Source organism: Paraburkholderia polaris (assembly GCF_012927345.1).
Classification (GTDB): Bacteria; Pseudomonadota; Gammaproteobacteria; order Burkholderiales; family Burkholderiaceae; genus Paraburkholderia; species Paraburkholderia polaris.
In genome coordinates, this window is record NZ_JABBGJ010000061.1 from 1 (window position 1) to 48699 (window position 48699).

The window sequence follows — 48699 nt, forward strand, 5'->3', positions numbered from 1 at the left end:
TAGCCTTCTGATCACGGCCAACCAGCCGTTCTCGGGCTGGAACGACGTGTTCCCCGATCCCGGCATGACCGTCGCTGCAATTGACCGGCTCGTCCATCATTCGACGATCTTCGAGATGAATGTCGAAAGCTACCGTCGTCGCACCGCCAGCGACAAACAGAACAGCCGGCGCCGACAATCATCCAGCGACAATCACAAGGAAGGAGCGACAAACATGGCCGAATAACCACCGACAATCAACCCGGTCGACCGGCCAAAATGATTGTCGGTAAACCGGCCATCCTGCTTGACGTTATCCACTTCTTGTCCAAAGGTCGCCCGAGCGGCGCGTGCCGGCAACGGTGCGGAGCCGCCGGGCCTCGAGATGGTCATGGCTGATGTCATTGACAGGCTAGGCGAGGACGATGTATCCGCAACGGCTGCTACGGTGTGTTCAATATTGTCAGGTCGTGCAGAAACGACGGACCCGATAACGCCGCCTTGGCAGTCACTTCCAGAGGAACAAACCAATGCCGCGCGTCAATCGGCGCAGTTGGAGGCGGACGCGGTGCAGAGCGCTGTCCCGGAGACCTGCGCACGATCGCCCGGGACAAAGAGCGGCGGATACGTTTCAGTCCCGATGGGCGCGGCTGCCACCGTCGTCGGGCACGCGGCGTTCAGTACGCCCAGCAGGGAGGCCGTAGCTTCCGGTGACGCTTCGGGTGCGCCTAGGGCCGATCCCGCAGCCAGCGCTCAACACTCGGCCGGATCCGCGAAGATAGAAACGAACCCCGTCGTTACCATCGCCGTTGGGACCGCAGTTGTTGCGTGCACTACAGGGCTATCGCGAACGGATATGGTCCTCGCGTCCATGGCCCTGACCTCCGTTGTCGTATTGACCGCCGGCTTTGCCACATTAGGGGTTCACCTTGCGGGAAAGAAAGAAAACTCCGGGATGGAAGCGTTGCGGGCTGATGCCGAACCACCAGGCCAGGAATGCCCAAGCGTGGATTCCAACAGGTACGCCGTGCATTCAAATTGGATTGGTTTGAAGGGGCAGGACCTTGGATGTGTTCTGTCTTTCCTCGAAACTCAATTCGACTATAGTCTTTTTGAAGACGCCCTTGATTCAATTTCCGATATAAAAAATGAAGATCGGCCTTCTGAGGAGAATGAAGAAATCTATAGGACGGCCGTGCGTCAGGCCTTTCTTGACTATTCTGATGACTCTCATCCTCCCGTATGCTACCTCTCCTCAGAACATCGATATAGCCAACAGCTTTATTCGATTTTAAAAGAGATCAGCAATAGCGGTGTCAAGGAATGTGCGCCTGAAAAATTGCGGCGTCTAAAGTTAATCCTTATCAAAATAAAAGCCTACGAGACCTTCGCCGCGCGCGCACAACAAGGTTTTCGTCCGGAGGGTAAGCATAGAGTGGTTGTCAAGTTGGAATCGGTTTTTGATTTGCCGATCAATATCAACGAACTTCCATTACACGCTAAAACTCTGAATGATTATATCGTAAATCAACTCGGCAACAAGTCAAAAACAGACCCCACTGGCCCGCTGGCTGAGGGAGTGGGTATTGCCCTCCAATTGTGGGCCGACAACGCCCTCACGGCTCCAAATGGAAAGGCCGGCATCTCCGAGAAAATGATATCTGCAATCCGGCATACGATCCAGAAGAAAATCCTCGAACTACGGGAAGACATGTATAACCTTCGGGGTCCACGTGAACGTATCGAATTGGAAATAAAGGCCAAGTCACTTCTCGCACACAGGTATGCATCACGTTATGTCGAAAAGCGCATATCCCTATCCCGCAACTATCTCAATGTTCTGAGAAAAATCAAATCAAAACTCCCTGCTTCAGCAATTACCCCGGAAGATGCCACCGTTTTTGAAGCCAGAGCGTTGGCTGTTAAAGCGACGCTGCAGATGCTCGGAAAAAATCAAAACCTACCTGACAACATTCATAACTTATCGATTACAGGTTGCCTCGATAATTTCGCCTTGCTCGTCGGCTCAAGTCCCGAAGTAACGACGTTCGCTTCATTCGCAGAAGCTATATTCTATAAATCACTGACAGGATCGAGCATTGGTGATTTATATTGGTATAACCTGGATCCTACCAAATTACTTATCGAGTTCAATAATAGACTTGACGAGCTGCCATTCACAAAGCGGCGCAGCGGGACAGTGGCCGAAGCAGAGCAGTTCATAAAGAATATCAAGCCAAACATCGAAACGAGTAACGACGCGGAATATTATAACCAGTTCGTAACATTTCGATCTGAATATCTTTCACCGTTGTCAGAAGCGCTCAGCCTCCACGCACTCTTCGATTATGGCTTGCATCCCTATCTGATTCTCACCGAAAAGCCGATACGGACAATCAGAACAAATGTATTTGTAAAACCAGTAGCAGAATTACCTTTATTGCCTCAAGAAGAATTTAACTTAATGATTGTTTTCCGGAAAATGATCAATAGTGCGTCCAATTTTTACCAAATGATCCGCAATATATATGGCGCAGGATATTCGATAGCTGGCGAATTGATTTTTTGCGAAATGGCATCAGGAAATTGGACCGTCATTTCCACACTTAACGGACGATTTATTATCAAAACCGTAACTGCAGCCGAAATGACTGCAAATAGAATACTCTTGGCCATATCGCAAAAAAAACCCTACCTTCGGCCTTCAGAAGGCATTTCCGCATTCTTCCCAACTGAGCATTTACTGTGGAGGAAAAATCAGTTGTTCACAGAAGTGATACATCCGGTCCTCCAAAACACGACGAGTCTCGATGCGACAACGTTCAGTGAAGCTTATCTCGTTTTAGATCGACTAGACGGACCTGATTTTTCGGGAAAGCGACTCATCGAAATCACGGATGCTGCCGGCAAGACCATGCTTGAGAGAATAATCGACCAGCGAGAGGACGTGGAATATCACTTGCATTGGTGGCAATACATTACCTTGTTTATCCCGGGATTCGACATGGTTTATCACGCCGCTAATGATCCTGACTACCATCCCTCGAACAAAGAAATCCTGGAAGAAGTAACACTTGATCTTCTCACCATGGTATCGATAGTGATTCCGGAAGCGGAACTTTCTTTGCAAAGCGCAAAAGCTTTACGCATATCAACGTTCGAAAATCTCATCAAAGGGCACAGAGGAAAGGCGTTATTAATGGCGATTGTTGCAGATACGGCGAAGGATTTTTCGCTTTTACCACTCCGCCTTTTTGCGACTACCAGTTACGAGTTATTTGCGTTCTGGGAGCCCTTACCGCTCAAAACTATCGCAACCTCTCTTTTCAGACGCGTCAGAACATTAAAGTTTAGATCCGGGTTTAAATTAATATCCCCAAAGGTAATTTCAAAGAGAAAAATTAACACGCTAACCCCGGAAACTGCCGGTGGCAAAAAACCTGCTGGAAACACCTCCAACAAAGCCAAGGGGGTCGTGCTAGCTCGAAATGACGATGACATCCGATATTATGAATACTCGTATTCTTTTAAAGAAAAGGAAGCTTTGCTAGGTGCCCCGATCGGTGGCATCAAGGCTAGTCACCTTGCTGGCCTGACCCAGGTCCAGATTGAGCCGCTCTGCAAGTTTGTAACCAGCTCGCGCAAACGCGCGTTGGATTCTCTAGACAACGCTCTCAAAGCCCTCAGCCAGAAGAAAGAGTCACAAAAGATCAATGAGGCGCTGGACATCTTTCTGGGCAGACACACTGACGCCGTGAAAGAAAACATCCGAAATGAGTTGGAAAAAATCAGGTCGTTTTTAAATCAACTCACCGTCGGCGACGATATTTCTTATCAGGCCGGCTATCTCGCGAATCAACCGAAAATACTTATGGTCACGAGAGCTGCTGCCGCACTGCGTGACTGGAAAAATGAATTTCCACCCATTACTATATACGTTGACGCAGTGATCGATGCATCGCTCAGAAAGAGTTTTACCCAAAGCGAGTTCAAGGATTACCTGGCAACCGTTTTGATTCATGAAGCTTATCACGCGGTGAAACGCGACACGCCCGACTTTAAATACGCGAAAATCTTCGGCGATTCCCTGGACATTGCCGATATCGTTGCGTTACCGGAGCCACAGTTTCGGGGGGAAAACGTTCAGGAAATCATGCGGGAATTTGGACTGTCGCCATCGGAACTGAATGACTCCCTCGAGAGAGCCAATAAAGCAGCATTACAAAATCCGGATAATTTGGCCTATTTGACAGTGCTTCTCGATTATGTCCGGACCCATCATTCCGGTCACAATAAATTCATCACCGACTATAGTCGATGGAAAATCGATCGGAACTCACCGCTTGAATGGCAATTTAAGGGCCATCAGAAAAAAAGTGGACCGATCCAGCTAGCGCATACGGACATTGGCGCTCTGGTTCGGGGTGACGTCGAGCCTCTTGCCAGGAACGGATTGTTGAATAGAAAATCATCCAGTGAGATTGGGCTTGGCTTTGACGCTGCAAGATTTGACTCCCATTCGATCGGGATCGAAAAGTTTTCTCTCGCCGACGGCAAGTTCGCTGATGTCGTGGATACGTGGAAGGGCGGTGACACTACGTCTCTGGGGAAAGATGAAGTTTGGGCAGGAACCTGGGGGAAAGATAACTTGCTTAACGACGATATATCCATTATCGAGTTAGCGGGTGGAAAATCGGGAACCGCTGCAATTCGGATAAAATTGGACGACCTAAGAGAAGGATATCCAGTGATCGTATCCGCGGGCGAATTGAGTGGATCGACCGTTGCTTTCGGGGTGGACGAGCAATATTTTTATGCTTTCCACGCTGGACAGAAAAGTGGTGATCAGGAGTGGCATACCGATCAGCAAGGCGCCGCAAGCATCTATCGTGCATATCTCTCCTTAAACGGAGAGGAAATACCAAGTCTGAGAATCTCCGAAGACATGGTGCTTGTCAACGAACGCAACGAATTAGCAGGGAACAGCGGAATAGTCGATATCCTGGAAAAATACGAGAGTGGGTTCTTTGCTTTTTCCGGAAAATCGGCGGCTAGTCCTCCGGCAGAAACGGACACAGAAAAGCCTATCCGATGGCTTGACTACGCACCGACGACGACAGATTCGGCGGCAGAAAAAGGGTGTGCGTATGCGTTGCTGGTCCGACGCGACGGCAATCTGAAAATAACAGCTCATGCTGCGAGCGCTGCGTCGACGCAACCTCGCGGTGGGGCTAGACCGAAAACACCTGGCAAGCAGTTCGTTCTCAAAGGTTGACGCCAGGTTCGTGACCGCCGGCTGCATGAATCACGATGCTTGTAAGCGCTCCGGCAGACAACACCGCATCGCCGAACAAAAAATCAGCGTTTCCGGTGGTGTAAAAAAACCCCGCCGAAGCGGGGTTCCCGTGACGCTCAAGCAAGCAGCAAAAAAAACCGCTTACCTCCCGCCCACGCTTTGCAGCGTCGTCCACTTGCCGTCGACAACCTTGTACAGCGTGATGCCGCCGTTCTTCAGATCGCCCTTGCCGTCGTACGCGAGGTTCGCTGCCGTCACTGCCGGCATCGAGGTCTTCGCGAGCAGCGGCAGGTACTTGGCCGGATCGGTCGAGTTAGCCTTCTTCATGGCGTCGAACATGGCCATTGCGCCGTCGTAAGCGTACGGCGAGTACGTTTGCACGTCTTCGTTGAAGCGCTTCTTGTACTTAGCGACGTAGTCCTTGCCGCCCGGCATTTCTTCCAGCGGCAGGCCGGCGAGCGATGCCACCGTGCCGTTTGCCGCTTCACCCGCGAGCTGGATGAACGTCGGCGTGTGAACCATTTCGCCGCCCATCAACGGAGCCTTGATGCCCAGTTGCTTCATCTGCTTGACCATCGGTGCTGCTTGCGAATCCGCGCCGCCGTAGTACACCATGTCCGGGTTGGTCGACTTCAGTTTGGTCAGAATCGACTTGAAGTCGACAGCCTTGTCGTTCGTGTATTCACGATCGACGATCTGGCCGCCTGCGGCCTTCGCGGCCTTTTCGAACTGATCAGCCAGACCTTGGCCGTACGCCGTGCGGTCGTCGACGATCACGATCTTCTTCATGCCCAAGGTCTTCACCGCGAACGTGCCGGCGACCGAACCTTGCTGCGTGTCGGACGTCATCATGCGGAACGTGGTCTTGAAGCCTTGTTGCGTGTACTCAGGTGCCGTCGCCATCGCGATTTCGGGGATGCCCGCGTTCGCGTAAATGCGCGAAGCCGGAATCGTGGTGCCCGAGTTGAAGTGGCCGAGCATGCCCTTGATGCCGTCATCCACCAGCTTTTGTGCAACGGTGGTGCCGGTGCGCGGGTCAGCCTGGTCGTCGGCCGAATCCAGCACGAAGCGAATCGGCTTGCCGCCGATCACCGGCTTGGTTGCGTTCATGTCTTCCACAGCCAGCGTGATGCCGTTCTGGAAGTCCTTACCGTAGTGCGCCTGTGCGCCCGTCATCGGACCGGCAAAGCCGATCTTCACGTCTTCCGTCGATTGAGCGTTGGCCGTCCCCGCCAGCGACATGGCCGCAACCAGCGCTGCGCCTGCCAGCTTTGTCATCTTGTGTTGCATAGCTTCTCCTTGGTACCAGGTGTGGATGGAGCGGTTTTTCGGGGTCGCCGTACCGCTTCCGTTTTTTTGAAGTAATCGATGAGGTTCGCTCAACCGATCGTCATCAAATTCGCATTGCCGCCTGCTGCTGCCGTATTCACACTGACCGAGCGTTCCGTCAACAGACGCTCGAGCGCGTAGTCCTCATCGCCGCTTTCCAGCGCGCGAGCCGCGACGCCCTGCACCGAGACGATCGGACCGGGGCGTTTCGCAACTTCCTTCACCAGCGCCAGCAGTTCGTCGCTATCGCCTTCGAACAGCACCGCGTCGAACGGCGTATCGGCGCTCTTCTTCACGCTTGCGTAAGACTTCAACGCGGCGGGCAGCTGCGACACCAATTGTTCACCAGCCGCGCCCTCGAACAACGCCCGATTTCCCGTAGCCAGCGCCGCGGCGAACTGCACGCGCGCACCGCTCGCCGTCGACGCGATACACAGCACCGTGCCGCGCGCGCCCAGCGTGTACGTGTTGCGCTCGCCGGTGGGCCCCGACAATACCGCAGTTGCGCCCGCCGGCACATGCGACAGATAACCGTCGCAACGTGCGGCCAGCACCGGCTGCTGTTCGCTGATCAGCCAGTCGCGCAGCGCCGTCAAGGCAGCGGACGGATTATCGCCGTTCACGCCCGCTTGTGGCACATCGACGATCAATGCATCGGCCAGCGACTTCGGCAAACCCGCCGGACGCGTGGCCAGCAGGCGTTGCAGATACAGCGCGCCACCTGCTTTCGGACCCGTGCCCGACAAACCTTCACCGCCGAACGGCTGAACCCCCACCACCGCGCCGATCACGTTGCGGTTCACGTAGATGTTGCCGACGTGCGCACGGCTGATCACGTGGGCGATGGTTTCGTCGATCCGCGTGTGAATGCCGAGCGTCAGGCCGTAGCCGGTCGTGCGGATCTGCTCGAGCAGCTTGTCCAGCTGGCTGCGGCGGTAACGCACCACATGCAACACCGGGCCGAACACTTCACGCTTCAATTCGTCGATGCTGTCGAGTTCGATCAGCGTCGGCGGAACAAACGTGCCTTGTGCGCCGCCTTCCGGCATCGGCAGTTGCTCGACCTTGCGGCCTTTCTCGCGCATCGCCGCGACGTGCGCGTCGATGCCGCGTTTCGCGTCGAGATCGATCACCGGGCCGACGTCGATCGACAGGCGGTCCGGATTGCCCACTGACAGTTCGCGCATCGCGCCCGTCAGCATTTCCAGCGTGCGGTCCGCAACATCCTCTTGCAGACAAAGAACGCGCAACGCGGAACACCGTTGACCGGCCGAATCAAACGACGATTGCAGCACGTCCGCGACCACCTGTTCAGCGAGCGCCGACGAATCGACAATCATCGCGTTCTGGCCGCCGGTTTCGGCGATCAGCGGGATCGGCTTGCCTTCCGGATCGAGCCGGTTCGAGAGCGTCTTGTTGATCAGACGCGCGACTTCGGTCGAACCGGTGAACATCACCGCACGGGTGCGCGGATCGGCCACCAGCGCGGCGCCGACCGTTTCGCCGTCGCCCGGAAGCAGTTGCACCGCGCCCGCCGGCACGCCGGCTTCGCGCAGGATACGCACGGCTTGCGCGGCGATCAGCGGCGTTTGTTCAGCCGGCTTCGCGAGCACGGTGTTACCTGCCGCCAAAGCCGCGGCCACCTGGCCCATGAAGATCGCCAGCGGGAAGTTCCACGGGCTGATACAGACCACCGGACCGAGCGGGCGGTGCGTGTCGTTGGAGAACTCGTTGCGGATCTGCGTCGAGTAGTAGCGCAGGAAATCGATCGCTTCACGGATTTCCGCGACCGCGTTCGCCAGCGACTTGCCGGCTTCACGCACCACCAGACCCATCAACGTATGCATCTGTGCTTCGAGCAGATCGGCGGCACGTGCGAGGCAATCGGCGCGGGCATCGACCGGCGTCGCTTGCCAGATGGGTGCGGCGGCGACCGCGTGCGCCAATGCTGCGCTCACGTGTTCCGACGTCGCTTCGACGACTGTACCGACGAGGTCGCGATGATCGGCCGGGTTGCGCACGTCACGTGCGACGCCCACGGCGATCTCGTTGTCTTCGAGCATCGGCGCGGCGCGCCACGGGTGATGCGCGCTCGCCAGCAATGCTGACGACAGCGACGCCAGACGATGTTCGTTCGACAGATCGAGGCCCATCGAATTGAGACGCTCGGCGCCAAACAGATTGCGCGGCAGCGGAATCTTCGCGTGCGGCGCGCCGAGCGGGACGACCTTCGAGGCTTCGTCGACCGGATCGGCGATCAGGTCCTTGATCGCGACGTTTTCGTCGGCGATGCGGTTCACGAACGACGTGTTCGCGCCGTTTTCCAGCAGACGGCGCACGAGGTACGCGAGCAGCGTTTCATGCGTGCCGACCGGCGCGTACACGCGGCACGGACGGTTCAGCTTGTCGCGGCCGGTGACTTCCTCATACAGCGGTTCACCCATGCCGTGCAGGCACTGGAACTCGTACTGGCCGGGGTAGTAGTTATTGCCCGCGAGGTGATAGATCGCCGACAGCGTGTGCGCGTTGTGCGTGGCGAACTGCGGATAAACCGCATCCGGCGCGCCGAGCAACTTCTTCGCGCAGGCAACGTACGAGACATCCGTGTAGATCTTGCGCGTGTAGACCGGATAGCCTTCGAGGCCGTCCACTTGTGCACGCTTGATTTCGGTATCCCAGTACGCGCCCTTCACGAGACGGACCATGATGCGGTGACGGCTGCGGCGCGCCAGATCGATCAGGTAGTCGATCACGAACGGGCAGCGCTTCTGATACGCCTGCACCACGAAACCGATGCCGTTCCAGCCGGCCAGTTCCGGGTCGAAGCACAGCGCTTCGAGCAGATCGAGCGAGATTTCGAGGCGGTCGGCTTCTTCAGCGTCGATGTTCAGGCCGATGTCGTAGCGGCGCGCGAGGATCGCCAAAGAACGCACGCGCGGCAGCAGTTCGCTCATCGTGCGTTCCTGCTGCGAACGCGAATAGCGTGCGTGCAGTGCCGACAGCTTGATCGAGATGCCAGGGCCTTCGTAAATACCGCGGCCGCCGGCCGCCTTGCCGATGGCGTGGATCGCCTGTTCGTACGATGCGTAGTAACGCTGCGCGTCGGCTTCGGTGGTGGCTGCTTCGCCAAGCATGTCGTACGAGTAGCGGAAACCGCGTGCTTCGTACTTGCGGCTATTCGCCAGCGCTTCGGAGATGTTCTCGCCGGTGACGAACTGTTCGCCCATCAGGCGCATCGCCATATCGACGCCCTTCCTGATCAGCGGCTCGCCACCCTTGCCGATCAGTCGCGTGAGCGCCGACGAGAGGCTCGCCTCGCTGTTGGTCCCCACCAGTTTGCCGGTGATCATCAAGCCCCACGTCGCGGCATTGACGAACAGCGACGGCGCCTGGCCGACGTGCGATTTCCAGTCGCCCTTGCTGATCTTGTCGCGGATCAGCGCGTCACGCGTGGCGCGATCCGGAATGCGCAGCAGCGCTTCGGCGAGGCACATCAGCGCGACGCCTTCCTGGCTCGACAGCGAGAATTCGTGGATCAGCCCTTCAACGCCGCCGCCCTTGCTCTTGGTGCGCAGCGTTTCGACCAGCTTGCCGGCCATCGCTTGCACGTCGCCCGCGAGATTGGCCGGCAGACGCGCCTGACCAAGCAGGAACGGCACGCATTCCGGCTCGGGACGGCGGTAAGCCGCGGTGATGGCCGCGCGCAGCACCGATTGCGGTTGCACGTTCTGCGCAAATTCGAGGAACGGATGGGACGCGCCGTCTTCCTCCTGCTCCACCGTGGAGCCGTCAGCCAGATCGGCGGAGCCGGTGTGGCCCGACAATTCAGGAGGCAATTGGCCGTGCTCGATCTTTTCGAGGTATGCGAAGATCGCCTGCTTGATCAGCCAGTGCGGAGTGCGTTCGAGGCGAGTGGCGGCATCTTTCAGCCGGGAACGCAGGAGGTCGTCGACCTTGACGCCGAGGGTGGTGCTAGCCATGTTTCCTTCTTCGGATACCAGACCAAATCGCTGGCGAAAGACTAAAAGTTGAGCGAATCCTACGCCTCCCAATAAAAAGGTGCAACCATGCGCCACGCATGGTTGCACCTTCTGGAAAGCTCGATACAGCGGGGGTTTGCGCCGAATGGCGCTGGACGCGGCGACGGAGGCGGCGATCAGTACTTTCCCTGGCGTGATTCTTTTCGCTTTTACCCTTATCAGATTGCTCGGCGCGCCGTTATACAGAACATGGATGGTCGCGGCCGCAAGGCACGCACACAAAAAACGGTACGGGGTTTCAGAGGACTGGCGAAATGGAAAAGTGGTTTGTGGTACTGGGCATCTGGGCCATGTGCGCGACTTGCGCCGTGCTGTTCATTCGTGGCGCGACGGGTGGTTCGGGCAAACGCACGGCAGACGATGGACGCGCGCAGCCGGCATCGCGCACATCGGCTGGCGACACGCGGGCAGCGTTGAACGATTGAACGGCAGAATCCGGCGGCTCGCGATAGGCAGTGCGACGCCGGTCTCGACTGATACAGCGAGTAGCGAATGTGCGCCGCGCGGTTCAACCGGCGGCGACAGAACCACGCGCGTCAGTGATGCGGGATCGGCTTGAACTGAGCGCAGGCGTCGTTGGGCGAAACGAGCTGGTCGTGCAGCCGGCAAAGCCGGCTGTCCGCCACGCTCGCGCCAAACCCGGAACTGAACACGGCGAGACCCGGAATGCTCTGCTCCAGTGAATGCCGATCCTCGGCGCGATACCGGCAGCTTGCACAGCGCGGCGCGCACGCTTCTCCGCTCGCTTCTCCGCGCTCATGGGCCGTGCCGGCGATGCGGACGGCCTTGCTCATCACGAGCCCTGCCCCAAGCTATTCCAGTACGGTGCGAACACGTGCGCGGACAGCGCGTAGCCGATGGCGATATTGACCACCACGCCCGCCGTAAAGGCGAGGAATGGTTTCAAGCCGGTGGCCGAAAGCGCGCGCAAGCGAGTGGTCAACCCAATGCTCAGAAAACAGAACGTGAACGCCCACGTGCGCAGCGCGGTGATCGGCGCGACGAATTCGGGCGTGACAACCTTGCGGTAATCAGCCAACGAGTAGTGGCTGGCGATCCACGTCACCAGCGCCGACGCGATCACGAAGCCGATCACGAATTTCGGAAAGCGCGCCCAGATCTCACCGGCATTGGCCTTGGCTTTGACACCGCTGTCCTGCGACTCCCAGCGCGTCGTCGCGACAATCGCCAGCACGAACGCCCAGATACCGATCCAGATGTCGCGGCCGACCACCTTCATCAGCGTGAACGCCTGCAGCGACGCCTCAGGTGCCCCCGCAATCACCCCGCCGGCGTGTTTCGCGAAGTCGCCGTAGGCTTGCGCGGCGGCAATGCCCGCGGCGTCGGCGAATTCAGAGGTGCCGATCCATGCGCCGGCTACCGCCGTCGATAGACCCAGCGAACGCGATGCGAACGGCAGCACGAAGATCATCACGATGGCCCACAACACGACCAATGTGATCGCCACCGACGCCTGTTCGCGCTTGGCCCGCACCGCGCCGGCAATCGCAATCGCCGCCGAGACGCCGCACACCGCGCCGCCGACACCGAGCACGGCTGCGAACCGCCGGTCGAGGCCGAGCGCCTTGCCGGCAAAGAAGATCACGAAGAACGTCACGAGCGAGACGATGGTCGCCTGCCCGACCGCGACCGGCCCCGCCCACACTAGCAAGGTGAACGGCAGCGTCGCGCCGAGCAGCACGATGCCGACCTTGATATAAAACTCGACCCGCAAGCCCGCGGAAAACCACTCCGGCAACGTGAACACATTCGAGATCAACAGGCCGAGCGCCAGCGCCACCAGCGGCGGCTCGAGGTTGTACTTCGACGCATTGACCCACGCGCCCAGCGTGAAGATCAGCGCCGATGCGATGAACAGGATCAGGAACGACGCCAGGAAAGCGCTGACTCGCTGCTTCAACGCGGCGAGGCTCACGCCGAACAGCACGGCGAACACGACGAACAGCGCGACATAGTTCGGCAGATGCTTGCCGATGTCCTGCGCGGCGAGCGCCACGGTCGACCATTTGGCCGGCGCTACCGCCAGCCACTTGATGCTGCTGCCCGAGGCGAACAACCCCCAGGCGATCGCGATCACGAGCAGGCCGATCCAGACGGCCCACCAGTCCTCAGTGGAGAAGAGACCGCCGCCGTGTGCGCTATGGCCACTGCGGTCTTTGCCGGGCGCGGCGCCAGTCGGCAGCGTTTGGTTGGTATCGCTCATCGCAATGCCCCGAGGTAGTTGAGGTGCATCGGCGCGGGAACGTTTGAGTTTTGCTTAAAGATGCGCCGATTCGGCGAAATATAGGCGAGCGGCGGCGCAAAGCGAAACGACCATTCGCTCTATGAATATGACTCAAAGGAGTAACGCCCCGGGTGGCCCGGCGACGAGCGTCAGATGTCGAGCGGGTCGACTTCGAGATTCCAGCGCAGCACACCTTTCAGGCCGCGCAACATCGGTTGCCACGCGCGCAAAGTAGCCTGCAACGCGGCCCGCGACGCGCTCTCGATCAGTAATTGCGCGCGATGCACGTGCATCACCTTAACGATGGTGAGCGGCACGGCGTCATAGACCGTCACGCGCTCGGCGGCCGGAATCTCCGTCAGCACGGCAGCAGCCTGTTGCAGGAAGGCGAGCGCGGCTTCGAGCGTGCGGCCTTCGGCGCGCAGCAAAGCCTGATAGACGAACGGCGGCAGATGAGCGTCGCGCCGCTCGGCCAGCGTCGAACTGGCAAAGCCGACGTAGTCATGCCGTCCTAGTGCGTGATACAGCGCATGGCGCGGATAGCGCGTCTGCACCAGCACTTCGCCCGGCAAACCAGCACGGCCCGCGCGGCCACTCACCTGCATCAATTGCGCGAAGAGGCGTTCGCTCGCGCGGAAGTCGTGTGAAAACAAGGCGGTGTCGGCGTTCAGCACGCCGACCAGCGACACCCGCTGGAAGTCGTGGCCCTTTGCAATCATCTGCGTGCCGACGAGGATATCGACTTCGCCCGCGTGGACATCGGAGAACAGCGCCTGCGCGCTGCCTTTGCGACGCGTACTGTCGGCGTCGATGCGCAGCACGCGGGCGCCGGGTACTGCGCTCGCCAGCGTTTCTTCGACGCGTTGCGTGCCGCGTCCCATCGGTGCGATGTCGACATTGCCGCACTCGGGGCACGAGCGCGGAATGCGCGCTTCCCAGCCGCAGTGGTGGCAGCGCAGCGCGCGCTCGGGTTTGTGCAACACGACATAAGCGCTGCAGCGCGGACAGCCGGCCACCCAGCCGCAGGCATCGCAGGCGAGCTGCGGCGCGTAACCGCGCCGGTTGAGGAATACGAGACTCTGCTCGCCGCGCTCGAGCCGCGCCTTCAACGCCGCGACCAGCGGCCCGGACAACCCTTCCACCGAGGCCCGCCCGCGCCGCCGCTCTTCTTCCAGATCGATCAGCTTGACGGTCGGCAGGACGGCGTCGGCGACTGCACGGCGCGACAGGGTAAGACGCTTATAGCGCCCCTGATCCGCCTGCCACCAGCTTTCCAGCGACGGCGTGGCCGAGCCGAGCACCACCGGCAAACCGAGTTGCTTGGCGCGATAGATCGCCAGATCGCGCGCCGAATAGCGCAGGCCTTCCTGCTGCTTGTAGGCTGGATCGTGTTCCTCGTCGACGACGATGATCGCGAGTTTTGGCAGCGAGGCAAGCACCGCCAGCCGCGTGCCGAGCACAATGCGAGCGCGCCCGGTGTGTGCGGCGAACCAGTTGCGAGCCCGTTCGCCTTCCGCGAGGCCGCTGTGCAGCGTAACGATCGACGTGCCTTCGAGCGCGGCAAAGCGCGCACGGAAGGCCGACTCGAACTGCGGCGTCAGATTGATTTCAGGGACAAGGACGAGTGCCTGCGCGTCGGGCTTCGCTGCCAGAATCTCGGCGAGCGCACGCAGATACACCTCGGTCTTGCCGCTGCCCGTCACGCCGTGCAGCAGGAACGGCGCGAAACCGTCCGCGTCGCGGATCGCTTCGACTGCGCTCGCCTGTTCGTCGCTGAGGGTAGGTAGGGTGGGTGCGGGCGTATCCGGCGATGCGGGGGTGGCGACTACCTCGGCGGCTTCGATCACCTCCAGCGCAACCCAGCCCTCGGTCTGCCAGGCGTCCAAGGTTGCAATGGCTTTGGGGTGGAGCGCGCGAGCGTCGGCGGAGATGAGAAATTCGGCCTCGGCTAGGGCCTCGGCAAGCTTGCGCAGCGCGCTGGCGCGCGCAGGCAATGTTTCCGGCAACGCAGCGCGACCCTCGGCCGTCAGGCTGTAGCGCTCTTCCGGTGCGAACAGGCGCGACCAGCGCGAGGCGTCACGCAGGGCTTGCGGCAAAGCGGGCAGAGCCACTTCCCCGAGGCCACGTTGATAGTAGTCAGCAGCGAAGGCCGTGAGCGCCAGCCATTCGGCCGACACTGGCGGGCAGGCGGTACAGACCGTGTTGACCGCTCGCAGGCGGTCCGCGGGCACGTCGCTGTGAGTGGTCACTTCGCACACGAGGCCCACCACGTGACGCTTGCCGAACGGCACGCTCACCAGCATGCCCGGCGCGACACGCTCGGGCGTGTCGCAGCGGTAGTCGAACAAGGTCGGCAGCGGATGATCCAGCGCGACGCGGACGAACACTTCACTCACGCGGCGGTGTGGATCGGGTAAGTGGATGCGGCACGATGCCGCGTCACGGTGCACGTTGAGCAAACGGCGAACCCTTCGAAGTTAAAGTAAAACTTCAATTTCGGCGCTAAGTTTTGGATTCGGCTGAACAATTGCAATCGGTCCGCTTGCCTGTGGATAACTTTGTTGAGAACTTCGCTCAGATGGGCCAAGAACCGCGCCGCTGCGGCCTTCTGTGGGATTCCGCACACTTTGTCGTGGACCCTTGAAACCCTTGCCAGACAAGGCTTAGATCAAATGCGCCTGCAATGTGCAAGGGCTAGGTTACGACGAATGCTTCTACCGCGCCGCAGCGTGGTCAATGTGCATAAGTCAAGTCTTGACTTTCGTGGGACCGCCATCTGACGGCCCGTTGAGTACAAATATTCCCTTAGACCGAGAGCCCAGTTCGCTGCGTCGCAGCAAAAATGGCAACGATTACGGCGTCAGGTTGGTGCATGCGCGCCGCTGCGAATCGCACGACTGTGCCGATGTACTTCGTCCACGAGTTCGGCAACATTCTCCGGCGGCGTGAACTGCGAAATGCCGTGGCCGAGATTGAAAACGTGGCCAGGATGATTCCCGAAGCTGTCGAGCACGGCGCGCGCTTCCATGCGGATCGCAGCCGGCGGCGCAAACAGCACCGAAGGATCGATATTGCCTTGCAGCGCCACCTTGCTACCCACGCGCTCGCGCGCCTTGGTCAGGTTCACGGTCCAGTCGAGACCCACCGCGTCCACACCGATATCGGCGATCTCGTCGAGCCACAACCCACCGCCCTTCGTGAAGGTGATCACCGGCACTTTTTCACCGTCGTGATCGCGTTTCAGCTGACTCACGACCTGCTGGATGTACTGCAACGAGAAGCGTTGGTAGACGCCGTCCGCGAGCGCCCCGCCCCACGTATCGAAAATCATCACGGCTTGCGCGCCGGCTTCGATCTGCGCATTCAGATACGCAGCAACCGACTTCGCGTTGACGTCGAGAATACGGTGCATCAGGTCCGGGCGCGCGTACAACATCGATTTGACCGTGCGGAAGTCCGCCGACCCGCCGCCTTCGACCATGTAGCACGCCAATGTCCACGGGCTGCCCGAAAACCCGATCAGCGGCACGCGCTGACGGCCTTGCGCGTCAGTGAGCGCGGTGCGGATTTCGCGCACCGCGTCGGTCACGTAGCGCAGCGTGGCGTCGATATCCGGCACCGCGAGGCGCGCCACATCGTCTTCCGTGCGCACCGGCCGGGCGAATTTCGGACCCTCACCGGTGACGAACTCGAGGCCGAGGCCCATGGCGTCCGGCACCGTCAGGATGTCGGAGAACAGGATCGCGGCGTCGAGCGGATAGCGCTCGAGCGGCTGCAGCGTGACTTCCGTTGCGTACGCCGGGTTCTTCGCCAGACCGAGGAAACTGCCCGCACGACCCCGCGTGGCGTTGTATTCCGGCAGGTAGCGGCCAGCCTGCCGCATTAGCCAGATCGGCGTGTAGTCAGTCGGCTGGCGCAGCAGCGCGCGCAGGAAAGTGTCGTTCAGGAGTTTATGGGCCACGTTGCGTACGACTGAGGGCAAAGGGGCATTTTACCGGACCCGGCTCGCCGTATCGCGCTTGATGCGGGCAATAACTGTCGCGCGCCTTACTGGCGGCTGGCTTTTTTGCTGCCCCGTGCAGCGCCATGACTCAGCTGAACGGCCAATGTTCAAGCGTGAATTGCCGGGCTATCATCCGACGGCCTTACCAAACAATTACGCGCAACCAAGGAGACTCGATGAACAAGGCAGCACTCGCACTGCTCGGCGTTCTGGCCGGTGTTTTGATGCATGCAGGCGTGGCTCAGGCGCAGACCAGCGCCACCGCCACCGCCGCGGCGCCCTCGCGGCTCGACGAAATCCTCACGCGCGGCACGCTGCGCGCCTGTACGACCGGCGACTACAAGCCGTATTCGTTTTACAAGGCAGACGGCCAGTTCGAAGGCATCGATATCGACATGACCGAGTCGCTCGCCAAATCGCTCGGCGTGAAGGCGGAGTTCGTCAAGACGTCGTGGCCGAACCTGATGAACGACTTCGTCGCGAAGTGCGACATCGGCGTGGGTGGTGTGTCGCCGACGCTCGAGCGCCAGAGGCGCGCGTTTTTCACTCAGGCGTACATGATCGACGGCAAAACGCCAATCGTCCGGTGTGACGACGTCAACAAATATCAAACGGTGGCGCAGATCGATCAGCCGGCGACCCGCGTGATCGTCAATCCGGGCGGCACCAACGAGCGCTTCGCCAAACAGTATTTCCCACATGCGAACCTGACCGTCTATCCGGACAACGTGACGATCTTCAAACAGATCCTCGCCGGCAAGGCCGACGTGATGGTGACGGATGCGTCGGAGACCTTGTTGCAGCAAAAGCTGAATCCGGGTCTTTGCTCGGTGCATCCGGACAAGCCCTTCCAGTATGGCGAGAAGGCCTGGTTGCTGCCGCGTGGCGATGTGACGTTCCAGCAATACGTCGATCAGTGGTTGCACCTTGCGCGAGCGACCGGCGAGTATCAGGCGATCTCGGATAAATGGCTGAAGTAAAGGTTGTGGGATGCGATCTGCGTCCCCGCTCAAGCGAAAAAGCCAAGCGGACTGGTCGATTAATAGGTCCGCATGGCTGACACAATCGTGTAACCAGACCCCGAGGTATTAAACAAAATCCGAACAATCCGGTTGAACGAGGGGCCAACAAATCGGCCCCTCGCGCGTCTTTCCCGCATACGTGGCGTGTTGCAGCGCAGCGCACGCGCTTATCCGCGAACAGACGGGTTCGTAACCCCGCAAAAGTGCCTGTAACACAGCCGACCCGTCCAAAAAAGATGAGCATGCAACCATTTCATGCGGAATCGACTGAACGGATTACGTTGCGATATGCGTCGCGAATAGCATCAATCAGGCGTATGAAATTGCCCAACAGTCATCGGTAAAAATTACGTTTAAAACGTTTCTGATTGGAAAAAGGTCCCGCAACGCCTTATCTGGCGGGCGTTACAACCTGAAACACTTTGTTACCGCGCTCGTAGGTTAATTCGCCCACAATGCCCTCAACGGTTTCAACACGGATGTGGCTGGGTGCGTGGTGTGAGCGGATACGATGCACTTGCCGGTCGGCGTATGCCGAAGCCCTGTGAAGGGGCATCCCTGCTGGGGCCGTAGTCGACGCAGGGTCGTCGTCTCAGTCGGTTCCAACTTTGGTCTCCTCGCGCTAACCCCGTAGCGTGTGGTTTTTAGCGGGCTCCAGGCCCGCTTTTTTTTCGTCCGGTCAAACGTTTGCGAGCTTTTTAGCGGATCAATTTGGCGGTTTTCCAGCCGCGCGTTTCCCCGCTTATTGCCACCTTTCACAGCAAACGGTTTCCCTCCAAATGTCGGCCGGCGCCGCGCGAATCTTCGTGCGGCGCCGAACCAGCATGGCCGTCAGGCCGTCTTGCCTGTCTGTACCTTCAATTCGCTGATCATCCGTTCACGCATGATGAATTTCTGTACTTTGCCGGTCACCGTCATGGGCAATTCGTCAACGAAGCGGATGTACTTCGGCACCTTGTAGTGAGCGATCTGGCCCTGGCAGAACTGCTGGATTTCCTCGGCTGTGGCCTGCTCTCCTGAGCGCAATACGATCCACGCACACACTTCCTCACCGTACTTCGCGTCGGGCACGCCAAACACCTGCACGCTCTGGATTTTCGGATGGCGGAACAGAAACTCTTCGATCTCACGCGGATAGATGTTTTCGCCACCGCGAATCAGCATGTCCTTCAGGCGGCCGACGATGTTGCAGTAGCCATCGGCATCGAGCGTCGCCAGATCGCCGGTATGCATCCAGCCGTCGACGATGCTTTCCCGCGTCTTCGCTTCGTCCCCCCAGTAGCCTTGCATCACCGAATAGCCCCTGGTGCACAGTTCGCCCGTTTCGCCCACCGGCACGATCTCGCCAAGCGGATCAACGATCTTCACTTCGAGATGCGGCTGGATACGGCCGACCGTCGTGGTGCGCTTGTCGAGTGGGTCGGTGGTGGAACTCTGGAAGGACACCGGGCTCGTTTCCGTCATGCCATAGGCGATGGTGATCTCGTTCAGATGCATCTTCGAAACGACCTTCTTCATCGTCTCGATCGGGCACGGTGAGCCAGCCATGATGCCCGTGCGCAGACGCGAGAAGTCGTAGGTGGCAAAGTTCGGATGATCGAGTTCGGCGATGAACATGGTCGGCACACCGTGCAGCGCGGTGCACTGCTCTTCGGCGACGGCCGCGAGAGTTGCAGCCGGGTCGAAGCCCTCGCCCGGGAACACCATATTCGCGCCGACCGACACGCACGCCAGCACCGCCAGCACCATGCCGAAGCAGTGATAGAGCGGAACGGGAATGCACAAGCCGTCCTGCTCCGTCAGACGCATCGCCATCGCGATATAACGCGCATTGTTAACGACATTGCTATGCGTCAGCGTCGCGCCCTTCGGATTGCCTGTCGTGCCGCTGGTGAACTGGATGTTGATCGGTTCGTGGCAGGATAGCGTCGCGCCAATCGCGTCGAGCTTCGCGACGTCGAGTGTTGCGCGGCCCTGCTCGATCACGTCGGAGAACGTCAGCATACCGGGCGTTTCCGTGTCGCACATGCGAATCACGTAGCGCAGATCTGGCAAGCGAGCAGCGCGCAGTTCGCCCGGATTTTGCGTCGCCAATTCCGGCGCGAGTTCCTGCAGCATTTCGAGGTACATCGACGTCTTGAAACGCTCGGCCGCGATAATCGCCTTGCAGCCGACCTTGTTCAACGCGTACTCGAGTTCCGCGAGCCGGTACGCCGGATTGATGTTGACGAGCACCGCGCCGATGCGCGCGGTGGCGAACTGCGTCAGCAGCCATTCCACGCGGTTCGGCGACCAGATGCCCACCCGGTCGCCCTTCGCGATACCAAGCGCAAGCAGACCGGACGCCAGCACGTCGACCTCTTCGGAGAACTCCTTCCACGTCCAGCGAATACGCTGCTCGCGAAATACCACCGCCGGACGGTCGGGGAAGCGCGCTGCGGTGTCGCGCAGAAATTGGCCGACCGGCGCTTCACTCAACGCAATCTCGGTCGACCCGCGAACATACGACAGATTGTCTTTGGGTTCGATGAGTGCGCCTTCGCCTGACATGTGCGTTGCCATGGTGTTGTCTCCGTGAGCCTAAGCTCGCCCAGTCTATTGAAATGAATTTGAAATCGATTGTGCCACCAGCAGATGTCGGCGCGGCATCAAGTCTTACCCGCAGCGCATTGACAGAGCGTCGCAGCGGCAGCGGCAAGCGCATGACACCCACCAGTCGTCGCAGTTGCATCTGCTCCTGCCACCTCCAACCTCGGCTGCAACCTGCGATCTCCGAACAGCTCACTGCCACCGCTACGAGCAAAAACCGAATTTCGCTTACCTTTCCGTAAACGTCAAGTAAAGGCCAAAAAAAAGCAGCCACGAAGGCTGCTTTCTTTCTGATACCTGTTGCTTACTTCTGACCGCGCAGCTTGCGCAGACGCTGGATCGCAGCGAGCTGAGCCGTCGCATACGCGAGTTCCGCTTGCGCGGTTGCATATTCGAGGTTCGAACCCGTGTTTTGCAGCGCTTCTTCCGCACGCTTGCGTGCATCTTCGGCCTTGGCTTCGTCGAGATCCTTACCGCGGATCGCGGTGTCGGCGAGAACCGTCACTGCACCCGGTTGGACTTCAAGAATACCGCCGGCGACGAACACAAACTCTTCTTCGCCGTTTTCAATTTCGATGCGCACCGCACCCGGACGAATCCGCGTGATGAGCGGCGTGTGGCCCGGCAGAATGCCGAGTTCACCTGCTTCGCCCGGCAGCGCGACGAACTTCGCCTGGCCCGAGAAGATCTGCTCTTCCGCGCTGACGACGTCTACTTTGATAGTTGCCATATGTCGACTCCTGTGGCGGCCAGGGTTGGCGCTTTAGCGCTTACTCTGGTCCCATGCAAGGCTGTTGAGCGTAGTAAGAGGCGCCGGCTTTGCGTTCCGACACCGTGCAGGTATCGATACGCGCGAGGCCGGCGCCCGCTTCGTTACACCCGACCTTTACTGGATCTTCTTGGCCTTTTCGAAGGCTTCGTCGATCGTGCCGACCATGTAGAACGCTTGTTCCGGCAGGTGGTCGCACTCGCCTTCAACGATCATCTTGAAGCCACGAATCGTTTCCTTCAGCGGCACGTACTTGCCCGGCGAACCCGTGAACACTTCAGCGACGTGGAACGGCTGCGACAGGAAACGCTGGATCTTACGAGCGCGCGCCACGGCGAGCTTGTCTTCCGGCGCCAGTTCGTCCATGCCCAGAATCGCGATAATGTCGCGCAATTCCTTGTAGCGCTGCAGCGTTTGCTGCACGCCGCGCGTGATCGAGTAGTGCTCTTCGCCAATCACGTTCGGGTCGATCTGACGCGAGGTCGAATCGAGCGGGTCCACTGCCGGGTAGATACCCAGCGAAGCGATGTCACGCGACAACACGACGGTTGCGTCCAAGTGGCCGAAAGTCGTAGCCGGCGACGGGTCGGTCAAGTCATCCGCAGGGACGTACACGGCCTGAACCGACGTGATCGAGCCGGTCTTGGTCGACGTAATACGCTCTTGCAGCTTACCCATTTCTTCAGCCAGCGTCGGCTGATAGCCCACTGCCGAAGGCATACGGCCGAGCAGTGCCGACACTTCCGTGCCTGCCAGCGTGAAACGGTAGATGTTGTCGACGAAGAACAGCACGTCGAGACCTTCGTCACGGAAGTGCTCAGCCATCGTCAGACCGGTCAGCGCGACGCGCAGACGGTTGCCCGGCGGCTCGTTCATCTGGCCGTACACCAGCGCGACCTTGTCGAGAACGTTCGAGTCCTTCATTTCGTGATAGAAGTCGTTCCCTTCACGGGTACGCTCGCCAACACCGGCGAACACGGAGTAACCACCGTGTTCCTTAGCGATGTTGTTGATCAGTTCCATCATGTTCACGGTCTTGCCCACACCGGCGCCACCGAACAGGCCAACCTTACCGCCCTTAGCGAACGGGCAGATCAGATCGATAACCTTGATGCCGGTTTCGAGCAGTTCCGTCGACGGCGACAGTTCGTCGAACGCCGGAGCCTTCTGGTGAATACCGCGAACCACGTCCGAGTTGATCGGGCCGGCTTCGTCGATCGGGCGACCCAGCACGTCCATGATCCGGCCGAGGGTCGGCTTGCCAACCGGCACGCTGATCGGCTTGCCGGTGTTCTTCACCGTCGTGCCACGGCGCAGGCCGTCCGATGCACCCAGACAGATGGTACGGACCACGCCGTCGCCCAGCTGCTGCTGGACTTCGAGGGTCAGTTCCGAACCGTCGAGAATGAGCGCGTCGTAAATCTTCGGCATGTGGTCACGCGGGAATTCCACGTCGATCACCGCGCCGATGCACTGTACGATCTTGCCTTCTACCAAAGCAGTAGTACTCATCGCTTTTCCTTTAGATACTCAATTCTTCACTCGCGCAAAGGCGCAGTTTTGGTGGGGGCGCCTAGCCGGGGTGCGCCACGAGGGCGCACACGAAGCGGCGTGCCTGACCGTCAAGGTCAGACTGCCGCTGCGCCACCGACGATTTCCGACAGTTCTTTCGTGATCGCGGCCTGACGGCTCTTGTTGTACACGAGCTGCAGTTCGTTGATGACCGTCTTCGCGTTGTCCGAAGCGGCCTTCATTGCGACCATTCGTGCCGACTGCTCCGATGCCATGTTTTCCGCGACGGCCTGATAGACCAGCGCTTCGACATAACGCACCAGCAGTTCGTCCACCACTGCCTGCGCATCCGGCTCGTAGATGTAATCCCACTGCGTGCTCGGCGTCGCGCCGTCTTCGTCCTTCCGCTCGAACTGATCTGCCGACAGCGGCAACAGTTGCTCGATCACCGGCTCCTGCTTCATCGTATTGACGAAGCGCGTGTACGCGAGGTACACCGCCGAAACCTTGCCTTCCGAGTACAGGTCGAGCTGCACCTTCACCGCGCCGATCAGCTTTTCCAGATGCGGCGTGTCGCCCAGATGCACAACATTCGACACCACCTTAGCGCGCAGACGATTCAGGAAACCCAGGCCCTTGGTGCCGATCGCTGTTGCTTCGATCGTCTTGCCCTGACCTTCCAGTTCCTTGAACTTCTGCACCGACGCACGCAGCACGTTGGTGTTCATACCACCGCACAAACCTTTATCGGTCGTGACGAGGATGATGCCGGCCGCCTTCGCGCCTTCGTTCGACACCATGAACGGGTGACGATACTCCGGGTTCGCACGGCTCATGTGCGCAGCGATATCGCGGACCTTGTCGGCATACGGGCGAGCAGCGCGCATGCGCTCCTGAGCGCGGCGCATCTTCGATGCGGCCACCATCTCCATCGCTTTCGTGATCTTGCGCGTGTTTTGCACGCTCTTGATCTTGCCGCGAATTTCCTTCATTCCAGCCATTGCTTGCTCCTTGTCGGCCCGAGTAAGCGCTTCAGCGCTTACTCGGGTCCCATGCAAAGCGATCGAAGCAGCGCGGGTTCAGTTGCCTGCGGCCCGCGCCGCTTCAAGGTCCGTTTATGCCTTGCGGATCACTCGCAGATCAAAAAGCGCCGGACTTCTTGAAGTCTTTGAGAGCCGTATGCAGCAGGGCTTCGTCGTCCTTCGAGAGTTCCTTGGTATCTTCGATGCGCTTGACCAGGTCAGCGTGGCTCGACTTCAGATATTCGCGCAGGCCCTTTTCGAACGGCAGCACTTGCGCAACTTCCAGATCGTCGAGGTAACCGTTGTTCGCGGCGAACAGCGCGACGGCCAGTTCCCACACTTGCAGCGGCTGATACTGCGGCTGCTTCAGCAATTCCGTCACGCGGCGGCCGCGCTCCAGTTGCTTGCGGGTCGCTTCGTCGAGGTCCGATGCGAACTGCGCAAACGCAGCCAGTTCACGATACTGTGCGAGGTCGGTACGGATACCGCCCGACAGCTTCTTCACAACCTTGGTTTGAGCCGCACCACCCACGCGCGACACCGACACACCAGCGTTAATTGCCGGGCGGATACCTGCGTTGAAGAGGTCGGTTTCCAGGAAGATCTGGCCGTCGGTAATCGAGATCACGTTCGTCGGAACGAATGCGGTCACGTCGCCTGCTTGCGTTTCAATGACCGGCAGTGCCGTCAGCGAACCGCTCTTGCCCTTCACTTCGCCGTTCGTGAACTTCTCGACGTACTCTTCCGAGACGCGAGCAGCACGCTCCAACAGACGCGAATGCAGATAGAACACGTCGCCCGGGTAAGCTTCACGGCCCGGCGGGCGGCGCAGCAGCAGCGAGATCTGACGGTATGCCCAAGCTTGCTTGGTCAAATCGTCATAAACGATCAGCGCGTCTTGACCGCGGTCGCGGAAGTATTCGCCCATCGTGCAGCCGGCGTACGGTGCGAGGTATTGCATCGCAGCCGATTCCGAAGCCGAAGCGGCCACGACGATCGTGTATTCCAGCGCGCCGGTTTCTTCCAGCTTGCGCACCACGTTCATGATCGACGAAGCCTTCTGGCCGATCGCGACGTAGATACAGAAGAGGTTCTTGCCCTTCTGGTTGATGATCGTGTCGACTGCGACTGCGGTCTTGCCGCACTGGCGGTCGCCAATGATCAGCTCGCGCTGGCCACGGCCAACCGGCACCATCGCGTCAATCGACTTCAGACCGGTTTGGACCGGTTCCGAAACCGACTTACGCCAGATCACGCCCGGAGCAATCTTTTCGATTGCGTCGGTTTTCTTCGCGTTGACCGGGCCCTTGCCGTCGATCGGGTTGCCGAGTGCATCGACCACGCGGCCGAGCAGTTCCGGACCCACCGGCACTTCGAGAATGCGGCCCGTCGTCTTGACGATGTCGCCTTCCGAAATGTGTTCGTACTCACCCAGAATCACGGCGCCGACCGAGTCGCGCTCGAGGTTCAGTGCGAGACCAAAGGTGTTGCCCGGGAATTCGAGCATTTCGCCCTGCATCACTTCCGACAGGCCGTGGATGCGCACGATACCGTCGGTAACGGAGATCACGGTGCCTTGGTTGCGAACGTCTGCGCTCGCTTCAAGGCCCTGGATCCGGCTCTTGATCAGCTCGCTGATCTCAGAGGGATTGAGTTGCATTATTCGCTCCTGATAGTCAATTCTGTTGCGTGCCAGCCGCTTCAGCGCTTTAGGCGCTTCAGGCCGTCAGAGCCGTCTGCATGCTGGCAAGCCGCGCGCGGACCGAGGTATCGAGCACTTCGTCACCAACCGTCACGCGCACGCCGCCGATCAGCGACGAGTCGACTTCGACCGTCGGCTTCAGCTTGCGCTTGAATTTGCGTTCGAGACTTGCGACGAGTTCGTTCAACTGCGCGCCTTCGAGCGGGAATGCGCTGACGATCAGCACATCTGCCGCCCCTTCGCGGGCGTTCTTCAACTCTTCGAACTGCACAGCGATTTCCGGCAGCAATTGCAGGCGATGGTTATCCACCAGCATTTGCACCAGATTCTTCGCTTGCGCGTTGTCCTTGAGCGGCGACTTGACCGCGGACAGCAGCAGATCGCTGACCTGTGCGCGGCTTACTTTCGGGCTCGAGGCGATCGACAGCACTTCGGGCAGACGCGCAACCTGTGCCAGCTCCTGCACGAGCGTGGACCAGGCGGCGATGTCACCAGCTTCGGCCACGCCAAACAGCGCTTCTGCGTACGGACGGGCGATGGTTGCAAGTTCGGCCATGATCAGAGCTCGGCTTTCAGTTGATTCAGCAGGTCAGCGTGAGCTGCCTGGTCGACTTCGCGCTTCAGGATCTGTTCAGCGCCCTTCACGGCGAGTGCAGCAACTTCGCCGCGCAGCGTTTCGCGAGCCTTCACGACTTGCTGGTCCGCGTCGTCCTTCGCTTGCGCGATGATGCGAGCGGCTTCAGCTTGTGCTTGAGCCTTGATTTCGTCAGCGACTGTCACTGCGCGCTTTTCGGCGTCAGCAATACGTTGCTGACCGTCATTGCGTGCCTGAGCGAGTTCCTGGTCGACGCGCTTGTGGGCGGCTTCGAGTTCCGCCTTGCCCTTTTCAGCAGCCGACAAACCGTCAGCGATCTTCTTCGAGCGCTCGTCGAGGGCGTTGATCAACGGCGGCCACACGAACTTCATCGTGAACCACGCGAGGATCAGGAACACGACCATTTGCGCAAACAGGGTTGCGTTGAGATTCACGGTGTTTCCTTAAACGTTGCTAGTTCGGAAAGTGAAACGGCAAGGCGCTCATCGATTCTGTATTCGATCAGCGCCCAAGTGCCCGTTCCGCCCTGCGCCTTTACCAGTTATAGCTCAGGCGCAAACTTCCGAGGAACCTCAGCCTGCCAGCTTCGACAGCAGCGGGTTCGCGAACGCGAACAGCATTGCCACACCAACGCCAATCAGGAACGCCGCATCGATCAGACCAGCCAGCAGGAACATCTTGGTTTGCAGCGGGTTCATCAGTTCCGGCTGACGCGCACATGCTTCGATGTACTTGCCACCCATCAGGCCGATACCGATACAGGCGCCGATTGCACCCAGGCCGATGATGATGCCGATACCGATGGCGGTCAGACCCTGGATGTTGGCGATGAAAGCTTGCATGATCACTCCTTTGTGAAAAGTCTTTTAGAACTGGTTGGAACTGGGATTTAATAAAACAAAACTAAAAACAATTCGTCGTTCGACACGCCGTGATTAGTGGCTGTCGTGTGCCTGTCCGATGTACACCAGCGTCAGCATCATGAAAATGAACGCTTGCAGCAGAACGATCAGGATGTGGAAGATCGCCCAGACCGTACCTGCGATGACGTGGCCGATAAAGCCGAGCACTGACGCGTCCGCGCCGAAACCCCACATGCTGCCGAGCAGGGCAATCAGCAGGAACAACAGCTCGCCCGCGTACATGTTGCCGAACAGCCGCATGCCGAGCGAAACCGTCTTTGCGACGAACTCGATGATGTTCAATGCAAGGTTCGGGATCCACAGCAACGGATGCGCGCCGAACGGAGCCGACAGCAGTTCATGCACGAAGCCGCCGACGCCCTTGATCTTGAAGTTGTAGTAAATCATCAGCGCGAACACGCCGAGCGCGATGCCGAGCGTGCCGTTCAGGTCAGCGGTCGGCACGATGCGGTGATGGGGGATGACTTCCGAGAGGCCCAGCCAGCCGATCACGCGGCCCGGCAGGTCGACGGGGATGAAGTCGAGCGAGTTCATCAACGCGACCCAGACGAACACGGTCAGTGCCAGCGGTGCAATGAAGGTGCGCGAGCCGTGGATCATCGACTTCGATTGATCTTCGACCATCTCGACCAGCATTTCGATCGCGCACTGGAAACGACCCGGCACACCGGACGTCGCCTTGCGGGCTGCCAGATGGAGGATGGCGATCGTGGCCAGACCGCAAACGATCGACCAGAAAAGGGTGTCCAGATTCCACACGTGAATGTCGAAAATCGACGTCTGGTGCGCGGTGGAAAAGTTCTGCAAGTGGTGCGCGATGTACTCGGACGGATCCAGAGCGCGCGTGCCTTCGCTAGCTGCCATATCGTTAATGCCACCCAAATTGTCGAAAATCGTCTTAGGCCGCTCCCGCCGCATTTCTGTATTGCGGGAACACGCCGGGTGCGGATCGTGTCATATCCGCACTCCTTACGCCAGCGCTGCGCGCCAGCCTGAATTTTGTGTTGCTACTCTCTGCTACTACCTTAACGCCACGCGAGGGCGATCCAGTAAGTCTTGAGCGCGATAAGGTAAGTCACGAGCAGCGGCACCCAGCGTACGTCGTGATACCAGAAGGCGATGGCTACAAACATCGCGATCGTTGTCCCCATCTTGAGCGCTTCGCCGATCATCCAGCTCATTACTGTTTCGGCGCCGCTCAGCGTTCTAAGACGTGCCGCGAACAACGCGCCCGGCACCCAGCAGATCGCTCCCCCCAGGAACGCGGACAGCGCAGCAGCGCCCGGCGGCTTGTAGAACAGCCACCACACCAGCGTAGCACCCAGGGACAAAACCATTTGCGCCGCCACGACCTTGAAAGGCGTGACGCGCGATGGACGACTCACATTGGGGCCAAACAGCTTTTCAGCCTCGGCCCGGGTGAGCGGAACGATATTGTTATCTTGTTGCTCGACATCCCACGCATCGTCAGTTGTAACGTGCTGACCGGTGGACGCATCGGAAACGGTGCGTTCAGCGCGGTGGTCGTCACGCCCATTCTTCGGCGCTTGATTCGACGTTTTAACCGCCATCGCAGTGTTCCGAAAGTCTTGTTCCAGCCCGCGAGCTTACGCTGCGCTTACGGGGTTGCCATGCAATTAAATCCGGGCGATTGTAAGCGATAGTTGCAGGCAATTCAAGACTTTAGGCCGTTCAATAACCAGTGTGAAAACGGTCTTCACGATGCGGGAACGTGATCTCGGGCAACGTGTACACGGCAAATGTAAGGCGGTCGGGGGGTGGCAAAACATGCGCAATGAATCGGGCAGGTTGAAGTGCGCGAATGCGTCGTTTCGACGCTGCTGCGGACGTCTCAAAAATGCAACAGACGATCGTTTTTGCCAGCTTTGGTGGACATAAAGGACGGCGCCGGGTAGGGGCGAGACAGCGAATGTGGGCGGTGGCCCTTCCCATTGCGGTCAACGACGTTGGACGCAGCCCTCCGCGCCGGGCGATCGACGCTGCGAACAGTCAGGCGCCCGCCATTTCATGTCGAGGCCTGCCCTGCCCTCCGCACGCGCCCCCGTCCGCGCGCCGGCACGCAACTCCCGCTGCCAGATCCGAAGACGTGAAGGGACGGCCTATGTTTGAAATCGTCGCGCCGGTGAAGCGGTAAGGCTACCCCGCAAGCGGGCACGTCTGCACCGCCAATTCAAATCTCGACACAACCCGACCATGTCGGTGTCATCGGAAAACAACATCGCAAGCAAATATGTTGGAATCCTTATTATTAAGGACGAAAGATCATTAGGAATCCAACTAAAATTCACGTAGATCGTAGATCTATCGGTCAATCAGGGAAATCGTCAAACAAGCCGTGCTTGCGGCAGATACGACCGCCGCACCACCACTGCCGCCGAAAACACACGAAACACGCCAAACAGCTTGCGAGCGAGAGCGGGACCCAGCCGACCCGCAAGCATGTTCAACTTCTCTACGTTCAGGCCGCCTTGATCAGACCGTAGCGTTACCGCGCAGCCGGACAAGAATGCCTTCCAGTGCGTCCAGATCGCCGAAGTCCACCAGCACCTGGCCGCGGCCGCGTCGGCCGAGCTTGATCTTTACCGTTGCGGCAAGCAGGTCGGACAACTCCTCTTCGAGCCGTCGCGTGTCGCGGCCGCCGTCCTGATTCGCACGCGCCTTCACTGTGGGCGCAGCCTTGGTGGTCGCCGTCACCAGTTTTTCGGTCTCGCGTACCGACATGCGCTTGTTGACGACCTGGTTGGCCAGCGTGATCTGCGTCGCGGCGTCGACGGCCAATAGCGCGCGTGCATGCCCCATATCGAGATCACCGGCGAGCAACATCGTCTGCACGGGTATCGCCAGGTTGAGCAAACGCAGCAGATTCGATACGGCACTACGCGAGCGGCCCACTGATTCTGCCGCCTGCTCGTGCGTGAAATTGAACTCGTCGAGCAAACGCTGAATGCCCTGCGCTTCTTCCAGCGGATTCAGATCTTCGCGCTGAATATTCTCGATCAGCGCCATCGCCGCGGCGGCCTGGTCCGGCACGTCCCTCACCAGCACCGGCACCTCGTCGAGACCGGCAATGCGTGCAGCGCGGAAACGCCGCTCACCGGCAATGATTTCGTACTTATCCGCCGAAACCGGCCGCACGAGGATCGGCTGCATCAGCCCTTGGGCACGGATGCTGGCCGCCAATTCCTGCAACGCGCCTTCGTCCATGCGAGTGCGCGGCTGGTACTTACCGGCCTGCAGTTTGCTAAGCGGGAGCACGTTCGGCGCACCCTCGATCGCCACGGCCTCGGTAATATCCGCACTGCCACCAAGCAATGCTTCCAGTCCGCGCCCCAATCCCTTCTTTCTTGCTACTGCGTTCATTGTGCTTCCTCGATCCGCTTAGGACGCCTGGGGCGCATCATTCAATGCGCGCACCCGCTCAATCATCTCTGCACCGAACTGCACATACGCCTGCGCACCGCGCGACGCTTTATCGAACACAACGCCGGGCAACCCATAGCTAGGCGCTTCGGCAAGGCGCACGTTGCGCGGGATCACCACATCGAACACCTTGTCGCCAAAGTGCTCTTTCAGCTGATCCGAGACTTGCTGTTGCAATGTAATGCGCGGATCGAACATCACGCGCAGCAGGCCGATCACCTTCAGATCGCGATTCAGGTTCGCATGCACCTGCTTGATCGTGTTGACCAGGTCGGATAGGCCCTCGAGTGCGAAGTACTCGCACTGCATCGGAATCACTACGCCATGCGCGGCGCACAAGCCGTTGAGCGTCAGTAGCGACAAAGCCGGCGGGCAGTCGATCAGCACGAAGTCGTATTCACTTTCGACCGCCGCCAAGGCGACCTTCATTTGGCGCTCACGGTTCTGCACGCTGACCAGCTCGACCTCGGCACCGGCGAGTTCACGGTTTGCGGGCAGCACGTCGTAGCCGACGGCTTCTGGGCGTACTCGCGCATCCGCCACCGACACGCCATCCACGAGCACTTCGTAGACGGTGTTTGTGCATGCGGCCTTGTCGACACCGCTGCCCATCGTGGCGTTGCCCTGCGGGTCCAGATCGATGAGAAGGACTCGCTGTCCCTGCGCTGCCAAGCTCGCGGCCAGATTGACCGCCGTCGTCGTCTTGCCGACGCCGCCCTTCTGGTTCGCAACGCAGAAGATTTTTGCCATCGTTGGTGTGTCCCTTTTGCTGCTTGAAACTGCTTGAATAAAGTAGAAAGTGCTTTTAGTACGCGGTGCGTGCCTCCGGCCTGCCCGTAGCCGTCAGTTGTCGGCGTCCACTAGAACCTTGATCAGATGTCGTTCCGCATCGAGAGACGGCACGTTCAGCCGAATGATCTGTTCCACGTGGGCACCCGCGGGCAGGCGCTCGACCTCGCCATCCGGGCGCACGCCCTTCATCGCCCAGATCGCACCCTGCTCCGCAACCAGATGACGGGCCAGTGTAACGAAATCCGCGAGCTCTGCGAATGCGCGTGACACGATTACGTCGAACTTTGCCGGTACTTCGGCGCCTGCCCGCAAAGTTTCGACGCGTCCGGTGACGACCGACAGATTCGCAAGGCCGAGTTCAGCTTTGGCCTGAGCCTGAAAAGCCGTCTTCTTGTGAACGATGTCGTTCACGGTGACGCTCCAGTCGGGCAGCACAATAGCCAGCACGATACCCGGCAGACCACCACCGGAACCCACGTCCAGCACAGAGGAAGCGCCGCGCGTAGCGAGATGCGGCACGATCGAAAGCGAATCCAGTATGTGCTGGATAAGCATCTGCCGCGGGTCGCGAATCGCCGTCAGGTTGTAGACGGCGTTCCACTTGGATAGCAGCGCAACGTAGTCGAGCAGTTTGCCGAGTTGCGCGTCGCTCAGATCGAGGCCGAGTTCGCGAACGCCGTCCGCTAACAGCGGCGCCAATGCTTCGTTACCACTCCCCTTCTGATTCACCGTCATTGCGTCACCGGCGTGCTGTCGGTGCCGGGCTCGGCGGGTATCGTCGAGCGGCGCCCCAAGCCACGCTTCAGGTGAACCATCAGCAAGGAGATCGCCGCCGGCGTAATGCCGGAGATACGCGACGCCTGGCCGATGGTCTCGGGGCGGAATTGCGTCAGCTTCTGACGCGCTTCGAACGACAGCCCTCTTACCTCGGCGTAGTCCAACCCCTCCGGCAAACGCGTATTTTCGTGCGACTCATTGCGCTCGATCTCATCCGCTTGGCGGTCGATATAACCCTGATACTTGATGCCGATCTCGATCTGCTCTTTGATCTGGGCCAGCAGAACGCTGTCTTCGGCCAGCGTTTCAGGCGCAGCACATGCCCCCGCGCGCAAACCGCAGACGCCATCGTAAGTCACGCCAGGACGACGCAGCAGATCGGCCAAACTGTATTCATGGTCGATCGGCTTGCCGAGCAATGCGGTCGCTTCTTCAGCCGGTAACGTCTTAGGATTGACCCACGTCGTGCGAAGGCGCTCTGTTTCACGTGAAACAGCATCGCGCTTGCGGCTGAATACGTCCCAACGGACGTCGTCGACCACGCCGAGTTCGCGGCCGATCTCTGTCAGCCGCATATCAGCGTTATCTTCGCGCAGGCTCAGACGGTATTCGGCACGGCTCGTGAACATCCGATACGGCTCGGATACCCCACGCGTCACCAGATCGTCGACCAGAACACCCAGGTACGCCTGATCGCGGCGCGGGCACCATGCGTCCTTGCCCTGCACCTGCAAGCCGGCGTTAATCCCCGCCAGCAAACCTTGCGCAGCAGCTTCTTCATAGCCGGTCGTCCCATTGATCTGGCCCGCGAAGAACAGCCCGTTGATCACCTTGGTTTCCAGCGATGCCTTCAGTCCACGCGGATCGAAGTAGTCGTATTCGATCGCATAGCCCGGCCGCAGAATATGCGCGTGCTCCAGTCCACGCATCGAACGCACGAGTTCCAGCTGCACATCGAACGGCAGGCTGGTGGAAATCCCATTGGGATAGAACTCGTTCGTCGTCAGTCCTTCCGGTTCGAGGAAGATCTGATGCGAATCCTTCGACGCAAAGCGGTGAATCTTGTCCTCGATCGACGGGCAATACCGCGGCCCTACCCCTTCAATCACGCCTGTGTACATCGGCGAGCGGTCGAGACCACCGCGGATGATGTCGTGGGTGCGCTCATTCGTATGCGTAACCCAACACGGCACTTGGCGCGGATGCTGCTCGACGCGCCCCAGAAACGAGAAAACCGGCACCGGATCGAGATCGCCCGGCTGCTCCTCAAGCTTCGAAAAGTCGATCGTCCGACCGTCGATACGCGGTGGCGTCCCAGTCTTGAGGCGGCCTTGCGGCAGCTTCAATTCCTTGAGACGGGCAGACAGCGACACCGCTGCCGGATCGCCGGCACGGCCACCCGTGTAGTTATTCAAACCCACGTGAATCTTGCCGTCGAGGAACGTCCCGGCCGTCAGCACGACTGCGCGCGAGCGGAAACGAATCCCCACCTGCGTCACGGCGCCCACCACCCGGTCGCCTTCCACCATCAGATCGTCGACCGCTTGCTGGAACAGCCACAGGTTCGGCTGATTCTCCAGCCGATGCCGGATCGCCTGCTTGTACAGTAGACGGTCCGCCTGCGCGCGCGTTGCGCGTACCGCCGGCCCCTTCGACGAATTGAGGATACGGAACTGGATCCCGCCCTCGTCTGTCGCGGCCGCCATCGCACCGCCGAGCGCATCGACTTCCTTCACGAGATGGCCCTTGCCAATACCGCCGATGGACGGATTGCAGCTCATCTGACCGAGGGTTTCGATGTTATGCGTCAGCAGGAGGGTGGTATTGCCCATGCGCGCCGAAGCCAAAGCGGCTTCGGTGCCGGCATGACCGCCGCCGACGACAATTACGTCAAATTCTGTGGGAAAAAGCATCGCGGATCTCACGCCAGATCGTCGCGTGAGCCTTTCAAAGGAAAATGTATGGGCGAATTATAACGGGTTCGGTTTAGGCCCGAATTTCGACCGAATGGCCAGGCAAGAAAAAAGCGGTGTGTTTCACGTGAAACACACCGCTTCGAACCGCAGCGACCTGAACGAAAATCGAGAGTTAAGCCACTTTCTTGGCCAGCCCTAGATACGTTTCAATCACGCGCGGATTCTGCGCCAGATCAGCCGCGGGCCCTTCCAGCGCCAATTCACCGGTTTCAAGCACGTAACCGTAGTCGGAAATCTGCAGCGCAGCGCGTGCATTCTGCTCGATCAGCAGCGTCGCGACGCCGGTCTGCCGCAGCGCGCTAATAATGTGAAAAATTTCCTTCACGATTAGTGGCGCGAGACCCAGACTCGGTTCGTCGAGCATCAGCAGATCGGGTTTGCCCATCAACGCGCGGCCGACTGCCAGCATCTGCCGCTCCCCACCCGATAGCGTCCCGGCCGCCTGCTTCCGGCGCTCTTTCAAGCGTGGAAAAAGCGTAAAGACCGGCTCGAGTTGATCGAGAAAGTTGCGCTCCCCTGCCCGCTTGCGCCGATACGCGCCGAGGACCAGATTGTCTTCAACGGTCATCGACGCGAACAACTCGCGCTTTTCCGGCACAAGGCACATGCCGCGCGCGACCCGTTTTTCAACCGGCACCGCGCTCACGTCTTCACCCTGATAGAGGACCGAGCCTTTCGCATGGCCCGTAGTCGGCAATGCCCCCATGATCGCGTTCAGCAACGTGGACTTGCCCGCGCCGTTCGGCCCAATCACTGAGACGATCTGCCCGGGCCGCACTTTGATTGCCGCGCCGTGCAGCGCTTCGACCTTGCCATAGCGGACCGACAAACCGTTCACGTCAAGAATTGGTACAGCCGCGTTCATCGTGTTCTCCATCACTCCACCCCGCCCAGATAAGCCTCAAGCACGGCCGGATCTTGCTGGACATCCTGCGGCAAGCCTTCCGCAATCCGCGTGCCGAACTCCATCACCACCAGCCGATCGGTGAGATTCATCACGAAATCCATATCGTGCTCCACCAGCAGTACGCTCATGCCTTCGGCTTTGAGGCGGCGCAGCAAGTCCGCCAATTGCAGTTTTTCCTGATACCGCAGACCGGCGGCAGGTTCGTCCAGCAGCAGCAGGGTCGGGTCACAGCAGAGTGCACGAGCAATTTCGAGAATCCGCTGCTGCCCCAACGCCAAGCTACCCGCCTCGTCGTACATATGTTGCTCGAGCCCGACGCGGCGAATCTGGCGAGCGGCTTCAGCCATCAAGCGCGCCTCTTCAACGCCGTTCAGCCGCGCAACGCTGCGCCACACACCGGCGTGGCCACGCAGATGTGCGCCGATCGCAACGTTCTCCAGCACCGTCATCCCGGGCAGCAGCTTGACGTGCTGGAAGGTGCGGCCAATGCCGCGCTTGACGATTTCACGTGAACTCAGCGAATCGATGCGCTCGCCGCGGAACGTGATTTCGCCGCTCGTCGCTTGCAACACGCCCGTGACCAGATTGAAGGTGGTCGATTTGCCGGCGCCATTCGGGCCGATCAAGCCGATGATCTGCCCTGCTTTCACCTCGAAGCTGACATCGTTCACCGCCACCAGCCCGCCGAACTGCTTGCGCGCCTTATTCACCGTCAACAGGCTTTCGCCCGCAGTGGGCTTGCTGCGTTGCGGCAACGGTTCGGCATGATCCGACACATGAGCGCGCGGCCCCTTCGGGAAAAACCGCGCGACAAACGGCCAGACGCCTTGGCGAGCGTATTGCAGCAACAGCACCATCAGGATGCCGAACACGATCACTTCGAAGTTGCCGTTCTCGCCAAGCAGCTTCGGCAGCAACGTTTGCAGATAGTCCTGCAACACGGTCAGGATCGCCGCACCGAGCACCGCGCCCCAGACATGGGACACGCCACCCACCACCGCCATGAACAGAAACTCGATGCCGTGGTTCAGACCGAACGGCGTCGGATTCACCGCACGCTGAAGGTGTGCGTACAGGAAGCCCGAGATCGACGCCAACACCGCCGCGTAGACGAAGATCACCACACGCATCCACGCCGTGTTGACGCCCATCGCTTCGGCCATCATGCCGCCGCCGCGCAATGCGCGGATCGCCCGGCCGGGCCGGCTATTAAGCAGATTTTGAACAGAAATCACCGCGCCCAGCACCACTACCCAGATCAGGTAATAGATATGGCGGCCGGACTCCAGGTTGATGCCAAAAACATTCAGCACCGGAATTCCGTTGATGCCGTCGTACTTGCCGAGCATCTCCAGGTTGCCGAACAGATAGAACAACGCGAGCCCCCACGCGATCGTGCCGAGCGGCAGAAAGTGACCCGATAGCCGCATCGTCACGAGCCCCAGCATCAGCGCGATCAATGCCGTCACCACCACGCCTGCGATCAGCGCGAGCCACGGCGACACGCCGTACGTCGTCGTCAGATACGCGGTTGCATAGGCACCGATGCCGACGAACGCCGCCTGCCCGAAGCTCGTCATCCCACCGATACCCGTCAGCAGCACGAGACCGATCGCGACGATCGAATACAGGCCGATGTAGTTGAGCAGCGTCACCCAGTACTCGGGCACATGAATCGGGTGCGGCAACACCGGCAACGCGAACAGCACCACGAGGAACAACCAGAAGAACTTGTTTTGCATGATCCGTTTCATCATGTCACTCCTCTTCCTCTTCCGAGTGCGGGCTGGCCAGACTCCGCCACAGCAGCACCGGGATGATCAGCGTGAACACGATCACTTCCTTATAAGCGCTCGCCCAGAACGACGAATACGACTCCAGCAGACCGACAAGGATCGAACCCGCGGCGGCCAGCGGGTAACTGACCAGACCGCCGATAATCGCCCCCACGAAGCCCTTCAAACCGATCAGGAAGCCCGAGTCGTAGTAGATGGTGGTCAAGGGTGCGACAAGGATGCCGCACAGCGCACCGAGGCCCGCAGCGAGCGTGAACGCGAGGCGCCCTGCTTGCGTCGTGCCGATGCCGACGAGCCGCGCGCCAAGCCGGTTCACCGAGGTCGCGCGCAACGCCTTGCCGGAGATCGAGCGATCGAAGTACAGATACAGCGCGCCGATCAGCACCACCGCCGTGCCGACCACCCACAGGCTTTGCCCGGAAATCGACAGCGTGCCGAGGTTGAAGGTCGCATCGGAGAACGCCGTGGTGCGCGAGCCTTCCGCACCGAACATCACGAGCCCGAGGCCGACCATCGCAAAGTGCACCGCCACCGCCACGATCAATAGCAGCAGCGTGGTCGCCTCCGCGATCGGCTCATAGGCGAGCCTGTAGACGAACGGCCCCATCGGAATCACGATCAGCAGCGTCAGCGCAATCTGCGCGATCATCGGTAGCTGATGTAGGAAAACGCCTTGTGTGAGCGCGTAAACCGCAATCGGAAACAGCAGGTATTTACCGACCAGCATCACTAGCGCGCGAGCCGCATGCCGGCGTCTTTCGGGATGCCGCACCAGCCCCGCTATCTCGACGACAAAGCATGCCGCGCCCATCGCCATCAGCAACCAGCACGTCGCCGGAAATTTCTGCGTCTGCAGTGCGGCGAGCGTCAGCGCGCCGTACGAAACAAACTCCCCCTGCGGGATAAAGATCACCCGCGTCACGGAGAACACCAGCACCAGCGCAAGCGCGAGCAGCGCGTAAATCGCGCCGGTGGTGATACCGTCCTGCGCGAGGATCGCCGCAATTGATAGATCCATACTTCCTCGTCCTGAAGCGTCGAAATCGAAACCGGGAAACAGTCGTGGCGGCAGAACCCCCGGCCGGCCAGCAACCTGCAATGCCTGAAAAGGCGACCGCCGCGCCGGAGTACGGCGCGGCGGTCGTTGCCATTGTCATCGAACAGAATGGCAATGCGGCGTCATCTGCCGCAAGTTGCGCGAGAGGCGCGTACCGCTTTTGGTGTTAGTCGTTCTGCAGCTTCCACTTGCCATCGACGATCTCCACGATCACGCGTGCACGCTTGTCGAGGCCGTTGTGGTCGGTCGTCGTGGTGTTCATGATGCCGTGCGAGACCGGCAGTTCCTTGATGTTCTCAAGTGCGCCGCGCAGTGCCACACGGAACGCTTCGGTGCCAGGCTGGGCAGTCTTCAGCGCGACCGGAATGGCTGCTTGCAGCATCTGGCCGGCATCCCATGCGTGACCGCCGAAGGTCGCCACCGAACCCGCGCCATACGCTTTCTCATACGCTGCCTTGTACGCCTCCGACGACTTCTTCACCGGATTCGATTCCGGCAGCTGATCCGCCACGAGGATCGGGCCTGCCGGCAGGAATTCGCCTTCGCAATCCTTGCCGCACACGCGCAGGAAGTCGTTGTTGGCGACGCCATGCGTCTGATAGACCTTGCCCTTGTAGCCACGCTCCTTAAGCGTCTTGGCCGGCAGCGCCGACGGCGTACCCGCGCCCGCGATCAGCACCGCATCCGGGTTCGCGCCCATCGTCTTCAGCACCTGGCCGGTGACCGATGCGTCCGTGCGGTTAAAGCGTTCGTTGGAGACGATCTTCAGATGATGTGCCGCGGCCGCAGCGGTGAAGACGTTGTTCCAACCGTCGCCATACGCATCCGCGAAGCCGATGAAGCCGACCGTCTTCACACCGTGACGCTCCATGTAGTCGGCAATTGCGTCAGCCATCAGGCTGTCGTTTTGCGGCGGTTTGAAGGCCCATGCGCGCTTCGCGTCCATCGGCGAAATGATCGCAGCCGATGCCGCCAGCGAGATCACCGGCGTCTTGCCTTCGGCTGCGGCGTCGAGCATCGCCAGCGAATTCGGCGTGACGGTCGAACCGATGATGGCGTCGACGTGGTCTTCGTCGATCAGCTTGCGCGTGTTCTGCACGGCCTTGCCGGTGTCCGATGCATCGTCGAGGATGATGTATTGCACCGTCTTGCCGCCAATCTCTTTCGGCAGCAGCGCGATCGTGTTCTTCTCAGGAATCCCGAGCGATGCGGCCGGCCCCGTCGTGGACAGCGTGACGCCGATTTTCACCTGCGCAAAGGCAGCGCCCGCGCCGCACATCAACGCCATCGCGATACCGGTGCGTACCCATTGCTTTGTCTTTTTCATGCAAGTCTCCAAACGCTTTGAAGCGCGTATCTATAATCCGGCGCACGGGCCGGGTGTCTGAATCTAGTTATAGGGTTCAGGCATGCCAAGCATGGTTTTCCCTGCTCAGCGCCAATGCCTTCGCCGTTCTGGTGCCACTCCCCTGCTGCGAACCCTTGCTGCGATTTCTTATGCGCGAAACACTAACATGTTAGTAGTATTGCGCTCTGCATCATCCACGGTCAATAGACTGCCGCCCGAATGCGGGTTTGTCCTGAAATGGGCTGCTTTAGCCGCGCTTCGCGCGCGCTTTCATCACCGATCCTTCGCTTGTCCAACGCACTTCACGCACCGCCATTCATCAAAACGCAGGCAATAAAAAAGACGCGTCAACTGCACGCGTCTTTTTGATGGGGTTCCGTATCGCTTCGCCTTCGCTCAGTCGCCGGACAGCTTCCACTTGCCGCCGACGATCTCCACCATCACACGCGCCCGCTGGTCGAGACCAGAATGGTCGTTCGCGCTCATGTTGAAGATGCCGTGGGAAGCAGGCATGTCTTTAGTGCTTTCGAGTGCTGCACGCAGCGCTTCGCGGAACGCAGGCGTGCCCGGCTGACCTTTCTTCAGCGCCAACGGAATCGCGCGTTGCAGCAGCAAGCCTGCATCCCATGCGTGACCGCCGAATGTCGACACCGAGCCGGCGCCGTATGCGGCTTCATACGCATGCTTGTATGCGAGCGAGGTCTTCTTCACCGGGTTCGAATCGGGCAGTTGGTCAGCAACCAGCAGCGGACCGGCCGGCAGATAGGTGCCTTCGCAATCCTTGCCGCACACGCGCAGGAAGTCATTATTGGCGACGCCGTGCGTCTGATAGTACTTGCCCTTGTAGCCGCGTTCCTTGAGGGTTTTTTGCGGCAGCGCCGCCGGCGTGCCCGCACCGGCGATCAGTACCGCATCCGGATTCTGCGACATGATCTTCAGCACCTGGCCGGTCACCGAAGCATCGTTGCGCGCGAAGCGTTCGTTCGCGACGATCTTGATCTTCGCGAGATCGGCCGCCTTGCCGAACTCCTTGAACCAGCTCTCGCCGTACGCATCTGCAAAGCCGATGAACCCGACCGTCTTCACACCGTGATTCGCCATGTGCTGCGCGATCGCGGTGGCCATCAGAATGTCGTTTTGCGGTGTCTTGAAGACCCATGCGCGCTTCGCATCCATCGGTTCGACGATGCTCGCCGCGGCGGCCATAGAGATCATCGGCGTGGTGCTTTCGGCGGCGACGTCGATCATGGCCAGCGAGTTCGGCACGACGGTCGAGCCGATCAACGCATCCACGTGATCTTCGCTAGTGAGCTTGCGTGCGTTCTTGACGGCCTGAGTCGAATCAGTGGCGTCGTCCAATACGATGTAGTCGATTTTCTGCCCTGCCACTTCTTTAGGCAGCAGCGCAATCGTGTTCTTTTCCGGAATACCGAGCGATGCAGCCGGCCCCGTTGCCGATACCGTCACGCCGATTTTCACGTCCGCGAATGCATGACCGCTCCATGCTGCGGATACTCCGGTGGCGACCAATGCCGCGCTCATCCAACGCAATGCCGACTTCATCCCGCTCCTCGATCTACCCCGTTATTCATTTGAATCTAAATCCGTAGATTTAAATCACCGACCCAGCGGTCGGTGAATGGCGAGTTTAGCGGACGAAAGCCCCGCGCTGCAAGCATTTTGCAGGGTAGCGACGGATGAAATTGGGCGTAGCTCGGTGAATAAAAAAGGGTCACCGAATTAGCGAGGATTTGAATGGCGCTTTATGAAAAGTACAAATAAAAAGCGCTGTTGGATATCAATCCAACAGCGCTTTCGTCTGGGCACTGAGTGCCTCATTGTCTCCTCGTTCTCCACCTGCAAAATTCGTGGTGCATCAGAACTGCATGAAGATTAAACGACCACCTGGCTGACTACAACTAGCAATTACCCTAGTGGTGCACTGCGGCACAAATTTGGGGCACGTTCTGTGCGGCTTTAGTGGCGGGGGTCAACCCTATACGCAATGCAAGATCCGGCTTAGCCGACTAAATACCGCCGAATTATATCGGACGCCAAATCAATTTAAAATTCGGTGCCGTTTCAGGTTCGCAATGGCCGCACTCGCGCGACGATCTCACCGACAATGCCGCGCCTGAACGCCAGCACACAGGCAATGAAAATCACGCCCGTTACGATGGTCACGGATTCGCCCAGTGACCGGAACCAATCAACCCCGGTAGTCGACGCCAGCGCCGTGCCGATATCGCCGAGCCGGTCTTCGAGCGCAACGATCAGCGCCGCGCCGAGCAGCGGGCCGAACAGCGTGCCCATGCCACCGACGAGCGTCATCAGGATAACCAGGCCCGACATGGTCCAGTACGCATCGCTCAGCGTTTCGAAACCCTGCACCAGCACCTTGAGCGAGCCCGCCAGACCGGCGAGCCCTGCGGACAGAATGAAAGCCAGCAGCTTGAAGCGATCGGTGTCGTAACCGAGTGACACGGCGCGCGGCTCGTTCTCCTTGATCGCCACCAGCACCTGCCCGAACGGTGAATGCACGATCCGTACGATCAGCAGAAATGCCAGCACCATCACGGCCAGCACGACAAAGTACAGCGTCACGTCCGACGACAGATCCAGCAAGCCGAACAGTTTGCCGCGCGGCACGCCTTGCAGGCCGTCCTCGCCGTGCGTGAACGGCGCTTGCAGGAACACGAAGTAGACCATTTGCGCAAGCGCCAGCGTCACCATCGCAAAGTAAATGCCCTGCCGGCGGATTGCAAACAGGCCGACCACCAAGCCGAGCATCGTCGCCGCAGCGGTGCCGGCCAGCACGCCGAGCTCCGGGGAGAAGCCGAGGGTCTGCATCGCATAGCCGGTGACATAACCGGCCGACGCAAGAAACATCGCGTGACCGAACGAGAGCAAGCCCGTGTAGCCGATCAGCAGATTGAAGGCCGCTGCGAACAACGCGAAGCACAGCACCTTCATGACGAACAGCGGATAGATGCCGAGCACGGGCACCGCGAGAAGCGCGATCAGCAGCAGACCGTAGAGCACTTTTCTCTGCATCATTTTTCCTTGCCGAAGAGACCCGCCGGGCGCACCAGCAATACAAGCGCCATGATCACGAAGACGACGGTCGCCGACGCTTCCGGGTAAAACACACGCGTCAGCCCTTCGATCACGCCAAGCAGCAGGCCGGTCAGAATCGAGCCCATGATCGAACCCATGCCGCCGATCACGACCACCGCGAACACGGTGATGATCATCGGCTGGCCCATCAACGGCGAGACCTGGATCACCGGTGCGGCAAGCACGCCGGCAAACGCCGCCAGCGCGACGCCGAAGCCATACGTGAGCGTAATCATCAACGGCACGTTGACACCGAACGCCTCGACCAGCTTCGGGTTTTCGGTGCCAGCGCGCAGATAGGCGCCAAGGCGCGTCTTCTCGATCACGAACCACGTCGCGAAGCAGACCACGAGCGACGCCACCACCACCCACGCACGATAGTTCGGCAGGAACATGAAGCCGAGATCAGTCGCGCCGGAGAGCGCCGACGGCACGTCGTACGGCTGGCCGGACGAACCGTAGATCGAACGGAACACGCCTTCGACAACCAGCGTGAGGCCGAAGGTGAGCAGCAGCCCATACAGGTGATCGAGCTTGTACAGCCAGCGCAGCATCGAGCGTTCGATCACGATGCCGAACACGCCGACGATCAGCGGCGCGAGCACCAGCATCACCCAGTACGGCAGGCCGAAATACGACAGGCCCATCCACGCGAGCATTGCGCCGAGCATGAACAACGCGCCGTGCGCGAAATTGATCACGTTGAGCAAGCCGAAGATCACGGCAAGACCCAGGCTCAGAATCGCGTAGAACGAGCCGTTCACGAGCCCCAGCAGCAGCTGGCTCAGCATCGCCGGTAGCGGAACGCCAAAGATTTCCATTGAAGCCTTAATCCCTTAAGCCAACGCCAAGGTGAGATCGGTTACGCACGACCCGGCCGTCGTGCGATCGGTGCATTCGCCGATCGCACGCGGCATGTGCAACGGTCTGCAATCGCTCTGTGTACCATCACGGCGCCACGCATCTCCCGTCAGGCGGAGCGCACAGACGGCCGTCTGGTTATCAATCCGCGCTCATTTCCACAACGCGCAGCGCGTTTCAGCCTTGGTCGTAAACGCCTGCTCGCCCGGAATCGTCGCGGTGATCTTGTAGTAGTCCCACGGCTCTTTGGATTCGGCCGGCGTCTTCACCTGCATCAGGTACATATCGTGGATCATGCTGCCGTCCTGACGGATGTAGCCCTTCGCGTAGAAGTCGTCGATCTTGGCCTTCTTCAGTTGCGCCATCACCTTGTCGGAGTCGGTCGAACCCACTGTCTGCACAGCCTTCAGGTAAGTCATGGTCGCCGAGTAGTCGGCGGCTTGCAGGCTGGACGGCATCTTCTTCATCTTGTCGAAGTAGCGCTGCGCCCACTTGCGCGTGGCGGCGTCCTTGTTCCAGTACCAGCTATCCGTCAGCACCAGGCCTTGGGTCGTTTCCAGACCCAGACTGTGGACGTCGTCGATAAACATCAGCAGCGCGGCCAGCTTCATCGTCTTCATGATGCCGAATTCCTTGGCGGCCTTGATCGAGTTGATCGTGTCGCCGCCCGCGTTGGCGAGGCCGAGAATCTGCGCCTTCGACGCTTGCGCCTGCAACAGGAACGACGAGAAATCCGATGCCGACAGCGGATGACGCACGGCGCCCAGTACCTGGCCGCCGTTGGCCTTCACCACATCCGAGGTATTCTTTTCGAGCGCCTTGCCGAACGCGTAGTCAGCGGTCAGGAAGTACCACGTCTTGCCGCCCTGCTTCGTCACCGCCGAGCCGGTGCCCTTGGCGAGCGCTGTCGTGTCGTACGCATAGTGGATCGTGTACGGCGTGCACTGCTCATTGGTCAGGGTGTCGGCGCCCGCGCCGATGCTGATGTAGACCTTGTGCTTTTCACCGGCCACGGTGTTCATCGAGAGGCCGGTTGCCGAGTTCGTGCCGCCGATCAGCAGATCGACGCCATCACGGTCGAACCACTCACGCGCACGCGATGCCGCGATATCGGCCTTGTTCTGGTGATCGGCGTAGACCACCGTAATCGGCTTGCCGTTGACCTTGCCGCCGAAGTCCGCCACCGCCATGCGGATCGCTTCCAGGCCGCCCTGTCCGTCGATGTCCGCGTACAACCCCGACATGTCGGTAATGAAGCCGATCTTCACCGCATCGTCAGCCGCTTGCGCGCTGCTCATCGTCAACGCGGCGCCGGCGGCAACCGCGAAACACAGTGTGGCAAGCCGCGCGAGTGGGTTCTTTTTCATTCCTGTCTCCTGGTTTTCTTCACTTGTGGTTATCAGAGGCAATCGGACGTCTTTTTATACGCCAAGTAGGTCGTGCAGCACCGGCATCTTGCTTTCGAGCTCACTGGCCCCGAAGTGCTCGACAATCGCACCGTGCTCCATCACGTAGAAGCGATCCGCGAGTGGCGCGGCAAAACGGAAATTCTGTTCGACCATCACGACCGTGTAGCCACGCTCTTTCAGCGTCATGATCATGCGGGCAAGCGCCTGCACGATGACCGGCGCAAGGCCTTCCGAGATTTCGTCGAGCAGCAGCAAACTCGCGCCGGTACGCAGAATGCGCGCGACGGCCAGCATCTGCTGCTCGCCACCCGAGAGCCGCGTGCCCTGGCTCATGCGGCGTTCCTGCAGATTCGGGAACATCGTATAGATTTCTTCGAGCGACATCATGTGCGCCTTGTCGCCGACGGGCGGCGGCAACAGCAGATTTTCCTCACAAGAGAGGCTCGAAAAAATCCCCCGCTCTTCCGGGCAATAGCCGATGCCGCAATGAGCGATGCGATGGGTCGGCAGGTTGATGGTTTCACGTCCGCCGATGCGGATCGAACCGGTGCGCCGGCCGGTCAACCCCATGATCGCGCGCAGTGTGGTGGTGCGCCCCGCGCCGTTACGGCCCAGCAGCGTGACGACTTCGCCGCGGTTCACCGTCAAATCGACGCCATGCAGGATATGGGACTCCCCGTACCATGCCTGCAAACCCGCGATCTCCAGCGCGGGGGCACCGCCAGCCGTACCGCTCACCTCGAGGCTTTCACGCTCGGCAATCGTATTCATGCGTGGGCTCCGGCGAGCGCCGCGTCTGCGCTGCCCATATAGGCTTGCATCACGAGCTGGTTCTTCGACACTTCGGCGTAGCTGCCTTCGGCGAGCACTTCGCCCCGTTGCAGGACGGTGATGGTGTCGGAGATGCCGGCGATCACGTTCATGTTGTGCTCGACCATCAGGATCGTGCGGCCGCTCGATACTTTCTTGATCAGGGCGGTGACGCGATCGACGTCTTCATGGCCCATGCCTTGCGTGGGTTCGTCGAGCAGCATCAACTCGGGCTCCATCGCGAGCGTGGTGGCGATTTCCAGCGCGCGTTTGCGGCCGTATGAAAGCTCGACGGTCAATACATCGGCGAAATCGGTCAAACCCACCTGCGTGAGCAGGTCCATCGCCCGATCGTCGAGTTGGCGCAGCGTGCGTTCGCTCTTCCAGAAATGAAACGCCGTGCCTAGCACGCGCTGCAAACCGATGCGCACGTTCTGCAATGCTGTCAGATGCGGAAATACGGCAGAGATCTGAAACGAGCGGATGATGCCGCGCCGGGCGATCTGCGCCGGGCGCTCATCGGTGATGTCGATTCCGTTGAAGACGATCTGGCCCGCGGTCGGTTCGAGGAATTTGGTGAGCAGATTGAAGCAGGTGGTCTTGCCGGCCCCATTAGGGCCGATCAGCGCATGGATCGAGCCACGGCGCACGCGCAGGTTCACCCCATTCACGGCGATGAAGCCTTTGAACTCGCGAGTGAGGCCGCGCGTTTCGAGAATCGTATCGCCGAGAATCATGTTCCCTTCCATACGGAGTAAGGCGAAGCACTACGATCTTCCGCGCGAACGGCTGCGCGACGTTTGATGACGGCGACACCCCCGTGCCGCTCGTTGGCGTGCTGCACCAATCCGGACGGTAATCCATGGGGCAGCACGCAGCATGGCTGCCATTGTCGCGCCAATGATGCACCGCATTCATCGGGATTTGCACTTAGTGGATCACAACTGGTTGAAGCAGGCTCGCGGCGTGCTCCAGCGGTACTAGAACCCTGCTCAGGGCGTGCCAGAAGGATGCTCGAACGGTGCGTCAATCCTGCTCGAGGCATGCAAGGGGAAGTCCGAGGCACGCACTGCGGCCTCGGCTCCCGCTGTCACACGGCGTGTCACACGTTGGACATGGATGGCGCAGCGTTCGTCTGAACCAGAACGCTGCCGGCCACGCGTGCGCGACGGTCCTCACGGATCATGTCGCTGGCGCGTTCGGCGATCATCAGCGTTGGCGAATTGGTGTTGCCCGAGGTGATGGTCGGCATGATTGATGCATCGACCACACGCAAACCGTCAACTCCGATAACTCGTAGCCGGTTGTCGACTACGGCGCCGGGATCGTCGGAGGTGCCCATACGGCAGGTGCCGACCGGATGAAAAATGGTGGTGCCGACCGCGCCCGCGGCCTGCTGAAGTTCTTCTTCGGTCTGGTACTGGATACCGGGCAGAATCTCTTGCGGCCGATAGGGCGCGAGCGCAGGCGCCGCGGCGATGCGGCGCGTGAGCCGCAACGCGTTGGCCGCGACGTGCCGGTCGTAATCGGTGGACAGGTAGTTGGGCGCGATCAACGGTGGCGCCGATGCATCGGCCGATTCGATGTGAATGCTGCCGCGCGAGGTCGGCCGCAACTGGCACACCGACGCGGTGAACGCATTGAAGCGATGCAGCGGTTCACCGAAGCGCTCGAGCGAGAGCGGCTGCACGTGATACTCAAGGTCGGGGCGCGTGAGCGAGCGATCGTCCGGATCGGACTTGGCGAATGCACCGAGTTGCGATGGCGACATCGACATGGGGCCGCTTTGAAAGAGCGCGTACTGCATGCCGATCATCAGCTTGCCCCACCAATGGGCGGAAGCGGTATTGAGCGTGCGCACGCCATCGACTTTATAGGCCATTCGCAATTGCAGATGGTCCTGCAGATTTTCGCCGACGCCGCGCAGATCCTTCACGACCTCGATGCCGAGATTCTGCAGGCGCGCGCCATTGCCGATACCGGAGAGTTCGAGCAATTGCGGCGAGTTGACGGCACCGGAACTGAGGATCACTTCGCAACGGGCTTTGGCGAGATAGTCGGTGTTGTCGCCGCGATATTCGACACCGGTGCAGCGACGTCCTTCGAATACGACGCGCTGTGTGTGCGCACCGGTGATGACGGTGAGGTTCGGGCGCTTGAGCGCCGGACGCAAGAATGCTTTCGACGCATTCCAACGGATACCGCGTTTCTGATTGACGTCGAAGTAGCCGACACCGGTATTGTCGCCGCGATTGAAGTCGTCGGTGGCGGGTATGCCGGCTTGTTGCGCGGCGTGCGAAAACTCTTCGAGAATCTTCCATTTCAGGCGTTGTTTTTCGACGCGCCATGGGCCGCCCGCGCCATGCGATTCAGACGCGCCGGCGTGGTGGTCTTCGCTACGTTTGAAGATGGGGAGGACAGCGTTCCAGGACCATGAGGCGTCGTTGGTGACGCGGGCCCATTCATCGTAGTCCTCGCGCTGGCCGCGCATGTAGATCATGCCGTTGATCGACGAACTGCCGCCTAGTACTCTGCCCCGTGGGTATGAGAGGGAGCGGCCGTTCAGGCCGGGTTCTGATTGGGTTTTGTAAAGCCAATCCGTGCGGGGATTGCCAATGCAGTAGAGATAGCCTACCGGCACGTGGATCCAGTGGTAGTCGTCTTTGCCGCCTGCTTCCAACAGGAGGACTTGTACTTCCGGATCTTCCGATAGGCGGTTCGCCAGCACGCAGCCTGCCGTGCCTGCGCCTACTATGATGTAGTCGAATTCGCCTTCCAGGCGGCGGGGCGCCAGTGGTGGTTTTTCGGTGTTGCTCATTGTTTCGTCTCCTAAGCTTTTTTGCCTGCACGGCGGTTACTGGCTGTTTGCATGCGGTGTTGGCATTTCGTTTCCTTCATTTGTTTTGCCTGCGCGGCGCTTGTTCGTCTGGATGCCTGCGGGGTTGGCCTTTCCTTGGTTTGGTTTGCCTGCGCCGCGCTTTTTTGTCTGTGTGCTTGCGGTGTTGGCCCTTCCTTGGTTTGTTTTGCCTGCGTCGCGCTTTTTTGTCTGTGTGCCTGCGGTGTTGGCCTTTCCTTGATTTGTCAGTGGTCTATTAGCGTTCGCCCCTGTGCGGGGCAGGCACTTACTTTCTTTGCCGCCGCGTAACTATTCAGCAGCCGGAAGCGGCGAAACGACGAATCCGGCGAAGCCCAAAGCCAGCGCATCGATCAGCGAACGGTTCTGTTTGCGCAGACTGGCAAGGTAGGAGCGGATCGTGCAGAACGCTTCCATGCCTGATACCGCACGGAAACACCCTGAGATTTTCTGTTTGAGCTTGGGCATGCGGATATCGCGTTCGGCCTGGTTGTTGTCGAACGGTACCCGGTGATCGGCAATGAAGCG

The 48699-nt window shown here is 59.9% G+C and carries 37 protein-coding genes; 5 read left to right on the forward strand and 32 right to left on the reverse strand.

Annotation, left to right across the window (positions count from 1 at the left end):
* On the forward strand, positions 1-226 hold a 226-nt coding region (locus tag HHL24_RS38655; RefSeq protein ID WP_230417513.1), incomplete at its 5' end, for an ATP-binding protein.
* A gap of 144 nt (positions 227-370) precedes the next feature.
* Complete coding sequence (locus tag HHL24_RS38660) at positions 371-5254, forward strand: cytotoxic necrotizing factor Rho-activating domain-containing protein (RefSeq protein WP_169490570.1); 4884 nt, start codon at positions 371-373, stop codon at positions 5252-5254.
* 162 nt (positions 5255-5416) lie between these two features.
* On the opposite strand, the gene HHL24_RS38665 is transcribed toward HHL24_RS38660, so the two are convergent.
* Positions 5417-6565, reverse strand: coding sequence for a branched-chain amino acid ABC transporter substrate-binding protein (locus HHL24_RS38665; RefSeq protein WP_169490571.1), 1149 nt, complete (start codon positions 6563-6565; stop codon positions 5417-5419).
* Positions 6566-6654: 89 nt separating this feature from the next.
* Positions 6655-10584: a trifunctional transcriptional regulator/proline dehydrogenase/L-glutamate gamma-semialdehyde dehydrogenase gene (gene putA, locus HHL24_RS38670; RefSeq protein ID WP_169490572.1), complete on the reverse strand. Its 3930-nt coding sequence runs from the start codon at positions 10582-10584 to the stop codon at positions 6655-6657.
* Positions 10585-10898: 314 nt separating this feature from the next.
* Between putA and HHL24_RS38675 the strand changes: the two genes are divergently transcribed.
* Positions 10899-11069, forward strand: a complete 171-nt coding sequence (locus HHL24_RS38675) for a hypothetical protein (RefSeq protein ID WP_169490573.1) — start codon at positions 10899-10901, stop codon at positions 11067-11069.
* A gap of 111 nt (positions 11070-11180) precedes the next feature.
* Here the strand turns inward: HHL24_RS38675 and HHL24_RS38680 are convergent, their stop codons facing one another.
* From HHL24_RS38680 to hemE, 4 genes are all read right to left on the reverse strand, one after another.
* Positions 11181-11438: a hypothetical protein gene (locus HHL24_RS38680; protein ID WP_169490574.1), complete on the reverse strand. Its 258-nt coding sequence runs from the start codon at positions 11436-11438 to the stop codon at positions 11181-11183.
* Positions 11438-12868, reverse strand: a complete 1431-nt coding sequence (locus tag HHL24_RS38685; RefSeq protein WP_169490575.1) for a YeiH family protein — start codon at positions 12866-12868, stop codon at positions 11438-11440. Before HHL24_RS38685 ends, HHL24_RS38680 begins: the two co-directional genes overlap by 1 nt.
* Before the next feature lie 170 nt (positions 12869-13038).
* The gene (locus HHL24_RS38690) at positions 13039-15285 is read right to left on the reverse strand and encodes a primosomal protein N' (RefSeq protein ID WP_329606809.1); all 2247 of its coding nucleotides are present in this window, start codon (positions 15283-15285) and stop codon (positions 13039-13041) included.
* 464 nt (positions 15286-15749) lie between these two features.
* Positions 15750-16850, reverse strand: a complete 1101-nt coding sequence (gene hemE / locus HHL24_RS38695) for a uroporphyrinogen decarboxylase (RefSeq protein WP_169490576.1) — start codon at positions 16848-16850, stop codon at positions 15750-15752.
* Between the two features lie 218 nt (positions 16851-17068).
* Between hemE and HHL24_RS38700 the strand changes: the two genes are divergently transcribed.
* Positions 17069-17872, forward strand: coding sequence for a transporter substrate-binding domain-containing protein (locus HHL24_RS38700; RefSeq protein ID WP_169490577.1), 804 nt, complete (start codon positions 17069-17071; stop codon positions 17870-17872).
* A gap of 873 nt (positions 17873-18745) precedes the next feature.
* Here the strand turns inward: HHL24_RS38700 and HHL24_RS38705 are convergent.
* The 25 genes from HHL24_RS38705 to HHL24_RS38825 all read right to left on the reverse strand — a co-directional run bounded on the left by HHL24_RS38705 (position 18746) and on the right by HHL24_RS38825 (position 48135).
* Positions 18746-20476, reverse strand: a complete 1731-nt coding sequence (locus HHL24_RS38705) for an AMP-binding protein (RefSeq protein WP_169490578.1) — start codon at positions 20474-20476, stop codon at positions 18746-18748.
* A gap of 331 nt (positions 20477-20807) precedes the next feature.
* Entirely contained in the window at positions 20808-21233 is a 426-nt protein-coding gene (locus tag HHL24_RS38710; protein ID WP_169490579.1) for a F0F1 ATP synthase subunit epsilon, read from the reverse strand.
* A gap of 156 nt (positions 21234-21389) precedes the next feature.
* Complete coding sequence (gene atpD / locus HHL24_RS38715; RefSeq protein ID WP_169490580.1) at positions 21390-22784, reverse strand: F0F1 ATP synthase subunit beta; 1395 nt, start codon at positions 22782-22784, stop codon at positions 21390-21392.
* 116 nt (positions 22785-22900) lie between these two features.
* Positions 22901-23785 carry a F0F1 ATP synthase subunit gamma gene (atpG, locus tag HHL24_RS38720; protein WP_169490581.1) on the reverse strand — a complete coding sequence of 295 codons (885 nt, stop codon included), beginning with the start codon at positions 23783-23785 and terminating at the stop codon, positions 22901-22903.
* 139 nt (positions 23786-23924) lie between these two features.
* A complete protein-coding gene (gene atpA / locus HHL24_RS38725) occupies positions 23925-25466 on the reverse strand; it encodes a F0F1 ATP synthase subunit alpha (protein WP_169490582.1) in 1542 nt (513 codons plus the stop codon).
* Positions 25467-25524: 58 nt separating this feature from the next.
* Positions 25525-26064: a F0F1 ATP synthase subunit delta gene (locus HHL24_RS38730; RefSeq protein WP_169490583.1), complete on the reverse strand. Its 540-nt coding sequence runs from the start codon at positions 26062-26064 to the stop codon at positions 25525-25527.
* Positions 26065-26066: 2 nt separating this feature from the next.
* The gene (locus HHL24_RS38735; protein WP_169490584.1) at positions 26067-26537 is read right to left on the reverse strand and encodes a F0F1 ATP synthase subunit B; all 471 of its coding nucleotides are present in this window, start codon (positions 26535-26537) and stop codon (positions 26067-26069) included.
* Between the two features lie 138 nt (positions 26538-26675).
* Positions 26676-26945: a F0F1 ATP synthase subunit C gene (gene atpE, locus HHL24_RS38740; protein ID WP_007180033.1), complete on the reverse strand. Its 270-nt coding sequence runs from the start codon at positions 26943-26945 to the stop codon at positions 26676-26678.
* Between the two features lie 93 nt (positions 26946-27038).
* Positions 27039-27890 carry a F0F1 ATP synthase subunit A gene (atpB, locus tag HHL24_RS38745; RefSeq protein WP_169490585.1) on the reverse strand — a complete coding sequence of 284 codons (852 nt, stop codon included), beginning with the start codon at positions 27888-27890 and terminating at the stop codon, positions 27039-27041.
* Positions 27891-28051: 161 nt separating this feature from the next.
* Positions 28052-28597, reverse strand: a complete 546-nt coding sequence (locus HHL24_RS38750; protein ID WP_169490586.1) for an ATP synthase subunit I — start codon at positions 28595-28597, stop codon at positions 28052-28054.
* A 922-nt stretch (positions 28598-29519) separates the two neighbouring features.
* Positions 29520-30407 carry a ParB/RepB/Spo0J family partition protein gene (locus HHL24_RS38755; RefSeq protein WP_169490587.1) on the reverse strand — a complete coding sequence of 296 codons (888 nt, stop codon included), beginning with the start codon at positions 30405-30407 and terminating at the stop codon, positions 29520-29522.
* A gap of 18 nt (positions 30408-30425) precedes the next feature.
* Positions 30426-31217, reverse strand: a complete 792-nt coding sequence (locus HHL24_RS38760; protein ID WP_169490588.1) for a ParA family protein — start codon at positions 31215-31217, stop codon at positions 30426-30428.
* Between the two features lie 93 nt (positions 31218-31310).
* Entirely contained in the window at positions 31311-31994 is a 684-nt protein-coding gene (rsmG, locus tag HHL24_RS38765) for a 16S rRNA (guanine(527)-N(7))-methyltransferase RsmG (protein WP_169490589.1), read from the reverse strand.
* Positions 31991-33949: a tRNA uridine-5-carboxymethylaminomethyl(34) synthesis enzyme MnmG gene (mnmG, locus tag HHL24_RS38770; RefSeq protein ID WP_169490590.1), complete on the reverse strand. Its 1959-nt coding sequence runs from the start codon at positions 33947-33949 to the stop codon at positions 31991-31993. The genes rsmG and mnmG overlap by 4 nt, the downstream gene beginning before the upstream one ends.
* 175 nt (positions 33950-34124) lie before the next feature.
* A complete protein-coding gene (locus HHL24_RS38775; RefSeq protein ID WP_206003205.1) occupies positions 34125-34877 on the reverse strand; it encodes an ABC transporter ATP-binding protein in 753 nt (250 codons plus the stop codon).
* 11 nt (positions 34878-34888) lie between these two features.
* Positions 34889-36673 (reverse strand): branched-chain amino acid ABC transporter ATP-binding protein/permease, encoded by a 1785-nt coding sequence (locus HHL24_RS38780; protein ID WP_169490601.1) that lies wholly within the window; start codon positions 36671-36673, stop codon positions 34889-34891.
* A gap of 4 nt (positions 36674-36677) precedes the next feature.
* Positions 36678-37733, reverse strand: a complete 1056-nt coding sequence (locus tag HHL24_RS38785; protein ID WP_169490592.1) for a branched-chain amino acid ABC transporter permease — start codon at positions 37731-37733, stop codon at positions 36678-36680.
* A 205-nt stretch (positions 37734-37938) separates the two neighbouring features.
* A complete protein-coding gene (locus HHL24_RS38790) occupies positions 37939-39099 on the reverse strand; it encodes an ABC transporter substrate-binding protein (protein WP_169490593.1) in 1161 nt (386 codons plus the stop codon).
* 417 nt (positions 39100-39516) lie between these two features.
* Positions 39517-40683 (reverse strand): ABC transporter substrate-binding protein, encoded by a 1167-nt coding sequence (locus HHL24_RS38795; protein ID WP_169490594.1) that lies wholly within the window; start codon positions 40681-40683, stop codon positions 39517-39519.
* A 519-nt stretch (positions 40684-41202) separates the two neighbouring features.
* Positions 41203-42174 (reverse strand): branched-chain amino acid ABC transporter permease, encoded by a 972-nt coding sequence (locus HHL24_RS38800; RefSeq protein ID WP_169490602.1) that lies wholly within the window; start codon positions 42172-42174, stop codon positions 41203-41205.
* Positions 42174-43058 (reverse strand): branched-chain amino acid ABC transporter permease, encoded by an 885-nt coding sequence (locus HHL24_RS38805; protein ID WP_054038594.1) that lies wholly within the window; start codon positions 43056-43058, stop codon positions 42174-42176. Before HHL24_RS38805 ends, HHL24_RS38800 begins: the two co-directional genes overlap by 1 nt.
* A gap of 192 nt (positions 43059-43250) precedes the next feature.
* The gene (locus HHL24_RS38810) at positions 43251-44465 is read right to left on the reverse strand and encodes an ABC transporter substrate-binding protein (protein ID WP_169490595.1); all 1215 of its coding nucleotides are present in this window, start codon (positions 44463-44465) and stop codon (positions 43251-43253) included.
* A 54-nt stretch (positions 44466-44519) separates the two neighbouring features.
* On the reverse strand, positions 44520-45278 hold the full coding sequence (locus HHL24_RS38815; RefSeq protein ID WP_169490596.1) for an ABC transporter ATP-binding protein: 759 nt from the start codon (positions 45276-45278) through the stop codon (positions 44520-44522).
* On the reverse strand, positions 45275-46054 hold the full coding sequence (locus tag HHL24_RS38820; protein ID WP_169490597.1) for an ABC transporter ATP-binding protein: 780 nt from the start codon (positions 46052-46054) through the stop codon (positions 45275-45277). Before HHL24_RS38820 ends, HHL24_RS38815 begins: the two co-directional genes overlap by 4 nt.
* 365 nt (positions 46055-46419) lie before the next feature.
* Positions 46420-48135, reverse strand: a complete 1716-nt coding sequence (locus tag HHL24_RS38825) for a GMC family oxidoreductase (RefSeq protein WP_169490598.1) — start codon at positions 48133-48135, stop codon at positions 46420-46422.
* Between HHL24_RS38825 and HHL24_RS38830 the strand changes: the two genes are divergently transcribed.
* Positions 48125-48394 (forward strand): hypothetical protein, encoded by a 270-nt coding sequence (locus tag HHL24_RS38830; protein WP_169490599.1) that lies wholly within the window; start codon positions 48125-48127, stop codon positions 48392-48394. The genes HHL24_RS38825 and HHL24_RS38830 overlap by 11 nt on opposite strands.
* A gap of 68 nt (positions 48395-48462) precedes the next feature.
* Here the strand turns inward: HHL24_RS38830 and HHL24_RS38835 are convergent.
* The coding region (locus tag HHL24_RS38835; RefSeq protein ID WP_169490223.1) for an IS66 family transposase at positions 48463-48699 on the reverse strand (237 nt) is incomplete at its 5' end.

Bases quoted from the DNA above. Each gene is read 5' to 3' on its own strand.
- HHL24_RS38660 (WP_169490570.1), top strand. From the start codon at position 371: ATGGCTGATGTCATTGACAGGCTAGGCGAGGACGATGTATCCGCAACG.
- HHL24_RS38665 (WP_169490571.1), bottom strand. From the start codon at position 6,565: ATGCAACACAAGATGACAAAGCTGGCAGGCGCAGCGCTGGTTGCGGCC.
- putA (WP_169490572.1), bottom strand. From the start codon at position 10,584: ATGGCTAGCACCACCCTCGGCGTCAAGGTCGACGACCTCCTGCGTTCC.
- HHL24_RS38675 (WP_169490573.1), top strand. From the start codon at position 10,899: ATGGAAAAGTGGTTTGTGGTACTGGGCATCTGGGCCATGTGCGCGACT.
- HHL24_RS38680 (WP_169490574.1), bottom strand. From the start codon at position 11,438: ATGAGCAAGGCCGTCCGCATCGCCGGCACGGCCCATGAGCGCGGAGAA.
- HHL24_RS38685 (WP_169490575.1), bottom strand. From the start codon at position 12,868: ATGAGCGATACCAACCAAACGCTGCCGACTGGCGCCGCGCCCGGCAAA.
- HHL24_RS38700 (WP_169490577.1), top strand. From the start codon at position 17,069: ATGAACAAGGCAGCACTCGCACTGCTCGGCGTTCTGGCCGGTGTTTTG.
- HHL24_RS38705 (WP_169490578.1), bottom strand. From the start codon at position 20,476: ATGGCAACGCACATGTCAGGCGAAGGCGCACTCATCGAACCCAAAGAC.
- HHL24_RS38710 (WP_169490579.1), bottom strand. From the start codon at position 21,233: ATGGCAACTATCAAAGTAGACGTCGTCAGCGCGGAAGAGCAGATCTTC.
- atpD (WP_169490580.1), bottom strand. From the start codon at position 22,784: ATGAGTACTACTGCTTTGGTAGAAGGCAAGATCGTACAGTGCATCGGC.
- atpG (WP_169490581.1), bottom strand. From the start codon at position 23,785: ATGGCTGGAATGAAGGAAATTCGCGGCAAGATCAAGAGCGTGCAAAAC.
- atpA (WP_169490582.1), bottom strand. From the start codon at position 25,466: ATGCAACTCAATCCCTCTGAGATCAGCGAGCTGATCAAGAGCCGGATC.
- HHL24_RS38730 (WP_169490583.1), bottom strand. From the start codon at position 26,064: ATGGCCGAACTTGCAACCATCGCCCGTCCGTACGCAGAAGCGCTGTTT.
- atpE (WP_007180033.1), bottom strand. From the start codon at position 26,945: ATGCAAGCTTTCATCGCCAACATCCAGGGTCTGACCGCCATCGGTATC.
- atpB (WP_169490585.1), bottom strand. From the start codon at position 27,890: ATGGCAGCTAGCGAAGGCACGCGCGCTCTGGATCCGTCCGAGTACATC.
- HHL24_RS38750 (WP_169490586.1), bottom strand. From the start codon at position 28,597: ATGGCGGTTAAAACGTCGAATCAAGCGCCGAAGAATGGGCGTGACGAC.
- HHL24_RS38755 (WP_169490587.1), bottom strand. From the start codon at position 30,407: ATGAACGCAGTAGCAAGAAAGAAGGGATTGGGGCGCGGACTGGAAGCA.
- HHL24_RS38760 (WP_169490588.1), bottom strand. From the start codon at position 31,217: ATGGCAAAAATCTTCTGCGTTGCGAACCAGAAGGGCGGCGTCGGCAAG.
- rsmG (WP_169490589.1), bottom strand. From the start codon at position 31,994: ATGACGGTGAATCAGAAGGGGAGTGGTAACGAAGCATTGGCGCCGCTG.
- mnmG (WP_169490590.1), bottom strand. From the start codon at position 33,949: ATGCTTTTTCCCACAGAATTTGACGTAATTGTCGTCGGCGGCGGTCAT.
- HHL24_RS38775 (WP_206003205.1), bottom strand. From the start codon at position 34,877: ATGAACGCGGCTGTACCAATTCTTGACGTGAACGGTTTGTCGGTCCGC.
- HHL24_RS38780 (WP_169490601.1), bottom strand. From the start codon at position 36,673: ATGAAACGGATCATGCAAAACAAGTTCTTCTGGTTGTTCCTCGTGGTG.
- HHL24_RS38785 (WP_169490592.1), bottom strand. From the start codon at position 37,733: ATGGATCTATCAATTGCGGCGATCCTCGCGCAGGACGGTATCACCACC.
- HHL24_RS38790 (WP_169490593.1), bottom strand. From the start codon at position 39,099: ATGAAAAAGACAAAGCAATGGGTACGCACCGGTATCGCGATGGCGTTG.
- HHL24_RS38795 (WP_169490594.1), bottom strand. From the start codon at position 40,683: ATGAAGTCGGCATTGCGTTGGATGAGCGCGGCATTGGTCGCCACCGGA.
- HHL24_RS38800 (WP_169490602.1), bottom strand. From the start codon at position 42,174: ATGCAGAGAAAAGTGCTCTACGGTCTGCTGCTGATCGCGCTTCTCGCG.
- HHL24_RS38805 (WP_054038594.1), bottom strand. From the start codon at position 43,058: ATGGAAATCTTTGGCGTTCCGCTACCGGCGATGCTGAGCCAGCTGCTG.
- HHL24_RS38810 (WP_169490595.1), bottom strand. From the start codon at position 44,465: ATGAAAAAGAACCCACTCGCGCGGCTTGCCACACTGTGTTTCGCGGTT.
- HHL24_RS38815 (WP_169490596.1), bottom strand. From the start codon at position 45,278: ATGAATACGATTGCCGAGCGTGAAAGCCTCGAGGTGAGCGGTACGGCT.
- HHL24_RS38820 (WP_169490597.1), bottom strand. From the start codon at position 46,054: ATGATTCTCGGCGATACGATTCTCGAAACGCGCGGCCTCACTCGCGAG.
- HHL24_RS38825 (WP_169490598.1), bottom strand. From the start codon at position 48,135: ATGAGCAACACCGAAAAACCACCACTGGCGCCCCGCCGCCTGGAAGGC.